The 57,671-nt window shown below is 52.8% G+C and carries 47 protein-coding genes and 1 pseudogene (2 of these 48 cut by a window edge); 23 read left to right on the top strand and 25 right to left on the bottom strand.

All coding sequences use genetic code 11. From position 1 onward, the window contains the following. Window positions 1-1,547: the 5' portion of a beta-galactosidase gene (locus KIH86_RS06350; protein WP_223081871.1), read on the bottom strand. Its footprint begins 517 nt before the window's first position; only the first 1,547 of its 2,064 coding nucleotides appear in the window; its start codon is at window positions 1,545-1,547; its stop codon lies beyond the left edge, outside the window. A 178-nt stretch (window positions 1,548-1,725) separates the two neighbouring features. Between KIH86_RS06350 and KIH86_RS06345 the strand changes: the two genes are divergently transcribed. The 3 genes from KIH86_RS06345 (at window position 1,726) to KIH86_RS06335 (ending at window position 4,026) form a co-directional block, all read left to right on the top strand. Next, window positions 1,726-2,571: an AraC family transcriptional regulator gene (locus tag KIH86_RS06345; RefSeq protein WP_223081870.1), complete on the top strand. Its 846-nt coding sequence runs from the start codon at window positions 1,726-1,728 to the stop codon at window positions 2,569-2,571. A 127-nt stretch (window positions 2,572-2,698) separates the two neighbouring features. Further along, window positions 2,699-3,589 (top strand): DUF4405 domain-containing protein, encoded by an 891-nt coding sequence (locus KIH86_RS06340; RefSeq protein ID WP_223081869.1) that lies wholly within the window; start codon window positions 2,699-2,701, stop codon window positions 3,587-3,589. Between the two features lie 92 nt (window positions 3,590-3,681). After that, window positions 3,682-4,026, top strand: coding sequence for a hypothetical protein (locus KIH86_RS06335; protein WP_223081868.1), 345 nt, complete (start codon window positions 3,682-3,684; stop codon window positions 4,024-4,026). A 115-nt stretch (window positions 4,027-4,141) separates the two neighbouring features. Here the strand turns inward: KIH86_RS06335 and KIH86_RS06330 are convergent, their stop codons facing one another. Continuing rightward, entirely contained in the window at window positions 4,142-4,351 is a 210-nt protein-coding gene (locus KIH86_RS06330; protein ID WP_223081867.1) for a hypothetical protein, read from the bottom strand. A 305-nt stretch (window positions 4,352-4,656) separates the two neighbouring features. On the opposite strand from KIH86_RS06330, the gene KIH86_RS06325 reads away from it, so the two are divergent. From KIH86_RS06325 to KIH86_RS06300, 6 genes and pseudogenes are all read left to right on the top strand, one after another. Beyond that, the gene (locus tag KIH86_RS06325) at window positions 4,657-5,235 is read left to right on the top strand and encodes a CD3073 family putative ECF transporter S component (RefSeq protein ID WP_223081866.1); all 579 of its coding nucleotides are present in this window, start codon (window positions 4,657-4,659) and stop codon (window positions 5,233-5,235) included. Continuing rightward, entirely contained in the window at window positions 5,225-5,737 is a 513-nt protein-coding gene (locus KIH86_RS06320) for a CD3072 family TudS-related putative desulfidase (protein ID WP_223081865.1), read from the top strand. The genes KIH86_RS06325 and KIH86_RS06320 overlap by 11 nt, the downstream gene beginning before the upstream one ends. Beyond that, window positions 5,734-6,573 carry an ATP-binding cassette domain-containing protein gene (locus KIH86_RS06315; protein ID WP_223081864.1) on the top strand — a complete coding sequence of 280 codons (840 nt, stop codon included), beginning with the start codon at window positions 5,734-5,736 and terminating at the stop codon, window positions 6,571-6,573. Before KIH86_RS06320 ends, KIH86_RS06315 begins: the two co-directional genes overlap by 4 nt. Further along, on the top strand, window positions 6,558-7,454 hold the full coding sequence (locus tag KIH86_RS06310) for an ATP-binding cassette domain-containing protein (protein WP_223081863.1): 897 nt from the start codon (window positions 6,558-6,560) through the stop codon (window positions 7,452-7,454). The genes KIH86_RS06315 and KIH86_RS06310 overlap by 16 nt, the downstream gene beginning before the upstream one ends. A 13-nt stretch (window positions 7,455-7,467) precedes the next feature. Further along, a complete protein-coding gene (locus KIH86_RS06305) occupies window positions 7,468-8,262 on the top strand; it encodes an energy-coupling factor transporter transmembrane component T family protein (protein WP_223081862.1) in 795 nt (264 codons plus the stop codon). Window positions 8,263-8,636: 374 nt separating this feature from the next. Then, window positions 8,637-9,005: pseudogene (locus tag KIH86_RS06300) on the top strand (transposase); the annotation flags it as partial. Between the two features lie 137 nt (window positions 9,006-9,142). Here the strand turns inward: KIH86_RS06300 and KIH86_RS06295 are convergent. The 4 genes from KIH86_RS06295 to KIH86_RS06280 all read right to left on the bottom strand — a co-directional run bounded on the left by KIH86_RS06295 (window position 9,143) and on the right by KIH86_RS06280 (window position 12,532). Next, a complete protein-coding gene (locus tag KIH86_RS06295) occupies window positions 9,143-10,057 on the bottom strand; it encodes a cation diffusion facilitator family transporter (protein WP_223081861.1) in 915 nt (304 codons plus the stop codon). A gap of 221 nt (window positions 10,058-10,278) precedes the next feature. Next, window positions 10,279-10,905 carry an FMN-dependent NADH-azoreductase gene (locus KIH86_RS06290; RefSeq protein WP_223081860.1) on the bottom strand — a complete coding sequence of 209 codons (627 nt, stop codon included), beginning with the start codon at window positions 10,903-10,905 and terminating at the stop codon, window positions 10,279-10,281. Between the two features lie 124 nt (window positions 10,906-11,029). Continuing rightward, window positions 11,030-11,917 carry an RCC1 domain-containing protein gene (locus KIH86_RS06285; protein ID WP_223081859.1) on the bottom strand — a complete coding sequence of 296 codons (888 nt, stop codon included), beginning with the start codon at window positions 11,915-11,917 and terminating at the stop codon, window positions 11,030-11,032. 3 nt (window positions 11,918-11,920) lie between these two features. Beyond that, a complete protein-coding gene (locus KIH86_RS06280; RefSeq protein WP_223081858.1) occupies window positions 11,921-12,532 on the bottom strand; it encodes a TetR/AcrR family transcriptional regulator in 612 nt (203 codons plus the stop codon). A 278-nt stretch (window positions 12,533-12,810) separates the two neighbouring features. On the opposite strand from KIH86_RS06280, the gene KIH86_RS06275 reads away from it, so the two are divergent. Next, window positions 12,811-14,229: a DHA2 family efflux MFS transporter permease subunit gene (locus KIH86_RS06275; protein WP_223081957.1), complete on the top strand. Its 1,419-nt coding sequence runs from the start codon at window positions 12,811-12,813 to the stop codon at window positions 14,227-14,229. 216 nt (window positions 14,230-14,445) lie between these two features. On the opposite strand, the gene KIH86_RS06270 is transcribed toward KIH86_RS06275, so the two are convergent. Beyond that, window positions 14,446-14,820: a 4Fe-4S dicluster domain-containing protein gene (locus KIH86_RS06270; RefSeq protein ID WP_223081857.1), complete on the bottom strand. Its 375-nt coding sequence runs from the start codon at window positions 14,818-14,820 to the stop codon at window positions 14,446-14,448. Further along, on the bottom strand, window positions 14,817-16,469 hold the full coding sequence (locus KIH86_RS06265) for an FAD-dependent oxidoreductase (protein ID WP_223081856.1): 1,653 nt from the start codon (window positions 16,467-16,469) through the stop codon (window positions 14,817-14,819). Before KIH86_RS06265 ends, KIH86_RS06270 begins: the two co-directional genes overlap by 4 nt. A gap of 460 nt (window positions 16,470-16,929) precedes the next feature. Between KIH86_RS06265 and KIH86_RS06260 the strand changes: the two genes are divergently transcribed. After that, on the top strand, window positions 16,930-17,250 hold the full coding sequence (locus KIH86_RS06260) for a hypothetical protein (RefSeq protein WP_235775286.1): 321 nt from the start codon (window positions 16,930-16,932) through the stop codon (window positions 17,248-17,250). Between the two features lie 64 nt (window positions 17,251-17,314). On the opposite strand, the gene KIH86_RS06255 is transcribed toward KIH86_RS06260, so the two are convergent. The 3 genes from KIH86_RS06255 to zwf form a co-directional block, all read right to left on the bottom strand. Then, window positions 17,315-20,611: a DEAD/DEAH box helicase gene (locus tag KIH86_RS06255; protein WP_223081854.1), complete on the bottom strand. Its 3,297-nt coding sequence runs from the start codon at window positions 20,609-20,611 to the stop codon at window positions 17,315-17,317. 289 nt (window positions 20,612-20,900) lie between these two features. After that, complete coding sequence (gnd, locus tag KIH86_RS06250) at window positions 20,901-21,794, bottom strand: phosphogluconate dehydrogenase (NAD(+)-dependent, decarboxylating) (RefSeq protein ID WP_223081853.1); 894 nt, start codon at window positions 21,792-21,794, stop codon at window positions 20,901-20,903. A 49-nt stretch (window positions 21,795-21,843) separates the two neighbouring features. After that, complete coding sequence (gene zwf, locus KIH86_RS06245) at window positions 21,844-23,415, bottom strand: glucose-6-phosphate dehydrogenase (protein ID WP_223081852.1); 1,572 nt, start codon at window positions 23,413-23,415, stop codon at window positions 21,844-21,846. 279 nt (window positions 23,416-23,694) lie between these two features. On the opposite strand from zwf, the gene hmpA reads away from it, so the two are divergent. Beyond that, window positions 23,695-24,879 (top strand): NO-inducible flavohemoprotein, encoded by a 1,185-nt coding sequence (hmpA, locus tag KIH86_RS06240; RefSeq protein ID WP_223081851.1) that lies wholly within the window; start codon window positions 23,695-23,697, stop codon window positions 24,877-24,879. Between the two features lie 10 nt (window positions 24,880-24,889). Here hmpA and KIH86_RS06235 read toward each other — a convergent pair whose 3' ends face one another. Both KIH86_RS06235 and KIH86_RS06230 read right to left on the bottom strand, forming a co-directional pair. Further along, window positions 24,890-26,377 carry an oligosaccharide flippase family protein gene (locus tag KIH86_RS06235; RefSeq protein WP_223081850.1) on the bottom strand — a complete coding sequence of 496 codons (1,488 nt, stop codon included), beginning with the start codon at window positions 26,375-26,377 and terminating at the stop codon, window positions 24,890-24,892. Between the two features lie 89 nt (window positions 26,378-26,466). Then, complete coding sequence (locus tag KIH86_RS06230) at window positions 26,467-27,594, bottom strand: amidase domain-containing protein (RefSeq protein WP_223081849.1); 1,128 nt, start codon at window positions 27,592-27,594, stop codon at window positions 26,467-26,469. A 182-nt stretch (window positions 27,595-27,776) separates the two neighbouring features. On the opposite strand from KIH86_RS06230, the gene KIH86_RS06225 reads away from it, so the two are divergent. Beyond that, window positions 27,777-28,754: a GNAT family N-acetyltransferase gene (locus KIH86_RS06225; RefSeq protein ID WP_223081847.1), complete on the top strand. Its 978-nt coding sequence runs from the start codon at window positions 27,777-27,779 to the stop codon at window positions 28,752-28,754. A gap of 83 nt (window positions 28,755-28,837) precedes the next feature. Here the strand turns inward: KIH86_RS06225 and KIH86_RS06220 are convergent, their stop codons facing one another. From KIH86_RS06220 to KIH86_RS06210, 3 genes are all read right to left on the bottom strand, one after another. Beyond that, window positions 28,838-29,137, bottom strand: coding sequence for an antibiotic biosynthesis monooxygenase family protein (locus tag KIH86_RS06220; protein WP_407672244.1), 300 nt, complete (start codon window positions 29,135-29,137; stop codon window positions 28,838-28,840). A gap of 177 nt (window positions 29,138-29,314) precedes the next feature. After that, window positions 29,315-30,685 carry an MATE family efflux transporter gene (locus KIH86_RS06215; protein ID WP_223081845.1) on the bottom strand — a complete coding sequence of 457 codons (1,371 nt, stop codon included), beginning with the start codon at window positions 30,683-30,685 and terminating at the stop codon, window positions 29,315-29,317. 268 nt (window positions 30,686-30,953) lie between these two features. Next, on the bottom strand, window positions 30,954-32,708 hold the full coding sequence (locus KIH86_RS06210) for a glycoside hydrolase family 13 protein (RefSeq protein WP_223081844.1): 1,755 nt from the start codon (window positions 32,706-32,708) through the stop codon (window positions 30,954-30,956). Between the two features lie 382 nt (window positions 32,709-33,090). On the opposite strand from KIH86_RS06210, the gene KIH86_RS06205 reads away from it, so the two are divergent. Both KIH86_RS06205 and KIH86_RS06200 read left to right on the top strand, forming a co-directional pair. Next, on the top strand, window positions 33,091-35,589 hold the full coding sequence (locus KIH86_RS06205) for an S-layer homology domain-containing protein (RefSeq protein WP_223081843.1): 2,499 nt from the start codon (window positions 33,091-33,093) through the stop codon (window positions 35,587-35,589). Then, window positions 35,586-36,467 (top strand): GNAT family N-acetyltransferase, encoded by an 882-nt coding sequence (locus KIH86_RS06200; protein WP_223081842.1) that lies wholly within the window; start codon window positions 35,586-35,588, stop codon window positions 36,465-36,467. Before KIH86_RS06205 ends, KIH86_RS06200 begins: the two co-directional genes overlap by 4 nt. Window positions 36,468-36,598: 131 nt before the next feature. On the opposite strand, the gene KIH86_RS06195 is transcribed toward KIH86_RS06200, so the two are convergent. The 6 genes from KIH86_RS06195 to KIH86_RS06170 form a co-directional block, all read right to left on the bottom strand. Next, a complete protein-coding gene (locus KIH86_RS06195; protein ID WP_223081841.1) occupies window positions 36,599-37,486 on the bottom strand; it encodes an AEC family transporter in 888 nt (295 codons plus the stop codon). Between the two features lie 164 nt (window positions 37,487-37,650). After that, window positions 37,651-38,586 carry a drug/metabolite exporter YedA gene (yedA, locus tag KIH86_RS06190; RefSeq protein WP_223081840.1) on the bottom strand — a complete coding sequence of 312 codons (936 nt, stop codon included), beginning with the start codon at window positions 38,584-38,586 and terminating at the stop codon, window positions 37,651-37,653. Between the two features lie 19 nt (window positions 38,587-38,605). Next, entirely contained in the window at window positions 38,606-39,058 is a 453-nt protein-coding gene (locus KIH86_RS06185; RefSeq protein WP_223081955.1) for an Lrp/AsnC family transcriptional regulator, read from the bottom strand. A gap of 255 nt (window positions 39,059-39,313) precedes the next feature. Next, the gene (arsC, locus tag KIH86_RS06180; protein WP_223081839.1) at window positions 39,314-39,733 is read right to left on the bottom strand and encodes an arsenate reductase (thioredoxin); all 420 of its coding nucleotides are present in this window, start codon (window positions 39,731-39,733) and stop codon (window positions 39,314-39,316) included. A gap of 23 nt (window positions 39,734-39,756) precedes the next feature. Then, window positions 39,757-41,046, bottom strand: a complete 1,290-nt coding sequence (locus KIH86_RS06175) for an arsenic transporter (RefSeq protein WP_223081838.1) — start codon at window positions 41,044-41,046, stop codon at window positions 39,757-39,759. Between the two features lie 40 nt (window positions 41,047-41,086). After that, the gene (locus KIH86_RS06170) at window positions 41,087-41,413 is read right to left on the bottom strand and encodes an ArsR/SmtB family transcription factor (protein WP_223081837.1); all 327 of its coding nucleotides are present in this window, start codon (window positions 41,411-41,413) and stop codon (window positions 41,087-41,089) included. Between the two features lie 427 nt (window positions 41,414-41,840). On the opposite strand from KIH86_RS06170, the gene KIH86_RS06165 reads away from it, so the two are divergent. The 3 genes from KIH86_RS06165 to KIH86_RS06155 all read left to right on the top strand — a co-directional run bounded on the left by KIH86_RS06165 (window position 41,841) and on the right by KIH86_RS06155 (window position 48,676). After that, window positions 41,841-43,070, top strand: a complete 1,230-nt coding sequence (locus tag KIH86_RS06165; protein WP_223081836.1) for an MFS transporter — start codon at window positions 41,841-41,843, stop codon at window positions 43,068-43,070. A gap of 24 nt (window positions 43,071-43,094) precedes the next feature. Next, on the top strand, window positions 43,095-47,342 hold the full coding sequence (locus tag KIH86_RS06160) for a bifunctional nitrate reductase/sulfite reductase flavoprotein subunit alpha (RefSeq protein WP_223081835.1): 4,248 nt from the start codon (window positions 43,095-43,097) through the stop codon (window positions 47,340-47,342). 173 nt (window positions 47,343-47,515) lie between these two features. Then, entirely contained in the window at window positions 47,516-48,676 is a 1,161-nt protein-coding gene (locus KIH86_RS06155; RefSeq protein ID WP_223081834.1) for a serine hydrolase domain-containing protein, read from the top strand. 45 nt (window positions 48,677-48,721) lie between these two features. Here KIH86_RS06155 and KIH86_RS06150 read toward each other — a convergent pair whose 3' ends face one another. Continuing rightward, window positions 48,722-49,630 carry a cation diffusion facilitator family transporter gene (locus tag KIH86_RS06150; protein WP_223081833.1) on the bottom strand — a complete coding sequence of 303 codons (909 nt, stop codon included), beginning with the start codon at window positions 49,628-49,630 and terminating at the stop codon, window positions 48,722-48,724. A 340-nt stretch (window positions 49,631-49,970) separates the two neighbouring features. Between KIH86_RS06150 and KIH86_RS06145 the strand changes: the two genes are divergently transcribed. Next, window positions 49,971-51,056 (top strand): glycosyltransferase family protein, encoded by a 1,086-nt coding sequence (locus tag KIH86_RS06145; protein WP_223081832.1) that lies wholly within the window; start codon window positions 49,971-49,973, stop codon window positions 51,054-51,056. 71 nt (window positions 51,057-51,127) lie between these two features. Here the strand turns inward: KIH86_RS06145 and KIH86_RS29440 are convergent, their stop codons facing one another. After that, a complete protein-coding gene (locus tag KIH86_RS29440) occupies window positions 51,128-53,704 on the bottom strand; it encodes a glycosyltransferase family 4 protein (RefSeq protein ID WP_235775293.1) in 2,577 nt (858 codons plus the stop codon). 200 nt (window positions 53,705-53,904) lie between these two features. On the opposite strand from KIH86_RS29440, the gene KIH86_RS06135 reads away from it, so the two are divergent. Further along, a complete protein-coding gene (locus KIH86_RS06135; RefSeq protein WP_223081831.1) occupies window positions 53,905-55,281 on the top strand; it encodes a nucleotide sugar dehydrogenase in 1,377 nt (458 codons plus the stop codon). Continuing rightward, window positions 55,278-56,237 (top strand): NAD-dependent epimerase/dehydratase family protein, encoded by a 960-nt coding sequence (locus KIH86_RS06130; RefSeq protein ID WP_223081830.1) that lies wholly within the window; start codon window positions 55,278-55,280, stop codon window positions 56,235-56,237. The genes KIH86_RS06135 and KIH86_RS06130 overlap by 4 nt, the downstream gene beginning before the upstream one ends. A gap of 32 nt (window positions 56,238-56,269) precedes the next feature. Here the strand turns inward: KIH86_RS06130 and KIH86_RS06125 are convergent, their stop codons facing one another. Then, window positions 56,270-56,908, bottom strand: a complete 639-nt coding sequence (locus KIH86_RS06125; protein WP_223081829.1) for a DUF1796 family putative cysteine peptidase — start codon at window positions 56,906-56,908, stop codon at window positions 56,270-56,272. A gap of 181 nt (window positions 56,909-57,089) precedes the next feature. Between KIH86_RS06125 and KIH86_RS06120 the strand changes: the two genes are divergently transcribed. Together KIH86_RS06120 and KIH86_RS06115 are read left to right on the top strand one after the other, a co-directional pair. Next, on the top strand, window positions 57,090-57,386 hold the full coding sequence (locus tag KIH86_RS06120; protein WP_223081828.1) for an ArsR/SmtB family transcription factor: 297 nt from the start codon (window positions 57,090-57,092) through the stop codon (window positions 57,384-57,386). After that, window positions 57,379-57,671 carry the beginning of an FAD-dependent oxidoreductase gene (locus KIH86_RS06115; protein ID WP_223081827.1) on the top strand. The gene runs 2,227 nt beyond the window's last position, so only the first 293 of its 2,520 coding nucleotides appear in the window; its start codon is at window positions 57,379-57,381; its stop codon lies off the right edge, out of view. Before KIH86_RS06120 ends, KIH86_RS06115 begins: the two co-directional genes overlap by 8 nt.

The raw sequence follows: 57,671 nt of genomic DNA, 5'->3' as shown, positions 1-57,671 counted from the left end.
ACCGGGCCCGGGAACGGGTCCATCTTGCAGTGTCCGTCCGGATTTTTGTATCCGGTGCGCGCTCCGAAGAAGAGCTGTCCGCCCTGCTCCACATACCGGCTCAGGAGGTCTGCCGTTTCATCTGTCATGATCGCCGCATGCGGATACACAATTACTTTGTACGGGGTCAAGTCGGCAAGAACGGTCCCGGGCCGCAGCATAACAAAATCCGCCGGGATGTGGCGATACTGAAGCTGCTTGAACCAGGAGAGCTTGCTCTGCCAGTTCAGCGGACCGTGCCATTCGTCCAGTTCTCCATCCCAAAGATTATCATAGTCCTGCAAAATGGCGACTTCCGCCTGGAACTTCGTTCCGGCTATCGCTGCGCCGATCTTGGCGAACTCGCCGCCTACCTGCGCGACCTCCCGCACCCTCCGGTTGGGACGGTTATGATAGTCGTTGATGCCATGCCAGTATATTTCGGTGCCGAATGTCGCCGTACGCCAGCGGAAGTAGAGCAGCAGGTCGGCTCCGTGCAGAACCGATTGATAAGTCCAGAGCCGGAGCTGGCCCGGTCTCGGAGACCCCATCCCGATGCGGTCCACCCAACCGCCAGGACCGGATTGCTGTTCCATGATGCAGAAATTTGGCGAGACCGACCGGACGTTGGACAGATTCATGCTCCAGGACCGGTCTTTCAGCGGCTGCTCGTCATCACCGGGAGAAATCGTCGAGAACTGGGGATACGAATCATAAGAGAAGAAATCCAGCATCTGGTCGGTCAGTTCATGGTTGTCCAGATGTCCGAACATTCCGTTCGTCGTAATCCAATGCTGCGGCGCCAGCTCGCGAATGATATCCGCCTGAAGCTTGACGAACGATATTGTATTCGCGGAGATGAAGCGCTTCTCATCCAGCGCCAGATGCGGATTCGGCGAGCCGCTGACCAGAGGACGGGTAAGGTATACCTGCTCCCAATCGGTATAGGTCTGGCTCCAGAACACGGTTCCCCATGCCTGATTCAAGCGATCCAGCGAACCGTAACGCGCTTTCAGCCATTCCCGGAACGCGATATGATCCGCTTCGGCGTAGAAGACGTTAATCTCGCAATTCAGCTCGTTATCAATCTGCCAGCCGATGACGGCAGGATGATCCTTGTAGGCTTCTGCCATATTTCGCACGATCCGGCCGCATAATTCTCTGTATACCGGACTGCTGTAATTGTAATGACGCCGCATTCCATGTCTGTACATAACGCCTTCCACATTCGCATTCAGAACTTCGGGATACTTATGCGTTAGCCATGCCGGCGGCGTAGCGGTCGGAGTCCCCATAATGACCTTCAGCCCGTAACGATGCGCCAAATCCAGAACCCGCTGAAAAAAGCTGAAATCAAACCGCCCCTCATCCGGCTCCAGCATTGCCCAGGCGAATTCCGCCATCCGGATCACCGATATATTCATCTCCCGCATCCGCCGGAAATCATCCTCCCATAGTGCTTCCGGCCAATGCTCCGGATAATAACAAACCCCAAGTGTTAATTCATTCAGCTGTATCGATTTGGACATCTTGTTCTGCCTCCTGTCGTATTCTTGACTTCATTCTAGTGGACGCAGAGTTATAATGGAACGACAAAAAGATGCGATATGTATTAATATATTGTTATGAGATTAGACCAAAAATATAATAAATACATGAGTATTTTTCATTCGATTACAAAAATATTGCGTTTAATCGAGGTGCCTGATGCAAGAGCATATATTCTTTCCCAAACCTGTATTCCCGAGACATGTATGCTATCCCGACTTTGTCGGAGGATACAGCGAATACCCCGAACACAGCGTCAACCGAGAGTATCGGACCACTGAAAACAACCTGGACCGGCGATATAATCTGCATCTTGTATTATCGGGCACAGGGTTCCTGCAAACCGAAAGCAGGACCTATGAATTAACGCGGGGGCAGGGCTTTTTATATGGTCCAGGTATGAGACAGACTTACCGCTCGGATCTCCATGATCCGTGGGATATCCGCTGGGTGCATTTCTACGGCATGCATCTGGAGGAGCTGCTGGACGGCAAGGGACTTGATGAGCCCTGGTTGTTCGGGGTGGCGGACATTTCCCCGTTCGAAACTTTGCTGGAAACGATGCTGCAATTGGGCAGGAACTATGAAGTGGATAATGAATTCGCAGTCGCCTCGACGTTATACGGGCTATTGACCCGGCTGCAATCTGCATCAGCCCGTTTGAATGACCCGGTCAACGCAGCTGCCGATAAAATTCGGGCTGCCGCCAACTATGTCCGCGCCTGCTGCAATGAACCGGTCAGTCTGCAGCAGGCGGCCTCCATCGCCGGTTACAGCACCCATTACTTCAGCCGCATGTTCAACCGGATCTTCGGCATGTCCTTCTCGGACTTTCTGCTGGAATGCCGATTGCTGAAGGCGAAGCAGCTGCTCTCCTCCACCGGTCTCTCGGTCAAACAGATCGCGCTGGAGAGCGGCTTCTCCCAGACCAGCTACTTCAGCAAATGCTTTCGAAGCCTGGAAGGAATGACGCCTATGGAATTTCGCAGCATCCACCGGGGTTGACACATGCAGCATTTTCTTATACCAATTCACCGGATTTTCACCAAAAGACATTAAGATGGCTTCGTTAAGAACAATCGGCTAAAGGCGATTCTTAACGAATACATACTTTTAGGTGGAGACGAAGCTGATGAAGAACAAAAAGTCGTATGTAAAACTCACGCTGGATCTATTGATGGGGGTCACTTTTGCCCTCCTGTACAACACGAGAGTTCTAGGCGGACTGGCTTTTCACGAAATTGCCGGAATTGCGATCGGATTTGCTTTTGTGATCCATATCGTGCTCAATTGGAGGTTTGTGCAGAAAATAACGGTCCGTCTTTTCGACAAATCCCTTCCGGCCCGGACAAGATTCAGCTATTTGCTGAACGTACTGCTGCTGCTGTCCATGTCACTTGTTATTTTTAGCGGATTGGTCATTTCCAGAGTTGTGCTGCCGAATTTTCAATTTGTGAATGAGAACTGGTTCAAAATCGCCCACATGGCTGTAGCTTATCTGGCGCTTGGTCTTATCGGCGTTCACATCGGTATCCACTGGCATTGGGTGATCAAGGTTACACAGAAGCTGCTGAACATGAAGCTGCCCCAACCGCTCTCCAGAGCGTTGATGACCGGCGCAGCGGTGCTGGTGCTCGTATTCGGCGCTTATCAAGCTTATGAGACGAATTATCTCTCCAAGCTGCAGATGGTTAAGGGCTTGTTCACCGCTTCGGCTGCACCTGGCAAAGGCGCTGTGGAACATGGAGGCATGGACCGGTCGCAATCCCGCATGGCACCGAATTCAGCTGACGATTCATCCACAGGGTCGGTAACCGGCTCATCCGGCGCCAACGAAATAGGAGACAGTAGCAACTTCCGCGAACGTGAAGGAAAAGGCGGGTTTGATAATCGCGGATTTGGCAGCGACAGCTGGTATGAGGTCCTCTTCACCTACACAGGTATAATGGCTGTATTTGCCGGGATCACATACTATTTGGATAAATGGATAGCCTCAAGAAGGAAAAAAGTAAGAACGGCGTAAGCCGTTTTTTTTGATTTTTCAAAATACCCTATTGTTTTTCCAATAAAGCCGAGTATAATACTAGGTAAAAGATGATGTAAGGAGACACGGCTATGGGATACAGCAATCAAACGATCTATCCCGCTCGACGGGTTGACGATTATCTGGACTTATTAAATTATGCGAAGCAAATTGGAGATGTTCAGTGGCAGTCCGAAATTCTTGAGGTTCTATCGGAACTGACTCTTGCAGGCGAAGATAATGACAGAAGAGAAGAACTGCATGAACTGTGGAAGGACTTTGACCGGATCAATGATCAGCTTCTTGCTTTGTTCTCGAATCTTCGGGAAGACCCGAATACCGGATTGAAGAATAAATGGATTGAGGAAATTTGGGAATTGAAACTGCAGCGCATCGCCGCTTCGAAGAGAATTCAGGGGTTTTACAAGGAAGCTTAAGCTGAGGAAGAACATCATAAAGGCAGGCATGCAGTTGTCTGCTCTGCCCAAGAATCACAAGCAATTTACATACTCGGAATCTTGCTTAGGCATGTGGCCTATCGCATACGGGCGATTATTTTGAAGTCTGCATCATGTCGCGCATCATTTTCATCATCATGGTCATCATTTCGTCGCATTCCTGCATTTTGGCCATCATCATTTCTGTGTCCATGGGCATGTCCATCTCGGACATTTTTTCCATGCACATTTTCATGCATTTCATCTTGCTCATCATATCCTCCATACACATTGCCCCCATCATCTGCATACACATCTGTTCCATACCAATCTCTCCTCTTCAAAATGGAATTTTTTACTTCTATTTAAAACTACTATATCCCTCTTTGAAAATCAATTCATTGTTGGCAAAAATGCTTGAAATATTTTTCAGATTAGAAATATCTGCCATTGACAGTGAGAGAAATGTACATAAAATTAAATACAACAATACCAATTAACAAACTCGGTAATTGATTCGTCTGAAGCGTGAGACCCGCAAGTCCGGCGCTCGTTATGTACAAAGGGGGCTTGAGTTAACACTTGGTGAAGTTTTGAAAATCATGATTCAACATTCAGGAGGAGAAAAAAATGAACCCAAGAACTCAAGTCATTACTCTCGGTGCTCTGGCCGTCGCGATCAACGTGATAGCGGGCACTCTCGTAAGCAATCTGAAGATTCCCTTTTTGTTTCTGGATACGGTTGGCACGATCTTTATCGCTGCGATTTTCGGTCCGCTATGGGGGGCAGTCGTCGGTCTGCTGACCAACCTCGTTCTCGGCGTAACTTCAGGTTATACCGCGATTCCCTTCGCTCTTGTTAATATCATCGTGGGCCTTGTTGTCGGATATGCTTCGCGTAAGAACGGATATCGCTTCTCTTCCGCGCTGATCTCCGGAATCGTACTCGGCATACTATGCCCGGCTGTCGGTTCCGTGATCGCGATCGGATTATTCGGCGGATTGACGGGAGGCGTCCAGGACGTCGCGGTTCTCTGGCTGAAGCAGGCCGGAACCAGTCTGTTTGCAGCGGCATTCCTTCCCCGCCTTGGTGAAAATCTGATCGACAAAATCCTGTCCGCCCTGCTTGTCTATTATATTGTGAAGAACCTGCCGCAGTCCCTCATCAAGAGAACTAACTCGAAGAAGCGTAGTTCCAATGCAGCGTAGTAAAAAAATTATCGTCGCCTCACACTGCGTCGTTAACCAAAACGCAGTCGTGGAGGGCGAAGCTCGCAGTCCCGGCATAATGAAAGCGGCAGTCGACTGGACTTACGAGCAGGGGTATGGGATCTTTCAGCTCCCCTGCCCTGAATTCACCTTTCTCGGACCGGAGCGTCCGCCTATGACCGCCCAGGAATACGACACGCCCGAATTCCGCAGACATAACCGCGGCATCCTGCTTCCGGTAGTGGAGCAGTTGAAGACTTATCAGGATCATGGATACACCATTGTCGGAGGTCTTGGCATCTCCGGCAGTCCCTCCTGCGATCCCGGGAAGGGCGTCTTCATGCAGGACTTCTTGAACCTCGCAGCCGAATTTGGCGTCAACATCGACTTCTTCTGGCAGATTCCGAATACGGCGGACGGCATGTTCGATCCCGAAGATCCGGGGAGCGTATTTGGCTCCGTCAATAAGGATCGATCACCGAAAGAAGGCGGTCGTTCATGATTCAAATTCATGGGGTCAGCTTTGATTATCATGATGTCAATGAGGAGGATAATGCCGGCCGCAAGCCGGCATTATCCAATGTTACACTGGATATCGTCTCCGGTGAATTTGTCGCCCTGCTCGGACGCAATGGTTCCGGCAAGTCATCTCTTACCCGCCTGCTTAACGGTATCGAGGCGCCATACAAGGGAGAAGTGCTCGTCGACGGCCTGTCAACGGACGACCAAGCGGCCATCCCTGCTATCCGCCGGCTGGTGCAGATCGTATTCCAGAACCCCGAGAATCAGCAGGTCGGTCTGACTGTGGGCGAGGATATCGCGTTCGGACTGTCCAATATCGGTTGGCCGCATGAGGAGATGTCGGACCGAATCTCCTGGGCTATTCATCTTGTCGGGTTAAACGCTCCTGAAGACCGGCCGGTCAGCGACCTGTCGGGGGGCGAGAAGCAGAAGCTGGCACTCGCTGCTGTTCTTGCGTTGGCGCCGAGCTATCTTATCCTGGATGAAGCCACCTCCATGCTGGACCCGGCAGCCCGAAGACAATTCGTTGCAACGCTTCATGAAGTAAGGCGTGAACATCCCTTCACCTTGATCTATATCACGCATCATTTGGAAGAGGTCATGGATGCCGACCGTTGGGTTATTTTCCGCGAAGGAGAAATTGCCGCTTCCGGCACTCCCGATGAGCTCGCCACAGATCCGGAGCGCTTATCGGATTGCGGTCTTGAGCTGCCTTATACCCGCCAATTAAGTGAGTGGCTGCGACTAAAGGGCGTTCCGGCATCCTCAGCTCCGGACATTCAGGAATTAAGGAGACTGCTATGCGAATCGAATTAAACGACATCAGCTTCTCATATGGCAGAGCGCGAAGAAGAAAGCCGGCAGCCCCTCCATTCGTCCTGTCCGATATCGGCGTGACCATTCCCACTGGCCAGATGCTTGCACTGGCCGGGAGATCCGGCTCAGGCAAGTCCACCTTTCTTCAGCTGATGAAGGGCTTTATCGCTCCATCACTTGGAAGTGTCGAGCTTAACGGAACGGACCCTCATCTCGCTAGAAGAGCCGAGCTGTTCGACAAGGTCGGATTTATATTTCAGTATCCCGAACATCAGCTGTTTGCGAATACAGTATTTGATGATATCGCATTTGGACTTCGGGCGGCGAAGCTGGCCCCGGACATAGTCGAAACCAAGGTTCGCCTGGCGATGGAGGCTGTCCGGCTCGATTATGACGAATTCAAGGACCGCAGTCCTTTCGAACTCAGCGGCGGCGAGAAACGGCGGGTGGCCATTGCAGGCGTTGTGGTGCTGGAGCCGGGGATGCTGATTCTTGACGAGCCGACGGCGGGACTTGATCTCCAGTCCCGCCGCTCGCTGTTTGAGCTCCTTCACAGGATGAACCAGGAGCAGGGAATTACCGTTCTATGGGTCAGCCATCAGCTTGACGAGATTCTTGAGCATGCCGCAAGGTTGATCGTCATCCATAATGGCCGACTGGCTGCAGACGGAAATCCCTCAGAGCTTTTGTCCGACTCCGCGCTTCTGGATGCTCTGGGCTGGGAAGAACCTCCGGCCCTGGCAGTATACCGTCTGCTAAGAGAACTCGGGCTGTGGGATGATCTTCGTCTCCCAACTGCCTCGGAAGCGGCCGCAATCATTGCCCGGCACGCGCATCCATCTGACAAAATACTAGTCACGACTAAATCAGAATTGAAATAAAGAGGGACTCAACATGTCAGGATCATCTTTTCTGCTGTTTCAACAACGTAATTCCGCCCTGGAGCGCTGGGACCCCCGCGCGAAGATTGTCGCCGCCCTGCTGATCGGAGCCGCCTTGCTGATTACTCATGATCCGGTTATCAAGACCGGAATGCTGGTCGTCCTGATTCTGATCTGGGGAATGGCGAGACTCCCTTGGACGACGCTTCTCATCACGTTCCTGTCACTATCGCTCTTCTTCCTGTCCACCATGATCTACCAGGCGGTGCTGTTGACCGACCCTTCCGATTCATGGATTCAATGGGGTGCCGTTCATCTCTCAAAGCGCGGCCTGCTTAACGGGATCTTGATGTGCGAGCAGATTGCCGGTGTTGTGCTTCTGCTGTCACTGCTTGTCCGGACCACCTCTCCGATCGTGCTGGCGGAGGGATTGGAGATGCTGCTGAAGCCGCTGAAGAAGCTGAAGCTTCCGGTGCACGAAGCGGTGATGATGTTCTCCATAGCGCTGCGGTTTCTTCCGATTCTCGTTGAGGAATTTGACAAAATCCGCAAATCCCAGCTCGCCCGCGGCGGCGGATTTCAGCGCGGAGGGGTCATCACGAGATTCAGCGGCGTCCTCCCAATGCTGATGCCGCTGTTCGTCATGTCGATTCTGCGCGCGAAGGACTTGGCGGTAGCGATGGAGTCGCGGTGCTATCAAGGCGAATCGGGACGTACTCCCATCCGTCTGTATCGTTTCAGAGCAGCGGATTACACGGTGTTCGCCGTATCATTGCTCGCCCTTCTCTTTGTCGCTATACATTTATAAATGAAGCGATCGGAACGAGCCTCGTTCTTCCCTAACGCTCCAAAGGGGGTGTCCCAAAAGCCATGAAATGGCTGCTTGGGGCACCCCTCATGTTTAGAGCAGGATCGACATGTGTGCTTGGTGTGGACGCTCCACGAACGGACCGTTGTTCCAATCGCTGTTGTGCCCAGATTTTTTTCATTCTCCTTAACGGTGAAAATCTGGACACAAAGGCGACCGCTGCCGCTTTTCCACAATAGTTCCGTCCTCTCCGCTGCTTTAAGCGGGAACAGTTTCTTAAAAACGCCAAAAAAAGAAATCGCTCTTTTGGTAAAATGGAGGTACCACCGTCATTATCTATGCCTACGCCCAGCGAGTCTATTCGTCTCGTCAACTGGAAAGAGAATGTCGGAAAGATGGAGAACTGGACGTACGACGAAGCCGAGGATAGGTGGACGTGTCCCGCCGGACAAACGCTGCATTTCCGCAGAGAATNGGAAATGGTCGTCAGTTTGGAACGACTGCGGTATCAGAAACAGGCTCGGGAAATTCTGCGAAGTGAGGAAGGTTACGCCTTGGCCGTACGTCGAATGACGGAGCCCGAGAGTGTATTTGGACAACTGAAAAACAACCGGGGCTTCCGGCGATTTCTGCTTCGCGGTATGGAGAAAGTGACGCTTGAGGTAGGGTGGCTTTCCCTTGCCCATAATGTACTAAAACAAGCCGCAGTGGACCAAAAACGCAAAACAGCGATTCTCCAATAACCGGAGAATCGCTGTTTTGCTAACTTTTTGCGTTTTCTAGAATGAAGAAGAACTGTCTCTGACTTTGAAAATCCACTTATGGGATAGCTCCTTTAACAGGACCGGTTCGCACGGCGAAAGCGAAGCAGTGTAATTTGCTACTTCGTGCCTGCCGGTCCTTCATTCTCATACCACGGATTCAAATGCACCAGAACTTCCTCGACATCGGCATGCTCTTGTATGATGGCCGCTTTGATCTTCCGGATAATGTCATGCCCTTCCTGAATCGTCAGCTGGGCCGGTATTCCGACCCGTACATCCAGCATGACATATTGTCCGAACTCTCTGGCCCGGAGCCGGTCAATGCGCTTCACCTCGGGAATAGTCAGGATCAGCGCCTCATATTCCCGTATTTGTTCAACCGAGACTGACTTTTCCATGAGAATGTCGATGGCATCCTTGCCCATATGAAATGCCAGGCGAAGGACAAAATAAGAGACGATTATTCCGGCGACGGGATCGCCGTAGCTTAGAACGGCGATGTCATAGCGACTGCCGATCAGCGCCAGCCCGATGCCGACGACCGCCGCAATTGAAGCATACACATCGGCGAGATGATCATGGGCCGTTGCCTGTAGGCTCTTGCTCTTGGTTGTACGTCCAAGGCGAATACAATACACATACAGCCACTGCTTCCAGATCAGGGATATGGCGGCGGCGATCAAGGCGATCAGACTGGGCTCCGCGGCCGGATGGAACAGGGAAACTACGGCATGATAGGCGATGAAGACAGCCGCGAGAATCATGATCACAGCTACAATGGCGGAGCCGATAACTTCGGCCTTGCCATGTCCGTACATATGACTCTCATCCTTGGGCCTGTTCGCGACTTTGGTGGACGCGAGCGCCGCCACCGTAGCGATTACATCACCTGCATTATGTACACCGTCAGCAATTAAGACCTGGCTGCCCGCCAGAGTGCCGACCGCTATTTTTAATATCGTTAGCAGCATGTTGCTGATTATACTGATCCAAATGGCTTGTTCGCCCGCAGATCTACCTGTCTTGTTCATAAGTCCCCCCTGCGATGGTCATCTATTTAATGGAGCCTGACTTTTGTAGTCTATACTTTCTGCAAGAATAAAAAAAGCCCGCGCACCGCACGGTCAATGATAGTATATGATCTTTTGCCGTTCGAATGCAATGAGCGGCAGTGAGATGCGGATGCATCCGCGCTTTCCATAACGAAAAAAAGAGGAACCGCAATGGTTCCTCCTTTGGGTGATCGGGTCGATTAGAAACGTTTGGCAAGAGCGGTTACTTCGGCAAGACCCTCGCTGATGATGCTCTGCGAACGGTCAGCGAATTGGTTATGTCCTTCGATCACGACGATCTCCGGATTTTGGATTCCCCAGAAGCCCAGTGTGTTCTTCACATAGTTCAGGGACATTTCAAGTCCATCCATCGGAGCTACAGAGTATACCCCGCCGCGGGCTTGAAGCAGAGCAACCTTCTTGTCTCCGACAAGTCCAACCGGACCTTGTTCCGTATACTTGAATGTTTTGCCGGCCTGGTTCAAATAGAAGAAATAAGTCAGCAGCTGTGCCGGAATGGTGAAGTTCCAGAGCGGGAATGCGATAACGACCTTATCGGCACCGAGGAATTGATCCAGGTAAGTATTTGCCAGATCAGCAAGACGCTGCTCTTCGGCGGTTGCTTCGTAGCCGTTGGCAAGCTTATACAGTCCAGTCAGCATGTGCTCGTCATAATACGGCAGGTTCGCTTCGAACAGATTCAGCTCAGTGATATGATCGTCCGGATGGGAAGCTTTGTATGCATTTACAAATGCGTCATACATTTTTACGGTAACCGACTGCTCGATCGAGCGGTTGTTTGCTTTCAAAAATAACACTTTGGACATGGTTCTCTCTCCCTCTTATGTTTCTGCATGTACTTACGTTATTTAAGTTACAGTATATTTAACAGATAATCAAGTAAAAATATTAAATTTTTTTGGATGTCCGTAAAAGGGTGTTGAACAGGGATCATGTTTTGTTCCTGGCATCAATGCCGCGCCAGCCGCTTACATTGCATTGGCCTTCATTATTCCGGCCTGCGGCCACCACCGTGCCGTCCGATTTAAGGCCGAGCGTATGAGCGCTTCCCGCCGCTACCGCCACAATATTGCGCCAGCCGCTTACACTGCATTGTCCATGCTCATTCCAACCCACAGCCGCTACCGTACCATCCGATCTAAGCCCGATGGTATGGTTGCTACCCGCACCTACTGCCACAATGTCGCGCCAGCCGCTAACATCGCATTGTTCACGCCTATTCCAGCCTGCAGCCGCCACCGTTCCGTCCGACTTAAGCCCAACGGTATGCAGGTAACCCGCCGCTATCGCCTCAATATCGCGCCAGCCGCTTACATTGCATTGGCCGTACCGATTATTGCCCGCAGCCGTCACTGTGCCATCTGAATTAATTCCGACGGTATGCCAGTCGCCCGCTACTGCCGCCACTATGCCGTGCCAGCTGCTTACATTGCATTGACCTTCATTATTATGACCTACAGCTAATACCGTGCCATCCGATTTAAGCCCGACAGTACGACGCCAACCCGCCGCTACTGCCACAATATCGCGCCAGCCGCTTACATCGCATTGGCCATACTTGTTCCAACCCACTGCCTCCACCGTTCCGTCCGGTTTAAGCCCGATTGTATGAGCATTACCCGTATGGGCATTACCCGCCGCAACCGCTACAATATCGCGCCAACCGCTCACATCACATTGGCCATATTTATTATCACCCACCGCTGTCACCGTCCCGCTCGATGTAAGCCCGACGGTATGACGATAACCCGCCGCTATGGTATTTTTTGGCCACCGTTTCACCAATAACGCCGATTCAATCGGTGAAGTGTAATCCATATCTTATCTCCTTCCGGTTTCTTGGCTGCCTATATGGCTCCGAAGCCGGTTATACTGGTCGGCAACATAATGCGGCGAATATGGCATATCCTTTCGAAGCCATGCAATAATTAGCCCGATCAAGGCCGATGAATGGTACCAGATAGCAATTTCCTTCTGAATGCCTGCCTCCTGGAACAACTCATCGCCTCCGTAGTGTTCGATCCTTTCGGTTACCATTCCCGTCAACAGCCGCAAGAGACGCTCCGTAAAGATCGGAGTTCGTCTGGACGTTAACACGACCTTGTAGAACTTGCTGTGCTTCGCTATATGCTCCAGCAGCTGAACCAATGGCGTCCATTCTCCGTCAAGCGAGGCCGCACCGGGCGCTTGCCTCTCCTTCATCAGCATCCCCTCAATATGCCGGACCATCTCCTCCGCCATTTTTTCCATCATATCCGTGATGTCTTTATAATGCAGATAAAAGGTGACCCGGTTGATTGTCGCGCGCTCGGCGATACGGTTGACGGTAATTTTCTCGATATCCATCTCCTGCAGAAGCTCAATGAAGGCTTCCCGAATCAGCTGCCGCGTTCGCAGAATCCGGGGATCTTTCGAATTTTTGGGGGACTCCATCCTTATTCTCCTCTTCGCAGACTACAATCTTGTGATATTTGTGGGATATTCGGCGTTTAATTTACACATCGGTTTGCGATGTTGTCTAATTGACATTTCCGGCAGAACTGTCGCTTGTCAGATCCAGTCTGACCGGAGTACTCTAGTTTATACGCCGTTGATTATACAACACTGTGTAAATTAATCAAAGAGAGAGAAAAAGAAAGGGATGGAGAAGTTTGAGTGGACAAAGAGAAGTAACAGCCGACGGCATCAAGAAAGGGCCAATTCTATTCATTATGATTCTTGGCGCCTTTCTTGCGACGCTCAATCAAACGATCATGAGCGTTGCCGTACCCAAGCTGATGGTCGATTTCAGCATTTCGGCAACAACCGCCCAGTGGCTGACCACAGGCTATATGCTGGTTAACGGCGTATTGATTCCAATCACCGCCTATTTCATGCAGCGGTTTACGACAAGACAGCTGTTCCAGGCTTCCATGCTGATCTTTCTGGCGGGAACCCTGGTATCCGCCTTCGCCTCCAGCTTCCCGGCGCTGCTTACTGGCCGGATGATTCAGGCGGCCGGAGCGGGCATCATTATGCCGCTGCTTACAAATGTTATTCTGACCCTCTTCCCTCCAGACAAAAGAGGCGCCGCTATGGGGATGGTCGGATTGGCTATTATTTTCGCCCCGGCAATCGGACCGACGCTTGCAGGCTACATTCTGGAGAATTATGCCTGGGAGACAATGTTCTACGGCATGATTCCGCTTGCCATCCTGGTCATTGTCTTTGGCTTTATCTACCTGAGAAACGTCTCCGAGAAAGTCGAGACCAAGATCGATATCCTGAGCGTTCTACTCTCCACAATCGGCTTCGGCGCGCTGCTGTACGGCTTCAGCCAGGCCGGAAGCAAGGGCTGGTCGAGCGCAGAGGTACTCATCCCGATTGCCGCAGGCGTCGTCTCCCTGGCGCTGTTCACCTGGAGACAGCTAGTCAGCAAGTCACCTCTGCTGGAACTTCGGGCTTTCAAGTACAATATGTTCACTCTGACAACGCTTATAAACGTCGCGGTTACAATGGTTATGTATGCGGACATGATGCTGCTGCCGCTCTATCTCCAGAACGCCAGAGGGTACACGGCCCTGGAATCCGGGCTTCTGCTGCTTCCCGGCGCTCTTGTGATGGGTATGCTGATGCCGGTTACCGGCAAGCTGTTTGACCGCTTCGGGGCCAAATGGCTGGCGATCATCGGTATGATCATTACGCTTGCCACCACTCTTGGCTTCATCAATCTGACCGACTCGACCAGCTATACCTATCTGGTGCTGATGTCGACGGGCCGCCGGATTGGCATGGCACTGCTGCTGATGCCGATTCAGACCGCTGGACTCAACCAGCTTCCGTCGAAGCTTAACGCTCACGGAACCGCGATCTCCAATACGATCCGCCAGGTTGCCGGTGCGGTCGGCACTTCCTTGCTAGTCACCGTCATGACAAGCCGGACCAAAACGCATTTCACGGAAATGCTGACTTCCGGCGGCGGTAAGGGCGCATCACAGGAGCATCTGATTATGGAAGCTTCGATTCAGGGTATTAACGATGCTTATCTCGTCATCATCGGCATCGGGTTGGTCGGCCTGCTGCTGAGCTTCTTCATCAAACGCACGGATAAACCGGCGGCTCTGAAAAAGGCTGTCGTACAGGAAGCCTGATACTAATCCGCGAACCCTTCGACTGCACAATTTGGATAGAGTAGTTCTGATATCGTAAATGTAAAACGAAGCTGCCCCTCATAGCCATTTCCAATGCTTATGGGGCAGCTTCGTTTTTTTATCAGGATCAACGTATTAGTCTACATAGAAGGTCCGTGTGCGGACCGCTGCTTCACAACCTTTTGTACACATAGATCGATATCCTCTTGTATGTTCTTAAGACCCCAGCTTGACATCCGACACGCCAGCCGGCTTCTCCACCCGCGGAGGCAGAATCCGGTCGATGAACGCCGTCTGATCCCGGGCCGCCAGCGTGGTCTGGCCGGGAGCCCAGCCGATCGTGGCTCTCCAGCTCCCCAGCAGCTGACGCTCGGCCAAATCCTCCTCCTGGACGCCAATCACCTCGTCCGTATAGGGTGCAACATACAGCGCATCGGCAGGGCAGTATGCCTCGCAGATGAAGCAGGTCTGGCAATCCTCCTGCCGGGCGATTACCGGCTCATGAGCTGTCCGGTCAAACACGTTGGTTGGGCATACTTTGACACATAAATTGCAGCTGATACACCGCTCCGGGCTGACCAATTCAATCATTTCACCGCCGCCTCCTGACTGTTAACCGATTCCGTAATGAAGCTTGCCTGTGTCAGGCAAGGACGGTCTAACCCTACACGGATTTCCTCCAGACCGGATACCAGCAGCCGATGATGCTGGGCAGGGTCCACGTCCGGATACTCCTGCAAGACATGCAGTCCCTCGCCCCTGCTCTCCTTCCGGGCAAGCGCCGCCGTGTACATCCATCTGGCTGTCGCTGCCATCGAAGCGGCTTCGCGGGCATGAACCCGATCATGCACATTGGTCAGAATTTGACGATTGACCTCTGGCCACAGATCGTTCAGCTTCGCCAGCGCCTGCCTCAAGCCGTGCTCCGATCGGAAGTAATTGATGTTGAGCGGGAATACCTGATCCTGTATCCTCTTCACAAGCTCACGAGTCGGCGTCGCGCCACCCTGGCGGAATTCGGTGGAAGAACCTCCTTCTGCCTGAGACAAGCCGTATCGGCCAGCCGGGCGCAGATTGCGGACCGAGGCGCCGAAGCTTCCGGATGTGGCGTAAGCAGCCGCCCCTTCACCGGCCCAGGTTCCGGAGCAGATCGCCCATGAGGCGTTAAAAGCGCCGCCTCCGGATGCAGCGCCCGTGACCCGTTCCCGGGTAGCAGCATCGCCAGCCGCATACAGCCCCGGAACGGTGGTGCCGCAATCGTCCGTGACGATCCGCAAGCCCCCGGTGCCCCGCACCGTTCCTTCATACCGGAGGGTTAAAGGGAACGGCTCCTTGAAGACGTCGATTCCCGCCCGGTCATAGGGAAGGAAGAAAATCGCGTGAGAGGAACGCAGAATCGCCTGCTTCTCCGGCGTATCCGCCTTGTTCATGATGGCGTATACCGGGCCTTTCAGCAGCTGTTCCGCCAGAAAATCCCCGCCGCGCCGGCCGCTGAGTTCATTCCCGTGCTGGTCGTAATAAGTGGCCCAGCCCAGCAGTCTCGACCGGGTATTGGAGCCGAAAGCGGGACTCGGAGCGTATTTCCTCGTAAATTCCATGCCGGATAACTCGGCACCTACCTCTCCCCCCATGAGATAACCGTCGCCGGTCAAGACATTGCAGCCAAGCCCCTTGCTGAGAAAAGCGCAGCCCCCGGTAGCGATAACGACCGCATTCGCCCGGACCTCCCAATCGCGGTTCTCCTGACGGAGAATCCCTCTGGCTCCGCCCACTCCATATTCATCAACGAGCAGCTCCAGGGCCGGAGCCTGATCCAGCACCTTGACCCCCGCTTTCTTCACCATCCTCCGCATGAGCCGCATATATTCCGGTCCTTGCAGATGGTCGCGCTGCGGAACACCGTTCTCGTCTCTGACGAACGGATAGCCCCATTTCTCTATTTGCTCCAGGTTGATATAGACCTGATCCAGCACCCGGTGAATCCAGGCCGATTCCGCCAGTCCGCCTCCGATCTCCAGCCTATGCTGTACAGCCCGCTCCCGAAGCTCATGATCCGGAGGCAGATACAGCAGATTCGTTCCGCCGGGCGCGGTAGCGCCGCTGGAGCCTAAATAGCCTTTGTCAACCAGCACCACCCTGGCTCCCTGTTCAGCCGCGCTGCGCGCAGCCCAGGCTCCGGCGGGTCCGCCTCCAATAACCAGTACATCCGCGCTTAATTTGAGCTCCAAGCTCTTTGTCATAACGGCCCTCCTGCTCCCTCTCATCTTGTTACCGGTTTGCCGGCCGATCTTGGCCTTGCCTCAGCTCTCCTCGATCAAAATAAAAAAGATGCATGCTGATTCTCCCGCTACCGTACAAGTACGTATTTGCGTGGGAAATCAAGCACACATCTCCATAGGAATGGTCAATGGCCAGTTGAATTGCCGACAAAACCGACAAATTTAATTATAATTTAAAATGATTGATTTTTATCCTATCACCGGGACAGAGGGATGTCAACAACAGAACATCTGCCCGCCTGCTTCTGCCAGCGTAACTTCAATACTCGAGTCTATCATTCCTATCCAGCCCCAAAAGCAGCTTGCGCCGTTTCGCAAGCCGCTTTTTTATACTCTGCTGGGCATTCGCCCAATCATCGGGTCATCGACCTACGTACCGTAGTACAGATTCATCATAAGCGCGAGAAAGGCAGTGAATGCTATGAGTTATCAGCCTATGCCTACCCAAATGGGCAGAGTTCTGTATCAAGCGGACGGCTCATCCGTCCAGAACATCAAGGCCATCCGCAGCAATCTTCACCAATTATGCAGACAGCACACCAACCAGATTGTCCGGATCGAAACGATAGACGGCCAGGTCTTAGTGGGCAGAATCGTAAGCTGCGACAGAGGACTGCTGCATTTGGCTATCCGCAATCCAGGAGGCCACCGCGCCTTTTTCGGCATGCCATACAGCAACGATGAACTGATCCTGACCCTCGTTCTCTACGAACTGCTGGTCATTACCCTGCTGTCTACTTAATCGGCATAACCTGCTCAGATCGAAGCATCCCGGTTCGCTCGAAGATTCCCTCATCCAATAATGATCAAACGGACAGCAGCTCCCGGATTTCCTGCTCCGTCAAGGAGGATATGGATTCTCCGCCGGATTTGACGACCTCGTCAATCAGCGTTTTTTTCTTCTGCTGGAGCTCGTACATCTTCTCTTCGACAGTGCCCTGCGCGACCAGGCGGATCACCTGTACGACTTTTTTCTGGCCGATGCGGTGGGCGCGGTCCTCAGCCTGCTGCTCGACTGCGGGATTCCACCACAAATCATACAGAATGACCGTATCGGCGCCCGTCAGGTTCAGGCCGGTTCCTCCGGCTTTGAGCGAGATAAGGAAGAGCTCGCGTTCTCCCTCGTTGAAGCGGCTGCACAGTTCCGTCCGCTCCCGGGCAGGGGTATTGCCGTCCAGATAAAAGAACGGAATGCCCCGGGTTCCCAGCTCCCGGCCAATCATGCCCAGCATCCCCGTGAACTGGGAGAAGATCAGCGGACGTCTGCCCGCGCTTCGGCAGTCCTCGACAATCTGCAGGAGCTGTTCGAGCTTGGCGGATTGTCCGCTGTAGTCCTCGATGAACAATCCCGGATGGCAGCAAATTTGCCGGAGCCGGGTCAGGCCGGCCAGAATCTTGATCCGGCTCTGCTCGAAATCGTTGTTGTCCAGATGCTTTAGCGTCTCCAGCCGGAGCTTGGCAAGATAAGCAGCGTACAGCTTCTTCTGCTCCGGCAGCAGCTCGGATATCTGCATCGAGTCGATCTTCTCCGGCAGCTCCTGAAGCACATCGCGCTTCATCCGGCGCAGCAAGAACGGACGGGCCCGCCGGGACACCTCTTCCCGCTTAATCTCGCTGAATGCCCGGCGGTCGGGGAACAGGCCGGGAAATACGGCGTCGTAAATCGACCACAGCTCTTCCAGCGAATTCTCGACCGGCGTTCCAGTGAGGGCGAACCGGCATTCGGCACGGAGCGATTTTACGGCTTTCGCCGTCTGTGTAGTGTAGTTCTTGAACGCCTGGGCCTCATCCAGGATCAGCGTATGAAAAGCCAGCTGCGAATAACGGGCTATATCCCGTCTCAGCAGCGGATAGGAGACGATGATGGCGTCAACGCCGCCGGCATCCCTGAGTACGGCGCTTCGCTCGTTAGGCGTGCCGTCCGCTACCGCCGCGCGGATGCCCGGCGCGAACCGGCGCAGCTCGCTCAGCCAGTTGTACATCAGCGACGCCGGCGAGACGATGAGCGCCGGCTGCTTCCGTGCCCGGATTTCGGGCAGCACGGAGAGCAGAAACGCGATGCTCTGCAGCGTCTTGCCAAGCCCCATATCGTCGGCAAGAATGCCGCCGAAGCCGTACTGCGCCAGCGTCTTCAGCCATTGGAAGCCGAAATGCTGGTAATCGCGCAGAACCGGAGCAAGACTCTCCGGAACCGGATGATCCAGCAGGTCCGGATTGCGGAGACGTTCCAGCAGCAGGCGCAGCGGCTTGCCGAGGCTGATGGAGCTTCCCCGATTCCGGCCGCTGTCTTCCATCAGATGCAGGGCACGAGCCACAGGCAAGCGAAAATGCGAACCGATGATTTCTCCTTTAGGGAGGGCAACCTCGTTCAGAAACCGGATAATCTCCTGATACTCCTCATCCTCCATCGGAAGCAGGGCTCCATTCGCCAATTTATGGTATCTGCGCTTCTCGCGGAGCGATTCGATAATGCCGCGGATTTCCGATTCCGGTATCCCGTCGATTTGAAACCGGAATTCAAGCCAGTTCGTGCGTTCGCCCAGATCAGCCGAAATCTTGGGAGAGGTATGGCCTGCGAACAGGCGGGTTTTTACCGCCGAAGTGGCGTATATCTTCGCAAGCTGTTCCAGCCGGGGCGTTACCGTCTTCAGAAAATCATACTCCAGCTCCTCATCCTGCAAGAAAAAGCCGCTCTCGGTCCGGACGAACCCGGCTGTCTCCATCAGCTCCAGGATGCGCTCCTCCTTCTCCCCTTCCCGGATCAAAATGCGCGAATCTGCACCGCGCGAAGCTTCCTGCTCCAGAGGATTGATCACAATGTCGCCGTATTGGAACTCCAGCCCGGCAAGCAGCCGATCGCTAACCCGATCCAGATAAATTCTGGCGCTAAGCGGGGATTGAACCATCCGGTCGGAGACGCTCTTGGCAATCCGGACCTCTCCGAGCTTCATCAGGCCGGGTACGACCCGTTCCATGAACGGCTCGGCTTCTCGCGGGGCAATGCTGAGGATTCCGGTTCCTTGCTCATCCCCTGTCATGATTCGTTGAAGTCCGGCAAGTCTTGCGCAATCCTCCGGCTTCAGCTTGTAAAATCGGCCTTCCAAGAGAGCCATTCCATATTCCTCCAACACTTTTAGCGTCTGAAGCCCCTGCACAGCAAGAGAGATGCCTTCATTCCCGTCCTGGTCAAACTGGAACCGGAGCGGCAGCACCTCTTCGGAACAGTCAAAGCCTTCATAGCTGCGGTCATCAACCCGTATCTGAACGAGCGGAAGCTTCGGCAGCGCAGTGCTGATCGCCGGCCAGGCATAGGGAGGAATAGTCAGTCTTCGCGTTTCGGCGGTTTCCCCTGTGTAAAATGCGCCTGCCGCTTCCCGCTGCAGCTTCTCGCTTCGTCTCACCTCAATAAGCTTCTTCAGAAAAGCGTCAACTTCGGGGGAGAAGCAGTACAGATCCGGCGCGTACGTAAAATGTCTGGAACAGGCATATTCCTGTCCCTGCTCATACCGGGTCAGAAATTCCCGGATATCATTTACGGCATATCGTCTGCCCCACCCGATTCTCAGCTCGGCGCCAAGCAAATTACGTCTAATCCCCAGCGAAAAAGGGGTGATCGTCACTTCAGCCGACAGGATTTCCCGTGACTCGAACAAGGCCCTGGGACCTATGCGGGAAGACGCCTGTCTGCCGAACAGCTCAAGGACCCGGCTCACGAGCTGCGGATTTCCTTCATGGGTCAGATTTCCGGTACCCCGGGATTCCGGCGGCAGCCCTTCTTCCTCCGCTTCCTCAAAACGCTGAAGCACCATAATCTGCAGAAGCGCGGCAGCCACATGCTTGCAGTATTGGTCAAATGTGAAGCCGATGGAGCAGGCACATTCCGCAGACACCTGCCCGCCCGGCGTAATATGAACGGCGGCCCGGCAGACGCCATTGTCTTTGATGGCGGCCTCGTAGCTGAGACTGTTATCTCCTGATTCAACTATTGAGAGGGTCACTTTGCCGGCGCGCCGCATGGATTCGCCTTTTCGATAGGAGCTTACGCCGCATAGCGATTTGATAAGCGGCTCGGTAATCCGAAAGCTCCGGATTGTCTCGTTCATTTCAATTCTCCTCTGTCATCCGGCCATCCGGCGGGTGCTTGTTGCCCGGGCAATTGATACTGGTTCAACTAGTGTACCATATTGCTTGATACTCCCGCCCCTCAATGCCAGCCCTATGACCCCGGATTGCCCGTCGTCAGTCCGATCCCCTGCCTGCTTGCCGACTGCCGGTCTCCCGGCGTACATACCGTTAACCCGCCCCGTACACTAAAACAAGCCCGGATTCATCTCATCCGGGCTGTCTTGAAGCTTCTATATTTGGCTAATCGGAATCAACGCGTAGGGACGTTCACTTCGTCTCCACGGCATGTCCGCCGAACTCGTTGCGGAGCGCGGCGACGACTTTGCCCGTGAACGTATCGCTCTCGAGCGAACGGTAACGCATCAGCAGCGACATCGCGATAACCGGCGTGGCCGTCTGCAGATCGAACGCCGTCTCCAGCGTCCATTTGCCTTCGCCGGAGGAATGCATGATGCCTTTAATCTCATCCAGCTTGGCGTCCTTGGAGAAGGCGCGCTCCATCAGCTCCATCAGCCAGGAGCGGATAACGGAGCCGTTGTTCCAGACGCGCGCCACCTGCTCGAAGTCGAAATCAAAACCGCTCTTCTCCAGCACCTCAAAGCCTTCGCCGATCGCAGCCATCATACCGTACTCGATACCGTTGTGGACCATCTTCAAAAAATGCCCGCTGCCTGCCCGGCCGGCATGCAGATAACCGTTCGGTATTGCCGTGTCACGGAAGATCGGCATCACCGTCTCCCAGGCATCGTCATCGCCGCCGACCATGTAACAGGCTCCGTGCCGGGCCCCTTCCATACCGCCGGATGTTCCGGCGTCCATGAACCGGATGCCGGATTCCTTTAGCCGCTCATAGCGGGCAATAGATTGCTTGTAATGGGAGTTGCCTGCTTCGATGACGATGTCGCCGGACGACAGCAGAGGCTGCAGCTCATCCAGCACATGATCCACGACCTGATGCGGAACCATAATCCACAGTACGCGCGGGGACGACAGCTGTAAGACAAGCTCCGGCAGACTGGCGCTTCCGGCCGCCCCGGCTTGGGAGATTTCCTCCACCGCTGCTGCATTCAGGTCATACGCCACCAGCTCATGACCGTGCTCCAGCATATTTTTGCCGAGATTCAGTCCCATTTTTCCCAAACCGATCAAACCGATCTTCATCGCGATCCCTCCATAAATGAGCATAATTGTATTGTGAACAATGCCGAGCTTAAGCCCCTTCCTTCAGCTTCTGCGCCGTGCGTTCCTGTTCGGTATTTTCCTGTTCCGTATTTTCCTGTTCAGTGGCCTCCTGTTCAATAATCTTACCCGTCCCAGGCTCCAGAGTCTCTTCATCCAGCCACCATTTGTCATTGCCGAGCAGAGCTTGGGCCTCCTCGGGTCCATTAGAACCTGCCGGATAGGAACGAAGCGGAATCAAACCCTCCTCCATCGCCTTCTGGATCGGCTTCACCCACTGCCATGAGAGCTCTACTTCATCCCAATGAGCGAAAAAGGTGGCGTCGCCGCGGAACGCATCATGCAGCAGATTCTCATAGGCTTCGGGAACATCTCCGCCCGGCGCCTTATATGTGATCCGTATTGGCTCGAGTTCTCCCTTATTCAGAGGGTTGCGGCTGCTAACCTGGAGGGTGATTCCCTCATTAGGACTGATTTCCACGATCAGCAGATTCGGCGACTGCTCTTTCTTCTCGGAAAGATTCCGGAGCGGTTCTCTAAATTCAATGACAATCCGGGTCGATTTCTCCTTCAGCTTCTTGCCGGTACGAATATAAATAGGAACCTCGCTCCATACCGGATCATCTATCCAGAGGCGTGCCGCAATGAATGTCTCCGTCCGTGAGGACTGCGGAATTCCGGGTTCGTCCTTATAGCCTGCGGAGATTTTTCCGTTCACCTTGCTTTCCGAATACTGTCCGAGAACGATCTCGTTCACGGCTTCCTCTGTTGAAAGCGGACGGAGCGATTTCATCACATGTCTCTTCTTGGCTCTGACCTGGTCAGGAGAGCTGCCCTTCGGAAGCTGCATGGCTGTCATCATCAGAAGCTGGAGCATATGGTTCTGGAACATATCGCGAAGCGCGCCCGATTTATCGTAATAGCCGGCTCTTTCCTCAACACCAACGGTCTCGCTGGCGGTGATCTGTACATTGGCGATATAGCGGTTCGTCCAGAGCGCCTTCAGCACAGGGTTGGAGTACTCCAGCACCTCCAGGTTCTGAACCATCCGTTTGCCGAGATAATGGTCGATCCGGAAAATCTCTTCCTCGGCAAAAGCGGCATTTAACGCGGTGTTCAGCTCTCTGGCCGATTCCAGATCACGGCCGAATGGCTTCTCGATAATGAGCCGCTTCCAGCCCTTCACCGTGCCCAGGCCGCTTGCTTCGATGCCTGCGGCAATCGGACCGAAGAATTCGGGACCTACCGACAAATAGAACATCCGGTTCTCGGCGATGTTCTGCTCGCTCTCCACGGACCGGACCCGGTCCAGAAGCAGGGTGAAGTCCTCCAAGCGTCCGACATCAAGAACGCTGTAGCGGAACAAGCGAAGAAAAGCATCAAGCTGCTTCTCATCCGAGACAGGACGGCGGGAGAATGTGCGAAGCGACTTCTCTATCTGAGCGCGGAAGAATTCATCGTTCCATTCGCGTCTGCCCAAGCCGAACACGGCAAAGGCTTCAGGCAATTTCCCGTCAACGAACAAATTGTACAGAGCGGGATAAATTTTCCGCTTGGCCAGGTCACCCGTCGCGCCGAATAATACAAAAGTTGACGACTCCACTTCCATTCCTCCTGTTAATTTCATTTATTTATGTGGTTACTTTTATTAAGTGAAACTCGAGACTTCCCTCATCATACGCCTATAGTTTCCCTTCGTCAATATCAATATGACAGTTTCAAAAAGTACTTCTTTTCACATTTCATAAGCATCTTTTGTGTAACGAATGTGACAAATATCACAGTTTTCGAAAATAGTGTGATCGTCATCACATATGTCTGTTCTCGCAGAGGATTATTCTAAACCCGTCACTTATGGACCAAATATCAAGGAGGAACTCAAATGCTGTCTCAACATACGAAAGATATTGTGAAGTCCACGGCCCCGGTGCTTGCCGAACACGGCACCGCCATTACAACGGTATTCTACCGCAGATTATTCGAAGCTCATCCCGAACTGCTTAACATTTTCAACCATGCCAATCAAGCCAAGGGCCGCCAGCAGACGGCGCTTGCCAATACCGTATACGCAGCTGCTGTTCATATCGATAACCTGGAAGCCATTCTTCCCGCTGTCGTCCAGATTGCCCATAAGCATGTAAGCCTTGGCATCAAGCCCGAGCACTATCCGATCGTAGGCGAGCATTTGCTGAAGGCGATTAAAGAAGTGCTTGGAGAGGCGGCAACGGACGACATTCTGGAGGCCTGGAAAGAAGCCTATGGCGTCATTGCCGATGCATTTATCGGTGTTGAAGCGGGGATGTATAAGGAATCCAGAGAGCAAGAGCATGGCTGGAATTTCTTCAAGCCTTTTGTTGTGAGCCGCAAAGTACAGGAGAGCGGGAACATTGTCTCCTTCCATCTAAAACCCGCTGATGGCAGCAACGTTCCAACCTATAAGCCAGGCCAATATATCTCGGTTCGTGTGTCCATTCCGGGAGAGAGTTTTAGCATGATTCGCCAATACAGCCTGTCACAGGCACCGAAGCAGGGTGAGTTCCGGATTTCCGTCAAACGGGAAGCCGACAACGATCCGAACGGGCGCGTCTCGATCCATCTGCATGACGACATTCAGGAAGGAGCCGTTCTTGAGGTCAGCCCGCCTGCCGGTGAGTTCGTTCTCGATACGGACAAGACCGGACCGATAGCCTTTATCTCCGCCGGTGTCGGCATCACGCCGATGATCGGCATGCTCGAGACCGTCTCTTCGCTGACTCCGAATCGGCTTCTAGTCTTCCTTCATGCCGCCCGCAATGAAGCGCTGGGCGCCTTCCGGAAGGATATTGAGGAATACGCTGGGCGTATGAGCAATTCGAAATGGAAGGTATTCTATTCGGATGAGCCGGATGGACGAATCAACCGGGATGTTCTGAAAGACTATGTAGAACTTTCCGGTGATGTATACGTCTGCGGACCGGTCTCGTTCATGGAGTCCGTCATTTCGGATCTGAAATCGCTGGGCATGCCGGATAGCCGGCTGCATTATGAATTTTTCGGACCTGCCATGCGCTTGTCTGAGAACGAGTAAATATCAATCATTACGCTGTGCGTATTGACTTCCGAATGCACCGGAGGTACATGTACAGCCCCGTTCCTGTGAAATAGAACAGACTCATGAAGAGAAACCGAAGCAGACCCGTCCCTTCCGGTGATGGATGGAAGATCATGGATACCCCCCAGTAAACGGTGTCGATGATCAGAATGTCCATAAGGGTCAGCATCAGGTTTCTTTTTCGTAAATGGCGTATACTAACACGGCCGCTCATATTCGACATCAGGGCTACCCATTCAAGCATCAAAATACCGATGCAGGCTCCAGCATATCCTAAGCCGGGTATAGCGACCAGGAAATATTGCAGCACAAAGGAACAAACGATTCCCAATAACAAGCCAATCAGCGGCTGCTTCTGACTATCTTTCGCCCACAGAATGCAGGTGGACACTTCCCGGAAGCCGACGATCATCGGGATGAGAGCCAGGTATCGAATGATCGTTCCGGCTTCAGCCGTATTGAAAATGTAAAAGGAAAGCTCGTCCGCGCATTCATACAGAAAGATGCCTGAAATCAGACCCCAGAGCCAGGCGGCATGGAGGGCGGTTCGGGAGAGGCGGCGGAACCGGCTGAGATTTCCCTGCTGCCATGCGCCGGCCAGCTGCGCAGATACCGTATGGCATAACGCTCCGGTTAACAGAGTCGGGGTATATACCACGATCACTCCCATCCCGTAGATGATGCCGTACATCGCTGTAGCTGCCGAGGTGCTGTACCCGGCCGACAGCAATCGGTTCGGAATAAGCAGCGCATCGATAAATTCCGAAGCGGGGATGAGCATGCGGGTTGCAGAGATCATGAACGAAGTCTTGATGAACCAGAATGCCGGAATCGAACGTTCATGGGGTGCTGCCGGAAGACGTTTTTGCGAGAAGGCATGAAACAGGGTCAGCATAGCGAAAGCTGCGATTGCGCCGGAGACGGTGCCGTACAAGCCCCAGCCGACAGCTCGCTCAATCCCCGTATCCAGCAGTTGCCAGACAAGCAGGAGCAGGACGGCATACCTGACCGATTGTTCCACAACCTCGGACAAGGCGATGATGGTGATTTGTTTCAAGCCCTGCAAATAGCCTCGCAGCAGGCTTAACATTGTGGCAGCCGCCAGTGCCGGTGCGAGACTCTTGATGGCAAATACCAGATTGGGGTTTCCTAGCAGTCCGGCTATTCCGGGAGCCAGAAGAAACATGGATAAGCTGGCCAATCCAATCACAGGACCGACCAGAAGCGATAAGGTTATAAAAAAAGTCCAGCCATGCGACGGCCTCTTCGCGGTCGCTAAGGCTAATGTGGTCGGAAGACCGCCTGCGAGCATCAGAGCAAATCCATAGAACGAGTAAGCAATCTGATACAGGCCGATCCCCTCGGGTCCGACCATACGGGTAAGAGTGACTCGGCCGGCGAGACCGATTCCTTTCACCAGCAGTATCGCACAGACCCGGATTACGGATTGCTGCACAAGCCGGGGTATTGTCATATTGCCTCCAGCATAACGGAATTCTCATGATGTCCATTGTATGAGACTACCTCTTCCGTTATACCGGGCTTGTTCAGTTATTATATCGATTAATCCTTAATGTGAATGAGCCGATATTTGGTGTTGCGATCCCATCCGAGATCAAAAGGAACATGGTAACGGTCAGCCGTATGGCAATTGACCAACGGATATCCGTAATCGTTGAAGCCAACGATAACCGCGAAATGATCGATGTCGTTATTTCTCGGGATATATGCGATCAGATCCCCAGGCTTTAGTTCGCTGACCGCTCCGTTCGGATGCTTGGACGATGGTGCAACGACCTCTTCATACCTGCCTTGCTTAATGACTCTTCCATAGCCTGAATACGTCAAAAAATGGCTGAACGAATCGGTATGAACCCATGTCCGCGTTCCACCGGTTCCTTTGAAATAGCGCCAGCCGCCTTTATGAGATAAGCCGCCCCCTTCTTTCTCGTCTCCGACAACCTGGGAAGCAAAATTCGTACAATCTCCGCCTTTGCCGGTGTAATCGAGATATTTTTTATTGTAGTGATGATGGTTTCCGGCTCCCCAGGCTGCTCCTGCATACTTATTGGCATAATGCACGGCTCGTTTGCGCTTATAAGAGCTGCCGTTATGCTCCGATTCATCAGCTTCCTTGTTAATGGAAGGCAGTGTGCCGTCCGCGATTTTGTCGGGGTTTTCGTCTAGAGGGTCCAGATACCATTCCCGGTAGATTGTCCATACCCCATCCGTCTTCTTAAGGGTAATGAAGTGCCGGGTGCCGACTCCGAAATACTGCTCAGGCAAAAATTTCTTCATATAGGTATATCCGATTTGCTCAGATTGCACCAAAGAGATCTTCGCATATTCCTGATGGACGCTCTTCCGGACGATCCGAATCGAGCTATCGGCATGTGTCAGCTTCACATCCCGCTTCTCCGCCCATTTGTTCATATAGTTGCAGCGGTTCCGCTCATGCCAGTATGCCACACGGCTCGCCTTCTCCTTATCATAGAAAGCTTCAATAGCCGGCATATCCTGAGTGACCAGGGCCTTGGCCCGTTCCTTGAACATGGTCTCAAGCACGGACTCCACTTCGTTCTCCTGCCCGGAGGGATTGGCCGCGGCCTGCGCCGGAGTGCATACCATGCTCAGGGATACCGGAATAACGACGCATAGCAGAATACTCATCATCCGTTTCACTCGGTTCATAACTCTCCACCTAACTTTGAAAAGTGTTTACCGTGCTTTCTTGATGTGATCCATATCTTAATATCTCCGCGAAAGGGCATTTTAGTTCAGAAAAAATGTTCCAAGGAACTGCCTCGGAACTTTAATTAGACATGGCAATCCGTATTATGCTTATATAGAGGATGGAGGTGGAACTGATTCCAATGTTTACTATTCGACAAATGCGGCAGCCGGAAGATTTCATCGGGATAGCGTCACTGCTGAGCCTGATCGAACCGGAGCCTGTATCGGCAGAACAGCTGAAGGAAGCCGAGGATATGATCCCTCCCGGTCAGCTGGACTATAATGAGCAAGGAGAATTGACGGGCTGGGACCGTCCGAAGTGGGTGGCGGAAGATGCCACTGGGCAGCTAACAGCTTACGCCATAATCTGGCGGGCGCCATGGACCAAGCCGGGGCAGTTATCGCTCACGCTTGCGGTTCATCCGGATTACCGTGGGATGGGAATCGGGCGGCAGATGTATGATGTGCTTCTGGAATGGGCCCGCGGTGTTAAGGCTTCACAGCTTGTCAGCCATGTGCGGGATGCCGATAGCAAGTCTTTGGCTTTTGCCGAACGTCTGGGGTATCGAACCGAGCGGCATACATTTGAATCCGTTCTGGATTTGTCCGCGTTTAACGGTGAGCCGCTGGTTCAAGCAATTAAGGAAGCGGAAGGTTCCGGCATCACCTTCATCACTCTGGCAGACGAGCCGGGTGAAGAGCAGGAGCGCAAGCTGCATGAATTGTACAAGACGACCCATCCGGATATTCCGGGGTATTCGGGCAGCTTTCCCTGGTTCGAGGAGTGGAAGAAATGGAACTTGGAGCAGAGCGATACCAGCCCGGAATGGATACATATCGCCAAGGACGGGGAACGTTATGTCGGCGTAGCCGCTTTACGGCGCAATGAACAGACGAAAGGAATGTATCATGATTACACCGGAGTGCTTCCGGAATACCGGAACCGGCGGATTGCACTGGCATTGAAGCTGCTGGCGATTGAAACCGCTTTAGGTCTTGAGGCTCCTTATGTGAGAACGCATAATGATTCCATGAATGGTCCGATGCTCCGGGTTAACCGGGATTTACTCGGATTCCGGTCCGAACCGGGGATCTACAAGATGATTCTGGACCTTTAGCGGAGCCAAATTCATGCAGCTGAATCGACAATAAGCCGCACCTGGTGCGGCTTTTGTTAGTTGGCTAAGCCATGCTGAACGATTTATTGAACCTCGTACATGGTAACTTCGGTGCTCAGCAAATAATCCGGCTTCTCCTGATTGTGGCTGTTCCGGTGTCCCGCAATATGAGCCGGGCTCTTCTCCCAGGTCTTCCATGCTTCCTCAGACTCCCACCGGATGAATACCACTACAACTTCCGTCTCCTCGCTGCGGCTGCGGCTTTTCTTAAGCATAACGGTCTTGTCGATAAAACCGGGTATTTCGCTCATGGGTCCACCGGGCCGGTTAAACTTCTCGACCACTTCTCCGCTAAACCCTGTCTTGACTGTAATTGTTCTCATTTGAATGAGCATGTAATAATCCTTCCTTTCGTAGCAGTATGAACGATATTATTATAAATGATAATGATTATCAATTGCAATTTCGCTTTTTTATACAAAAATAAACACCGGCACTATTAGATCCTATAACGGACTGTTGTTCCGGTGAATGACGAAATGTTGTATTCGATTGGATGTTTAGGCTGCCGTGCTAAGCTTGCCGATTTGACGATTGAAAGGAATAAACAGCAGCAGTCCCATAACGCAGGTGATTATTTCCGTTACAGTCATCGACCAGATGACCCCTTGCAGTCCAAACCAGGCGTGCAGCATAATGATCATCGGGATATACAAGACACCCTGCGCAATCGCCATAATCATGGTTGGTGTTCCCTGTCCGGAGGCCTGGAAGACGCTTGTGAACAATCCGGTAAACCCGTTGAACAGTGCCGAGATCAGCATCGCGGTCACGATGGAAGTTCCGACACCCAGTACACCCGGATCGTTGGAGAACAGGCGCATCACCGCTTCGCGGAAGACAAGCACCGAACCGGTGAACACAATCGCAATCCCTCCAATGAGCACCGAGGCATGGGATAGACCAGACTTGAACCTTGGGATGTTCGGGCTAGAATAGTTAAATGCGAAGAATGGAATCAGACCCAGGAATAATCCCATCGCAAGGAACTCGGGGACCTGCACGATCCGCAGTGCAACGCCGAATCCCGCCACAACGCTGTCTCCATACAGGATGGAGTAATGGTTCAGCAGCAGTGTAGAGACGATCAGAAATGCCGATTGAAGCAGCTCGGAAACCCCGATTTTGTAAATCTCGATCTGATCCTTTATCGTGATCTTCACATGCTTCAGGAAGCCCCTAAGATGCTCGCTCTTCTTCTCCAAATAGTACATATAATACAGGACGGAACCGACATTCGCCAGAACCATGGATGCAGCCGCGCCGGCGACATGCCAGCCCAGACCCAGTATGAGCAGCGGATCAAGGATCAGGCTTAAGCCAGTGCTGATGAAAATCCCATACATAGATTCCTTTGAGGCCCCTTCGGATCTTACCAGCTGCTCCAGCGCAAAATTGAGAATAACGACAAACCCGCCGGCGAACAGCGTCAACGTGTAGGTCCGGGTGTATTCGACTGTTGAGGCATCTGCTCCCAGCAGCGAGACGATCGGGCCCAAAAACAGCCAAGCAAGCAGCGCAGTCAGTAGTCCCGCGATAATGCTTCCATAGAATGTGTAGCCGGCAATCTTCTTCGCCTTGGCTGTTTCTTTGCTCCCTGCGAGCCGGGTTACATAAGTGCCGCCTCCAACGCCGAATACATTGCCCACTGCCATCAGAACCGTGAAGATCGGCAGGCCGAGCGTGATTGCGGACAGCATCGCGGTATTGTGCAATAGACCGATAAAATAAGCGTTGATGACGTTATATACAGTGCCGACAGACATACCGATCATCATCGGAATGGACAAATGGGCAATAGCCTTACGTACTGGAGCCGATTCCAGATAATATTGGTTCGATTCCTCTTGTTCAAGATTTTGATTCTCCATATAAAATCCCTTCTTTACTTAATTAAATGAACTCATGGTTCATTGACTTCCCGCTCTCCCTGATCAGTACGGAGTACGGTGCAGTGTACTTGCGTTCTTGATTCAGATTCTTCTTAGTCAAGCTATAGTTAGAATTCTAATTATATTTTCATACTAATACTTAGATTTCTAACTGTCAATGGCCTAATTATTTAGGCTGCCAGGCGTCTCTATCTCAAAAAAAAGTCCCGCATTCAAAGAATGCGAGACTTTATGTCCTTTAACTCGATTATTCCACGCTGTAAATTACAAACTGCATAGGCTCAAGCTTGAAGTTTAATGCCTCTTTCTCCAGCACCTTTTGCTGCTCGCTCCATACATCCACGATCCGCTGCTGCGCCAAATCGCCCGGCAGTGCAACGTTAACGGAAGCCGTTCCGTTATTGAGAGCGACCACGATTTTCTGCTGATCTACTCCTCTCGAGAAGACGAGCAGTCCCGAGTCATTGTTCGCCTCAATGACGTTGAAGCGGGCATTGTCAGTCAATGCACTATTCGTCTTTCGAATATGGATTAACCGTTTGACGAAGCTCAGCAAATCCTGATCCTGCTTCTCCGGGTCCCATTCCATGCATCTGCGGTAATAGGCAAAATCATCACCGTCTCCCGTTAATCCGACCTCATCCCCATAATAGATACTCGGGCTTCCAGGATAGGTCAGCAGCAGCAGAAAAGCAAGCTTCAATCTGGACTTGTCGTCTTGAGCTTCTGTCAATACCCGCGCTGTATCATGACTTCCGAGCAAATTAAACATCACTTCATTGACGTTATCGGGGTACAGCTGAAGATGACTGACGAGTTCGTTAGCGAACTTCTCCGCACCGGTCTTGCGCTTGGCGACAAAATCAATGACCGCTTCAGTGAACGGATAGTTCATTACCGAGTCGAACTGGTCCCCCTGCAGCCACGGCATCGCATCATTCCACACCTCGGCGATGATATAGAGATCGTCCTTTAGCCCCCTAACCTCATTTCTGAACTGCCGCCAGAACTTATGATCGATTTCGTTCGCGATATCGAGCCGCCAGCCGTCAATATCACATTTTTCAATCCAGTATTTAGCAACCTTCAAGAGGTATTCCTTCACTTCCGGATTGGAGGTTTTAAACTTGGGCATATCCGGAACAAAGGCAAAGGTCTCATATGTGTGCGGTTCCCCATTCTCCCCGAAGCTTGAAATATGGAACCAATCGGCATATCGAGACTTGGCCCCATGCTTCAATACATCCTGGAAAGGCGCAAATCCATAGCCGGAATGATTAAACACAGCGTCCAGCATTACGCGAATACCGCGGGCATGGCTTTCCTTCACGAGCGTTCTTAACGTCTCTTCATCACCAAATTGCGGGTCAATTCTCAAATAATCAGTCGTATCGTATTTATGATTCGTCGGCGACTCGAAAATCGGGTTCAGATAAATCCCCGTAATCCCAAGCTCAACAAGATAATCGAGATTCTGTGTAATCCCTTCCAAATCCCCGCCGAAAAAGCTGTCCGACTTCGGAACATCTCCCCATTGCCCATTCACATTCGTCTTGCGATCCGGATTTCCATTGGCAAACCGCTCGGGGAAAATTTGATACCACACGGTGCTCTTTGCCCATGCCGGAGCGTCAAACACATCAATCGCATTCAAGTATGGAAAACGGAAAAAGCGATTGCCGTCCAAAGAAGAAGTAAAGCCCTTTTCACCGTAAATAGCGACTTCTTCCCCATCATGCAGCTCAAACATGTAGACGAAGCGGTTGTTTTGCGGCGAAATTGCGATAAACCAGTAATCGAACAGATCATCCGAGGTAAGTTTACTCATTGGAACGGTATCGGACACCACTCCGTCCTCGGCCCAGCTATACGGATCGCCATGGATCAGGTTAACTTTTGAAAGATCACCCTTCTTGCATCTCAATCTTAAGTGCAATGTCTTCGTGTCGTACGCATAGGCGTAGTTATTTTTGGGACGATGGTATACGGCTTCTTTTATCATAGTTTCCTCCTGTTATTAAAAAAAATATAAAAAAAAGAGCACCTCCCCTGTAGGTTGAACGGGGTTGTGCTCATCATTCGCTTATGAACGATTGTGGCAAACATTGCCCTTAAGTTTTAAAAAACACTTTCATCTGTAGTATAGAGTTGGTGTAAGGGTTAGTCAATGAATGAATAACGAAACGTTTGATCTTCATGCGCTGTTCACGGCTAATCCCAATTTGCCAGCAGTGAGGCCGGCTGTAGTTTGCACACATCTCTAGGAAAAAAGCATCATTTTAATCTAAATAATTGATATCTTAAATTCGATATATAAGTTATGCAGGCGGAATTATACGCCTCATGACCGAAAGATTCTACATACATCATAGGAGGAGTAACACTTGAGCAAAAAACGGTTATTTGGAGTCATGACTACTGCAGCACTGCTAGCTTCTTCTGTGCAGACGGCTTTTGCGGCCGATACGACGTTCAGCGACATCAACAATTCTTTCGCCAGGGATGCAATCCTGGAGCTTGCGAACAAGGGAATCATAAATGGTACCGGAGGCGGGCAATTCAACCCGGCGGGTCAGATCAACCGGCAGGATTTCGCCATTATTCTGGCTAAAGCGCTGAAGCTGGATATCAGCTCACCACCCGCTTTGCCGACCTTCTCGGATGTACCTTCGGGCGGATATGCTTTCAACTATGTCGAGGCAGCGGTTAAGGCCGGATTAATCAAAGGTCTAGGTGATGGGAATTTCGGATATGGAAGTACACTGTCCCGTCAGGATATGGCGGTTCTGTTCATTCGCGCGCTGGGTCTCACTGAAGAGTCTGCTGGCAAAGGTAGAAATCTGTCGTTCTCGGATGCTTCTTCCATTGCGGGTTATGCCAGAGATGCGGTAGCAGCAGCTCTGGAGCTTCGTCTGATCTCCGGAAACAGCGATGGAACCTTTAATCCAAGAGGGAATGCCTCACGGGAACAGGTTGCGCTTGTCGCGTCACGCTTTATCACGGCACAGCAGCAGATAGCCGGGCAACCGAGCGCTGCGCCTTCGGCCAGTCCTGCGGCTTCGCCAAGCCCATCGGCAAGCGCCTCGCCGACGCCGACTGCCACCCCCGCTCCTGTGCAGAGCGCTGCGCCAGTAACGGAATCAACGCCGACTCCAACTTCAACGGCTACTCCTACACCAACAGCTACGCCAACTCCTACAGCGACACCGACTCCGTCAGAAACGGCAACACCAACACCTGCCAACCCTTCGGATCTGACTCCGCCGGTGCTGACGCTGCTGTCCGAGCCGGTGGTCAATCAAGGGGAATCGGTTACCGTCAAGAGCAGCGAGACAGGGTTTGTCTATCTGATTCCGCTCGGAACGTCAATCACCACTGCGGCTGAGCTGGAGAATCTTGTGAGCAATGAACTGGCCGTGAAAGCCACTGTTACCGAATCGGATACGGCAATAGCAATTTCCACAACTGGACTTCAAACCGGTGTTTACACAGTGATTGCCGTAGATGCCGCGGGCAACCTCTCACTCCCGTCGGCCCCGATTGAAGTGGTTCAAGCCACTGTGCAGCTGGCGGAGCCTGTGATCTCGCTAGCGGACAGCGAAACGCTGAATCTCGCCTACAGCGAGTCTTTGAATCCCGATTTCAAGCCTTCTGCACAAGAGTTCACCATTACGGTTCTGGACAGTCAAAGCTCTTTCCCGATCACCATCAGCGACGAGGATATTGCTATCCAGGATAGCAGCGTATCTATCACTTTGCCATTTGAATTAATGGCTGGCGACTCGCTAATCGTCTCCTATCAGCCGACGAGCCCGGATCATACGCTCCGGAGTTTATCGGGCAAGCTATCTCCGGTCTTTCTTTCTTCGGCAGTTGTCTATACCGGAATCGATCAGCTCAATTCAGCGATTGATAGCGCGACTGTTCTGATTAATGGTGCAGTTGCCGGAAGCGATAACGGACAATATCCAAGCTCGGCAATCGAGACTTTCCAGGGCGCAATCAACTCCGCCAAAGCGATTCAAGAGAATTCCGATGCCACACCGGACATGATTGTATCGGCAGCCTATTCATTGAATCAGGCCATTAATGTGTTCAACGCTGCCAAGATCCAGTTGTTGTCCATTTCCATTGCTCCGGGTTCCTCTTTTGTAGTCAATCCGGCATTAGGTCTTCCAATCGTAGTTACCGATCAGATTAATATGATGGGTTCTTATTACGAAGGATACAACAAACGAAATATCGCCAAGCTTGTGCAGATCAATCGCGGTGAGGAAGTCGAGAACCTTTCCTATCTGTCCGGAAACATATTCGACGTTCGCAGCAGCAACGGTACTAGTGTAGGCAAGCTGGAATTGACATCGGAGAACAATGATGTGACAGTAATATCAAATTCTTCGCCGAATGGCGTGAGTCTAATATTTAACCCGCCGATTGATACGAATGTCGCACATGCCTTGCACTTTACCCTGACCGACAACAGCCAGATCGTCGATCAAGCATCGCTTCCGGTGCTGTTCGATTCGGTTGCGCCTTCTGTTACAAATTCAGTCTATCAGAACGGCAGCCTTGTTCTTAACTTTGATGAACCGCTGACTGCGTACCCAAGTGATTCTCCTACAAGTCTGGTACTGGAATACTCGGCAAGCGGCGACTTCAGCAGCAATGTCATTACCTTGAATCAGGGCATAGATTTCATGTACAATCCACCGCTGAGTTCCGGAAATCAAATTACTCTGGTTCTGCAAAATTCTTGGCTGAACGCAAATTCATCCCTCATCGGTAGATTCCGTCTGTCGATTACCGGGCTGCATGATAGTGCCAACAATATGGCCCTTGTCAACCAGTTGATCATTCCGGTGAACCCATATCCGCTGCCATGAGTAACGGAGTCCGGTTCACCGTCTTCAAGGGAGCCATTCCATCGCAATTTGCGGAATGGACGCCGGTGGAGCTCAGCTCGGCAGGAGGAAAGCTCCCCTCCACTGTCCTGGCGGTCGGCGCCTATCATCTGGGAGTTCCGGCCGGTCTTGCGGCCGCTGCAATCTCAGGTAATGGAGCGCCAAAGGCCAGACTCCTGGGCGTCGCCGTTGCGCCATCTCTTCGGCGCCAAGGAGTCGGCGGCAGGCTGATTGCCGAGCTGGAACGCAGACTCCGGACTGTCGGAATTTCATCCCTTAGCGCCGAATATCTGGAAGATTTGTCCGCGAGATCGGAGCAAGCCGACTTCCTGCTCGCCTGCGGCTTCTCCGAGCCTCATGCAGGTATTCATGCCGCCTCCGGCCCGCTTCATCTGGCGAAGCAGCTCCCGTGGGTGGGAAGTCTGGTCCTGCCCCGCTCCTTCTCCATTCAGCCCTTTCATACGCTGACACTGGAAGAACGGGAGCTGCTGCGAAGCGGTGAGGATAATTGGTATCCGTCCATTCTAAACCCGCTTGCCGGGGAGAGCGGCATCGATGCCCAGCGCAGCCTCGTAGTTCGCCGGAAGGGGCAGCTCGCAGGCTGGCTGACCGTTGAGGCATTCAGCCAGGATACCCTGCTCTTCAAGACGATGTTCGTCAGAGCGGAGCATCAGCGGCTTGGCCGGGGTGTGGCTCTGTTGGCCGAAATGCTTCGCCGGGCCGCAGACGACAGCAGCTTCCGGGAAGGGATGTTTTTCGTGGAGGCTGCGAATTCGCCCATGATGACCTTTCTGGAACGGCATGTGTACCCTCTCGGTCTCAGGCGGGAGGTTTTATGGAGAACCGTTAAGCCGATTTAGCTCATTAGAACTCTTCTAGCTTCAACAAAACAAGGCTGCTCCCGGCCATTGTCATGAGATTCATGACGGCCGGAGCAGCCTTGTTTAATTGGTATGAAAATCACCTGAGAGCATTCTTGAGTGCCGGACAGTCAGAAAATCATCATCCAGATCGGTATCGTAACCAGCGAACACAAGGTAGTCATGAACGTCCCTTTCGTTACCAGATGCAGATTCCCGTCATATTCCGAACAGACCATGGATACGTTGCCCGCCGTCGGAAGGCCGGACAGCACCACTGCGATTCCGAGAATCATCGGGTCGTGAATAAAGAAATGAAACAGAAACCAAATAATGAGGGGATACAGCGCAATTTTCAGAAAAGTATAGAAGTACATCATTTTATCCCGCACGACATCCTTGAAATGCACCGTTCCCATCGTGGAACCGATCACGATCATGGCAAGCGGCGAGGTAATGCCTCCGACGGAATTGAAGAGCTGAAGCAGGGGGTCCGGAATCCGAATCTCGAACAGAAAAATGCCGACTGCAATCAGGGAAGACACAATGCCTGGATTCAGCATCTTCTTCAGACTGAGCCGACCCCCGGTCCCTTTTTGCAATAAGTATACGCCATGCGAGAAGAGGCTGACATTGAAGACCATCATGAACAAGGAGACGAAGAAGACGGATTCTCCGCCATAGATGCCCGAAATGATCGGAATCCCCATGAAGCCCAGGTTGCTGTAATTCAGCATCAGTTCATATGTAGTTTCCAGCTTGAGCCTTCGCACGATGCAAATGCTGATCAAGGGAGTAACAACGAACATTGCGGCCGCTGCGGCCAGAACCAGAAACACTTTGGACTTGTCTTCCATCTCATGTCCGGTGGCCGAAGCGATAATAAGGGCCGGGATCGTCACGTTAACGAGCAGCTTGGATATTTTCTTGTTGCTCTCGGCATCCATAATGCCGGTTTTGTGTGCGATAAACCCAACCAAGATGAGGCCGAACAGAATGATCATTTGGGTGACTATCATTATCCCCGCTGCCTTCTTTCCTCGTAAAAAAGCAGAAACCTGGCCAGCGCCGGTTCCTGCTTCTTAATACTTTAATCACATGAACCCTTCAGTACTAAAGTATAAGTCCATGTCTAGAGATGGGCAAGAGAATTATTATTGCGTCCCGTTCTGCCTGCCGCAGCTTACTTCCGCTTCTCTTTCCCTCTTGTGATGAAGACGACGGCCGCTACGATCATTAATGTGGCGATCCAGACATTGATTGTAAGTGCTTCATTCCCGGCGAAAAACCCTAGGAATACCGCAACGACCGGATTGACAAAAGCGTAGGTTGAAGCAACTGCCGGATCGGCGTTGTTAAGCAGCCAAATATAAGCCGTATACCCCAGAAGCGAGCCGAAAATCACCAGATAACCGAATGCAGCCCATGAACGAACGGAAATCTCCGCGAGCTGAACCCCGGACCAGTCCTCCCGGATAAAAGATAAGATCAGCAGCAGGGCGCCGCCCGCGAGCATCTGGACAGCCGTTGACATTAACGGCGATGATGGAAGCTGAGCGCTGCGGGAGAACAGTGAACCTGCCGCCCAGGAGATCGAAGCAATAATAAGTACAATAATGCCTATGGGGTTCAGCCTGGTGTGAGCAGATTCTCCAGTATGTAAGACAAGCACAGCAATTCCGGCCAAACCAAGCAGAATCCCCATATATACGAATGGGCCCTGCAGTTTGTTTGACCCGCGAAGCCGGCCCAGTAGGATCATCCATAACGGCACGGTCGCTACCAGCAGCGAAGCGATAGCGGACGGAACATGCTGCTCCGCCCAGGCGACTCCCCCATTGCCCATGAGCAGCAGTAAACCACCGACAATTGCGGAGTTGCGCCACTCCACTGCGCCGGGTCTTGGGGCTCCTTTGCCTCTGGACAGCATATACATGATCAGTCCGGCTGACATAAACCGAGAGCCTGCCATCAGAAAAGGAGGCATGCTCTCGATGGCGATCTTCATGCCCAAGTAGGTTCCGCCCCAGAATAAATAGACCATCACGAGAGCTATAGTAACTGATACTACAGAGATTGAGGCTTTGCCTTTTGCCAATTCCGGCTGAGTCGTATTCATTCTTCCTCTCCTCTCTTCCTCAAAGCCAGTTTTGGCCGTTCTCATATATCGTGGATAAAATAAAGGTCGTGGATGTCTCCTGCACCTCCGGGATCTGAACGATACAATCGAGCAGCCGGGTCAAATCCTCGGGATCGCCAACCCTCACTTTAAGCAGCAAGCACCACTCGCCGGCGAGTCGCTGACCTTCGATAATGGTCGTTCCTTCAATCCGCAAATCCACAATTTGCTGCGCGATTTCATTGAAATTCTTGCATTTGACTTTAACGAATATCAATACTTTGATCTTCTGCTCCAGCTTGCTCCAGTCGATAACCGCCCGATAGCCATGTATGACCCCCATCTTCTCAAGCTTGGCGACACGCTGATGAACCGCCGGCCTGGAAATATGGAGCTGCTTGCTGATTTCCTCATGTGAGATTCGTCCGTCCTGCTCCAGCAGTTCAATAATCTTCAGATCCAGTTCATCCATCATGACGCTCCTCCTTTTTTGTCATTAATCATATCATCTCCTGACTATTCGTAAATAGGAAGTGACTAACTCTGACTATATGTAATTTATTTGTTCTCGGAGAAAAATATCGTTCGTCCAGACCCCGATATCGCTCTCACAACTTACGATTCGTAATCATCATTTTCATCCCTACCGTCTAGCATAAAACAAGCCCCTGGCTGAGATGCCACGGGCTTGTACACTTCCGATATGGAACAGGGTTCTTCTTAAGAATCACTCCCCGGTTTCGGCAAAGCGTCTGATACGCTCCCCCACCTGGTCGCGAACGCGGCGGAAGACCTCCCACTTCTCCTCTTCGCTGCCCTGCGCTTTGGCCGGATCGTCAAATCCCCAATGTACACGGGTGACACTCGGCGGCGTAACCTGGCATTTGTCGGCCGCGTCACCGCACAGCGTAACAACCATATCGGCGTTATTCAAAATTTCCGGGTTGATGATATCGGAGGTCTGTGTTGAAATATCGATTCCCACCTCGCTCATCGCCTTCACCGCCTTCGGATTCAGTCCATGTGCTTCGATCCCGGCGCTGTACACACTCCAGCCGTCATTCAGATACTTCTTGGCCCATCCTTCCGCCATTTGGCTTCTGCAGGAATTGCCTGTGCATAAAAAATAAATGGATTTCTTCTCCATACCTTCCATAGCTCCTTTAGCATTTAAAATAAGATCAGCCGCAAATACAACCCCAGCAAAGTGATGAACAGTGTAGGGACGGTAAGCAGAATCCCCGTCTTGAAATACGTCCCCCACTTAATTTTCACGCCCTTAGAGGAGAGGACATGAAGCCAAAGAAGCGTTGCCAGCGAGCCAATCGGCGTAATTTTCGGACCGAGATCGGAGCCGATGACGTTCGCGTACGTCAGAGCTTCTCTCACCGCATCACCCGTATGTGTGGCATGAATCGCAAGCGCGTTAATCATCACGGTCGGCATATTGTTCATCAGTGATGAAATCAAGGCTGCCAAGAAGCCCATGCCCAATGTCGCAGCGAACAGTCCTTGATCAGCAGCCTTCTGAATGATGCCGGCCAGCACATCGGTGAGCCCGGCATTCCGCAGACCGTACACGACGACATACATGCCGATCGAGAAGAAGACAATGTTCCAAGGCGCGCCCTTGATAACCTCTCTTGTATGCACAGCCGGACTTTTTCTCGCCATGAACAGAAAGAACAGTGCGGTCAGCCCCGTTACCGCTGATACAGGAATGTCCAGAAATTCGCTGGCGAAATATCCGACAAGCAGGAGCAGCAGCACGAACCATGATAATTTGAACATAGCCGGGTCCTTAATTGCATCAGCCGGAGCCCGCAGCATCGAGCTGTCGAAGCTTCCTGCTATCCTTCTGCGATAGAACATATACAGCACCAGTATGCTGGCCGCCAATGAGAACAGATTGGGCAGCAGCATGTGTCCGGCATACTCTAGGAACGTAATTCCGAAGAAATCGGCCGAGACAATGTTGACCAGGTTGCTGACAACCAGCGGAAGCGACGTGGTATCCGCGATAAAGCCGCTCGCCATTACAAAAGCAACAACCTTGTACTCTTCAAAACGCAGGGCCCGGACCATGGCCAGTACGATGGGAGTCAGGATCAGCGCGGCTCCATCATTGCCGAAGAACGCGGAGACCAGCGCTCCCAGCAGAGTGACGTATATGAACATGCGAACTCCGTTGCCTCTTGCCGCGTATGCCATATGTAGAGCGGCCCATTCAAAAAAGCCGATCCGGTCGAGAATGAGTGAAATCAGGATGATCGCCACAAAGGCAAAAGTGGCGTTCCAGACAATCCGGGTGACATCCAGCACATCGCCGAAACTGACAACTCCCGACAAAAGAGCCAGGACAGCTCCGCCGCTGGCCGACCAGCCGATGGACAGCTTTCGCGGCTGCCAAATCACAAATCCTATTGTAATCACAAAAATCAGTATTGCGAGAATAACCAACGAGAATCCTCCAGTCTAATACCCAGTTGAGCGACTTGCGTCAATCGCAGCATGCATTTGGTGCCTTTTTGTTCAATTGCGTTAAAATGATATCGGAGCCCGGTGTCAGCTCCAGGATAGCCGAGATATAAGGCTTGTCCTGAACATTCAGCGAGTAATGAACCCACTGCCCTCTCTTCTGCTCCTTCACGATCCCGCGGTCTTTCAGCTTTCGAAGATGCTGGCTAATTGCGGGCTGCGAGATGTCAAATACTTCAACGAACTCGCACACGCACCACTCCCGCTCTTTCAGGAGCGAAAGCATCTGGAGACGGGTCTTGTCCCCCAGCAGCTTCAAATCCTCCGCGATACCCGAGATTGATTCCATGAGATCCTCCTTTATATAAGCGAATGGTTATATACTAGTATAGAGAGGGTTCATTTGACAAGAACAAAGAATTCCAATTATATGTTAGATAATTTAACTCAAAAACTTGCACGTAACTGTAATAGTCGTTAAATTCTTATTATTTAAATTTTTATGTCATGGTTATTGACATTTAATCCAGCTCTCTTTATATTGTCAATATACGATTTACATCAGCCGCTCGGTCTTCTCCACAAAGATGTGGCCGGAAGCCCAGCGTGCATCCCACAATTGAATGCAATGAATCAGTCAGCCACAATGACGTGGCTGCAGTGGCAATGGGGCCGATTAACAAGATCCGCATAAATGCATGCGGGTTCTGTCAGTCGGCCCTTTTTTGCCTGAAGCCAGCACTAGTACAGACAATAGGAATGGGAGGAATTTTCACATGGAGAAGGGTTTTCGAAAGGCCGGCCACACGCCGAGTTTACTGTCAGCTTTCCTGTATTTCGACGTCAGCTTTATGATTTGGGTTATGTGCGGTGCACTTTCGCTGTACATTACGAAGGATTTCGGGCTCTCGGACACCCAGAAAGCGACGATGGTCGCCATTCCCGTCCTGGGCGGTTCGCTGTTCCGGATTCCGATGGGCATTCTCGCGGACCGGATTGGCTGTAAAAAGGCAGGGCTGATCGGCATGGGACTCACCATCCTACCTCTGCTCTGGGGATGGCTGGGCGGCAGCAGCCTGCTGGAGGTTCATATGATCGGATTTCTGCTTGGCATCGCAGGTGCAGCCTTTGCCGTATCTCTCTCACTCGCCAGCCGCTGGTATCCTCCTGAATATCAGGGTCTTGCCATGGGCATTGCAGGCGCGGGCAACAGTGGGACAGCCTTGGCCACCTTCTTCGGACCTCAGATCGCTCAGGCATACGGCTGGCACAGCGTCTTCGGATTTGCCATGATTCCGCTCCTTATCGTTATGATCATCTATGCAATTCTGGTTAAGGACGCTCCAAATGCCCCTGCTCCCAAGCCGCTGAAGAGCTACCTGAGTGTGTTCAAGCATGCCGATACATGGTGGTTCTCCATGTTCTACGCCATCACCTTCGGCGGGTTTGTCGGCTTCGCCAACTATGCGAATATTTTCTTCTATGATATTTATGGCGACAACGTACATCCCGGTGGATTATCCAAGATCGAAGTCGGCTATCTCGTAACCATCACAGTCATTGCAGGCAGCTTCTTCCGGCCGATCGGCGGCTGGATCGCAGACCGGATCGGCGGCATGCGCCTCCTGCTTGCCCTGTACAGCATCATCTCTGTCTGTGCATTCCTGATTGCTTCCATGCCGGGCTCCTTCCTCGTGATGCTTCTCTACACCAGCATTATGATGGCCTGCCTCGGCATGGGCAACGGATCGGTCTTTCAGATTATCCCGCAGCGCTTCTCCCATGAAATCGGGGTCATTACCGGAATTGTCGGAGCGGCCGGCGGCCTGGGTGGATATCTGCTCCCGACTTATGTTCTCGGACCACTGAAGCAGTCCACCGGCTCGCAGGTGACGGGCTTCCTGGTTGTCGGATCAATCGTGCTGATTACGACTCTTGTCTTCTACGCCGTGACCCGTTCCTGGAGAAGAACCTGGGCCAAGGCGGAGTCCGGAATCAACTTCTAAATTCATGATCGGCGGTGAATGATTATGACCACACGGCAAGTGAAAAGCGTCTGTCCTTACTGCGGCGTCGGCTGCGGAATCGTACTTGAAGTCTCCGGTAACCGCGTGGTCAAGCTAACCGGCGACAAGACGCATCCGGCTAATCACGGCCGGCTCTGCACCAAAGGCGGAAGCGCCGCGGCAGCTCTTACGGAGTCGGGCCGCTTGGAGCACGCTTTTTATCGAACAGACCGGTATAGCGAGCCTGCCTCAATCCAGATGCAGGACGCGATCCGGTTGACGGCAAGCCGTCTGCGGGGCATTCTGGACCAATACGGCCCGGATGCCCTGTCCTTCTATGTATCGGGCCAAATGTCGCTTGAAGCGCAATATCTCATTAACAAGCTCGCCAAGGGCTACATCCGGACCCGGCACATCGAATCCAATTCCAGACTCTGCATGGCAAGCGCAGGCACAGGCTACAAGCTCTCGCTAGGCGCCGACGGTCCCCCAGGGTCTTATGAGGATATGGATAGGACCGATCTCTTCTTCGTGATCGGCTCCAATATGGCGGATTGTCATCCGATCCTGTTCCTCCGGATGATGGACCGCATCAAAGCCGGCGCCAGATTGATTGTCGTCGATCCCCGCCGGACGGCCACAGCGGAGAAGGCCGATCTATATTTGCGGATCAATCCGGGTACGGATTTGGCTCTGCTTAACGGTCTTCTGCACCTGATCGTGAAGAAAGGTTATGCTGATCAGGATTTTATTGAAGCCTATACAACGGGCTTCGACAGCCTGCCGGCATTTCTTGAAGACTATCCTCCGGTCAAAGTCTCCGCAATTACCGGAATTCCTGAAGAAGAAATCGTCAAGGCCGCCGAATGGATCGGGAATTCCGGCAATTCGATGACCCTCTGGACCATGGGGCTGAACCAGAGCACTCACGGCACCTGGCACACCAACGCCATCTGCAATCTGCATCTTGCGACCGGCGCCATTTGCCGACCGGGCAGCGGGCCCTTCTCTCTCACCGGCCAGCCGAATGCGATGGGCGGCCGCGAGATGGGCTACATGGGGCCCGGTTTGCCAGGACAGCGGTCGCTGCTGTCGGAAGCCGACCGCAGATTCATGGAAGACCTGTGGCGTCTTCCTCATGGAACTCTTCGTCAGGAATCCGGGACGGGCACCGTCTCCATGTTCGAAGATATGGAAGCCGGAGAGATCAAGGCCTGCTGGATCATCTGTACGAATCCTGTGGCATCGGTTCCCAATAGAAGCAAGGTCGTCGCGGGTCTTGAGGCTGCCGAGCTGGTCGTAACCCAGGACGCTTTTTTCGATACGGAGACGAACAAGTACGCGGATATTATGCTTCCTGCCGCACTTTGGGCAGAGGGCGAAGGCGTAATGGTCAATTCCGAACGCAGTCTGACCTTGATGCAGAAAGCGGTCGAACCGTCTGGGGAAGCAATGCCCGACTGGGAGATCATTGCGCGGGTCGCCTGCGAAATGGGCTTCGGAGACGCGTTCACTTTCCAATCGGCAGCGGAAGTATACGCAGAGCTTCAGGGAGCGTGGAATCCGCAGACAGGCTATGATATCCGAGGCGCGACCTACGAGCGCCTGCGGACAGCGCCTGTCCAGTGGCCCTGCCCGCCGGACTCGGCGAATCGCAATCCGATTCGCTATGTCAAGGCGGGCGAGAGCGGATCAGCCGCAAATGTGGCGGAAGCGGTACCTGGAGTAGAACCGGAAGGAAAATTGGAAGCAGAACCGGAAGCCCGGATCGTCTTCCCTGCCTCGGGCGGCAAAGCCGTCTTCTGGACGCGGCCATACATGCCGCCATCCGAGATGCCGGACGAAGAGTATCCGTTCGTCCTGAATTCCGGACGGCTTCAGCATCAGTGGCATACGCTGACGAAGACGGGAAAGATTCCGAAGCTTAACAAGCTGAATCCGGGCCCTTTTATCGAGATTCATCCGGAAGATGCGGCACAGCTCGGACTGCGGGAGGGGGATTCTGTCGAGATCACATCGCGGCGGGGCCGCGCCGTGCTGCCGGCTGTCGTTACCGACCGGGTGAGCCCGGGCAGCTGCTTCGCCCCTTTCCACTGGAACGACGTCTATGGAGACGGACTGGCTGTCAACGCGATAACAAGCGATGCGGTCGATCCGCTCTCCCTTCAGCCTGAGGTGAAGTTCGGTGCAGTTTCACTGGCTAAATCAGCAGTGCCTGCCGCTGTTGTGTCGGCACCGGCAGGACCGCCAGGACCTCCGGTCACCATGCAGCCAATAGAACCGGAAGAAACCTTGAAGGTGGTGAGTCCCGAAATGAGCCCAGCATTGAAACAGTCCGTATTTTCCGCTCAACTTGACGCATTCGAGAACGCACTGTATCTTCCGGCGCTTCCCGCCTTCGAGTTGAATCGGCAAGACACAGTTTATTTGACCGGCTTTATGGCCGGCCTCCGGGCAGACGCTCACTTCTCAGCAGCCGGAGTTCCTGTTCTGCCGCAGGATGCGCCGATTGAACCGGAGAAGCGGCTGTGGGTAAACGGAATGCTTGCCGGACTGTTCTCGCGGACAGGAAGCTCCGCCTCCGACAAGCCCGCTCAAGACTCACGGCCTTCATCTGTCTCATCAAGGGTTCCGGTTACGATTCTTTGGGCATCCCAGACCGGGAATGCCGAGAGCGCGGCCGCCGGTTGTGCGGAGAAGCTTCAGGCCGCCGGTTATGGAGTCAAACTAACCTGCATGAGCGACTATAAGCTATCCGCGCTCCCGCAGGAGCGGTACGTTCTCTTTATCGCCAGCACCTTTGGAGCGGGCGATCCTCCTGACAACGGTGCCCGCTTTTTTGAAGAGCTTATGGCTGATCAAGCCCCGTCCCTTCATTCGCTGCAATATGCGATTCTGGCCCTGGGCGATTCCAGCTACGATGAATTTTGCGGATTCGGCCGCAAACTGGATAAGCGCTTAAGCAAGCTGGGAGCCGGCAGGATGATGGATACGGTGCTCTGCGATACGGATTATGAAGAGCAGGCCGACAGCTGGACCAAGATGGCCGCGAAGATAATGGGCGAAGAAACCGAGGTGAAAGAGTATCTTTCCCCGGTGGCCGCCACTTCCTTGTCGATCAACGAGACGGTTCAGATTAAGGAAGATATCGGATACAACCGGAAGCATCCCGCAGCGGCGCGGATTCTTCGCAGCCGCCTGTTGAACCGCGAGGACTCTGCCAAGGAAACCCGGCATTATGCCTTCGACATCAGCCGCTCAGGACTTCAATACGAGGCTGGCGATGCTCTCGGTGTGTGGCCGGTCAATTGCCCGGAGCTGGTCCTGGAGCTGCTCGATGTTCTCCGGCTGAATCCCGAGGCGCAGGTTGAGATTCCGGATAAGGGCGGTATGCCGCTCTTCCAGGCGCTGCAGCAGCATTACGAAATCGCCAGGATTTCTCCGGAGATGCTTCGATATATACAAGATGCAGCCGGGAGTGTCAGCCTGAACGAGCTTCTCAAAGCCGAGAACAGCGCGGAACTGAGACGCTGGCTGTACGGGCGGCAGCTGACCGATCTGCTGAAGGAATACCCTTCACCTTTCAGTCCGGACTCGCTGCTGAAGCTGCTGAAGCCGCTTCAGCCCCGGCTGTATTCTATATCCTCCAGCCCGAAGGCATATCCGGGCGAGGTTCATATCACGGTGTCCACTGTTCGCTACAGCCATAACGGAATTCAGAGAAAAGGCGTCTGCTCGACCTTCCTGGCCGATATCGCGACAGTGGAGACGGAGATTCCTGTATTCATCCAGAGAAACTCCCGCTTCCGCCCGCCTGCCAATCCCGATACGCCGTTGATTATGGTTGGACCGGGAACCGGAATTGCCCCGTTTCGCGGCTTCCTCCAGGAACGGCGAGAACGCGGAGCGCGGGGACGGAACTGGCTCTTCTTCGGGGAGCAGCATAAGGGAAAGGATTTCTATTTCGAGGATGAGCTGGAGGAACTGCAAAGCGAAGGCTTCCTTCACCGCCTCGTCACCGCCTTCTCCCGCGATCAGTCCGAGAAGATCTATGTCCAGCAGCGCATGCTGGAGCATGGCGAAGAGCTGTGGAGCTGGATTTCGGACGGCGCCCATTTCTACGTGTGCGGCGACGCTTCGCAAATGGCGCAGGAGGTGGATGCCGCGCTCCGGGCCATCATTTTCCGGCATGGCGGCATGAGCGAGGACGAAGCCGGGGAATATCTGAAGACCATGACACTGGACAGAAGATATGTGCGCGATGTGTACTGATTCCGTAACTTACTGCTTGTAATAAGCATACAAGGACTCCAGCAGAAATGCGGGAGTCCTTCTTGTTCCCCGATTGACAAGAGAAGGCATTTTCTTTTACGATAAAATTGTTTGATATTTATTGAATTATTTCATTCTTTCATTAACTAAATTCAGAAACGGGGGAATCAGGTATGGGTTCGTTTCAGCATCTGGATAATCTGCTAAAGGGGTTTACACAAGATGGCTTGGCGGGATGCGCCTGCGGAGTGGCGCGGAATGGAGAGATTTTGTATGAGGGCTATCACGGTCTTGCCAGCATCCAACAGCAAACTCCGATTACAGCTGAAACCGTTTACAGGTTGTATTCGATGACAAAGGTTATCGTCTGTGCTGCCGCTCTCATTTTGTTCGAACGGGGAAAATTCCTGCTGAATGAGCCGCTCCATGCCTATATCCCGGAATTCAAAAATCCGCTGGTGGTCAAACACCGGCCTAACGGCGATGTTGAACTGGTACCGGCGCAGAGCCCGATTCTGATCAAGCATGCCTTCAGCATGACGGCGGGTCTGCCCTATCCGTTCGGCGAGATGGAGTCTGCACGGAGTGCGCGCAAAATTCTGGATGAATTAAAAACGCTTCACGGGGCCTATGATCTGCTGACCGAGATGAAGGCGCTGGCGAAGGTTCCTCTTGCCTTCGAGCCAGGGACGCAGTGGCTGTACGGCTATGGTCATGACTTGGTTGGCGCCTTGATCGAGGTTGTCTCGGGGATGCCGCTCGGCGACTTTTTGCAGAAGGAAGTCTTCGGGCCACTGGGAATGAAGGATACGGGGTATCGTTACAAGGACGATATTGAAGGACGAATGGCCGCTTTCTACGAGAGAGCCGAGGATGGTTCTCTGAGCGAGCTTCCGCCCGAAATGGATGAAATGCACCAGCCGGAAGCCAAGTACGAGAGCGGCGGTAGCGGTCTGTATTCCACACTCCGCGATTATCTGATCTTCACACAGATGATGGCTAACGGCGGACAATATGGAGGAACGCGTATTCTGGGACGTACAACGATTGATTTAATGCGCCGCAACCAGCTTAACGAAGCGCAGCTTCGCGACTTCACCAACTCGTATTCCGCCGGATACGGCTACGGTCTTGGCGTACGAACGATGATGGACCCTGCGGCGGGTAATTCCAACACCCCGATCGGGGAATTCGGCTGGACGGGCATGGCCGGCACCTGGGCTTCGATCGATCCGGAGCATGGCTTCTCCGTCGTCTATATGCACCAAATGCTCCCCAACATGGAGGAGCATTATCATCTTCGTGTGCGGGCGGCCGTATATGGCAATCTGTAACATTCAACAATCTGCAACATTTCAACAAGCCAAGACGCGGGGAGATCAGCGCAATTCTTCCCCGTCTCGGTCTTTCACAGGCTCGGCAGGCTCGTAATGAACGTTCACCTCGTAGATAACCGGCAATTTCTTAAGCTCTTCCTCAACGTGAGTGGCAATTTCATGCGCCTGCAGAAACTCGGTGTCCGCATCCACGACAATAATGACATCAACGACCTCGTTGTTCCCGTAATTTCTCGCCTTGATATCCTTCACTTCCTGAACGCCGCTGACCTGTGCGATCATGTCTCTGTACGTAGCGATCAGACTCTCGTCGAAGCCGTCGGACAAATGATGGGAAGCATCCCGGAAAATATCCCAGGCCGTCTTGCAGATGATGAAACCGACCAGAACGGCGGTCAGAGGATCAAGCCAGGGCATGTTCAGCTGTGAGCCCGCAATCCCGATCACCGCTCCGATACTGACGACCGCGTCGGAGAGGTTGTCTTTGGCCGCTGCCATAACGGCCTGGCTGTTGATCCGTCCCGCAAGACGGCGGTTATAACGGTATACCATGTACATGATGGCCGCACAGAACAGGCCCGTCCACATCGAGATGGGGTCCGGTGCCTGCCCGCTGCTCTTGAAAATAGATGCAACCGCCTGAAAGAGCACCTGCAGGCCGACCGCCATCATGATGAACGAAGCGATTAGCGAGGCGATGGTCTCCGATTTCCAATGTCCGTATTGATGATCTTCATCCGCCGGCTTCTGGGCAAGCTTAAGTCCGATCAGCACCGCGACCGAAGCGACAATATCTGTAGCGTTGTTAAGACCGTCCGCCTTCAGCGCTTCGGAGCCGGCCATTACCCCAATAATCAACTTCAACGAGGACAATACGATATAGGCGACAATGCTGATGATTGCGCCCCGTTCGCCCATTTTTAAATTATCATACCTCTGCTGCTGGTCCATGAACCCCGGGGTCCCCTTTCTACACCCTTTATGGTAACTAATACTAACAGCTGTCATTCATGTGGGTCTAGAGAAACGTTTTTTTACCGGGGTGAAAAAATAGGGACCGACTAACTATGTTGCACTGGACAAACTTACTTTCATCGAACAAAAAAGGCGTCTTATCTCCGATTCACAGGCGAAGCAAGCGAAAACAAACTTCCGACGATTCATATTCCAACCAGGTGCGCTCTTGCCTGCCTAATTTTGCGCGGGGGACAACCCTATAATCGAACAAACCCAAGCGGATAAGGTTACAGCACATATCATAGTGACAAGAACATGTTCAGGAGGGGTATCCATGCTCCATGCCTTTACAAGCGCCGCCGTGAACTACTTGCCGAAATGCAGGCTGCTGTGTGAGTCCGTCAAGCGGCATCATCCGGAAATCCGGTTTCACCTTGCGTTGACGGATCAACTGCCGGTGTCGTTCAATCCCTCGGCCGAGCCTTTTGACAGTATCATTACGATCGGACAGCTGGAAATCCCGGACACGGTCCGGTGGTTGTTCAAGCATAATCTAACAGAGCTCAGCACCGCGATAAAACCGTTTGTCATGAAGATTCTGTTCCGGCAGCCCGGCTGCGACGGTATTCTGTATTTTGATCCCGACATCGTCGTATTCAGCAAGCTGGACGATCTGTTGAATGAATTCGCAAGCTCCAGCATTGCACTGACACCGCATCTCTTGAAGCCGTCGCCGACTTATGTTTCGGTCATTGACCATGAGATTTTCAGCACACTTCGCAACGGACTCTTCAACCTCGGATTTGCTGCGGTTAAAAATGATGCGAACGGCCGCGCCTTTGCCGACTGGTGGGCCGACCGCTTGTATCATTTCTGCCGGGCGGAGCCGGAGAATGGAATGTGGACGGATCAGAAATGGGCCGATCTGGCTCCGATCTATTTCGCCGGCGTTCACGTTCTCCGCTCCCCCCGCTTCAATGTAGCCTCCTGGAATCTGCCAACCAGACACCTGACCGGTACGGTGGAGAGCGGTTTTTATGTCGAAGGTCTGCCGCTTGGCTTCTATCATTTCACCGGCTGGGACAGCGGCGCACATCTCGCACAGGTGTTGAAGCATGCCGGATCAAGCCGGGACGCTGCCTTGACGCTGCTTCAATGGTATGAAAGCCAGGTCCGGGAGAAATCCGATCATTTGACCAAGATCAAATGGGCTTACGACTCATTCGACAATGGTATGCCGATCACGGCACTTCACCGCCGGCTGTACCGGGAACGAAGCGATCTTCAGAACGCTTTTCCCAATCCCTTCAACACCGGCAACGGATTTAACTACCATGCCTGGTTTGAGCGCCATGCGCCTCTCGAACACCCCGATCTATTCGATGGCGTCAACGGCGAATGGAAATTCGATGTCAGATAAAAAGAAGACTGCCCGCAGACGTGATTGATTCAGCCTGCGGAGCAGCTTTCTGCTCTAACTGCTGTCATTTCTTATAACCGATTTAATTTCTCCAGCCGCTTCTTTATCATGGTTCCGACCTTCATCGGTGAAAATTCGGTTTGGATTGTATACTGCCCCTTGGAAGCCACTTTATTTCTCCACTCCGCATCGCTCACCAGTCTTCTCATGAAATAAGCGGCCTGCTCCACATCAGGCTCTGCCCATCGCTGACCTTTTGTATAAGGACCATAGCTCTGATCCAGTTCGACCAGCTGACAGGATACTCCGCAGGAATTGCCGGCATTCATAAAATCCGTATTTCCCGACCACAGCGTTCCGATCACCGGCTTGCCCAGATACATGGCCTCAGCAAGCACGATGCCGAAGCCTTCCGATCGATGCAGCGAAACGAAGCAATCCACCGAATGGATTAGCGCATTGATTTCAGGACGGGACAGGCTGACCTCGATCAAATAAATATTCGGGATTCCCACCAAACTTCGCTTCAGCTGCTCCAACTGCTCCGGCATCGAATTCGCATTATTCACTTTTAGCACAAGGCCCGCGCCGCTGTCCGGCAGAGGGAAAGCCTTGCGGAAAGCTTCGATGGCGGCCTGGGGATTTTTGCGCTCCTGAAAGCTCCAAGTATCATACATCGACAGGAACAGGAATTTGCCCGCCGGAAGTCCGAAGTAGCTTCTGCCGCTCCATTGCGGAACTTCCACATGCACCGCATGCGGCATCCGAATTACCGGTATCGGTGAAATCTCTTGTATAGCCTGCTGTACAAAGCGGGAAGGCGCCCAGACCTCATCCAGCATTTCGAAGCTTGACGACCATGTATTCGGGAATTCGGGAAGCTCCCAATGCCATAGGGCTATGTTCGTGTTGCCTGCGAAGAAGTTCCAGCCCAGACGGTGATACACGCCGGTAATCGAATCAGCGTTGATATACATCAGATTCGTAGAGTGCCGCGAATCCGTCATTTCCATATGGCTCCAGGAGCGGTCTTCGGATTGGGCTCCGTTCAGAGGGATATGAACCATGCCGAAGGGGATGCCGGCAGTCTGGATCGCCCTGGCGGCCATCCGGCAGGCTTCGCCTACTCCATTCTCCGTTCGGGTATACCCGATCAGGTTAATCCCCCTCTCACGTCCCGAATCCAGAGCAATAAATGGATAGCGGGTGTGCCGGTAGAAGGGCTTCAAGCTTCCGCTAAGCTGAAAACGTTCATGGATGCGGCGTTCCCCCGGGTGATGCATTTGAAGATGGACCTGCGCCCATTTCAACAAACCAATCTCATCTTTGCCCAAAGGATCAGGGAATGCCTGCTGCAAATCCGGGCGGTTCTGCACCATTTCATAGACCATTCTCGGCAGGTGCACCTGGGGGTTAACCGGAGCCAGAGCCCATGCCAGAAGCGCTTTGGGATCGGCCGGGGCTTCGCTGGAATTTGAGGCGTATCGGGACAGCCAGTCGAAATTCGGACTATACTCGGCCGGAATCCGATATTGCGCCCACTTAAGCAGAGGGATGGCGTCCCCCCCCAAAGGGTCGCGATACGAGCTCTGCAAATCCGGGCGTGCGCGATAAATTTCATATACAAGATTTGGCAGAATGGTGCCGGGATGGACAGGCGCAAGCGCCCATTCCAGGCTGCCGAACGGGCATTTGAAGAAATCGGGATCAATGCCGTATTCGGTCTGGGCCAAGCTTCTGCCCCACTCCAGAAAAGCTGTTTCATCTTGTTCCAGAGGGTCGGGAAAAGCCGCCCGGACATCCTCCCGAGTCCAATAAATTTCATACAAGAGATTGGGGACGGATGTCTTCATGTTAACCGGTGATTTCAACCAACGCAGAAATTCTTCCGGAGAGTTCGAATCGAACGGATTGATAAAGCGGGCTCCGTGAGGATCGATACTGCCATAGATCAGCCGAAATATATCGGGAATCGGAAACCCATTCGAGAACTTTGACCATTTGTATGATTCGGGTTCAACGTATGGGGCTGCCGGATTCCGGCATGCTGCCTCTGAAATCGTTTGGGGTACTCTGCCCGGATTCAGGCTGACTTTGCTCGGAATATCCGAATCGGCAAGCAGCTTGAGAATGTCTTCTGTCCTCATGCTTGGCTCTCTCGGGTTATTCAGCACTCTGTTCTCGATTTGACTCTTCCATTTCGTTAACGTCCTTCTACCCCGAACCTGATTGGTTATCCCGATCAACGGAAAAAGATCATCTGTCGAGCTTGAAGCATACACGGCGCCATCCCGGTTCATGCGGTGCGTCAATTCCGGAATAGGGTCTGAAATCCGCAGGCATCCGTCTATATAGAGGATATTGTCTAGCTGCCGTACCGTGAGCAGGTAATCGATCAGCAGCGGCTGCAGTACAGCCGTTAATTGGCTCATGGAGAAGCGGAAAGCAAGTGTTTGCGGGCGAGCGACGCCAATCTGCTGCATATTGAGCATATGCAGACGGGCATCTCCGCCATATTCGGCGCCCTCTTCCCCGTCCAGCAGCAATATCCACAATTCGGATTCCGGATAGCTGCTCTTCAGCGAATTGAACAGCTCACGCGCTTCTTCAATCCGGCTGGACATCAGGATGGTGCAAGCGTGGAACATCAATTTCACCCCCTCCTTTCCTGGGCTAACAAGCTTATCAAAGAACATATATATGCGGACTTCGCCACAAATCCGACCTGAAGATGAGCCTTTATAATAATTGCTGCGCATCAGCCCTGTCCAAGCGGTGCGGGCTTGCATTTACTGAAAGATCAAGCAAATGCGAGTATTCGAATCAGATGAGTGTGGAGGAGAGCGAGATGAATCCTGTACCGGTTATCTATGAAGACCGAGTGATCGGAGTAATTGGAATGGGATATGTCGGCGTCACGCTGGCGGTAGGGCTGGCAGATGCCGGTTTCCAGATTTACGGCGTCGAGAAGGCGGATGCAGTGCTGGAGCAGCTGCGCCAGATGAAGCCCAGCTTCTATGAACAAGACCTGGAGGAACACTTGATCCGGCATCTCAAATCCGGGCGAATCCGGGTAAGCCGCGATATTCCGGCAGATCAGGGAATCCGGACATACATCGTTACAGTAGGCACACCTGTCGGTCCGGACAAAAAAATCCGGCTCGAACCGATCATGGAGGTTGGCCGGCAGTTGGCCGGAGTACTTAGAGACGGCAACATGGTCATCCTCCGCTCAACAGTCAAGGTTGGCGTAACGCGACATACCGTTCTTCCATTACTCCAGGCGAGCGGCGCATCGGTCGATCTGGCCTTCTGCCCGGAGCGTACGGTCGAGGGCAAGGCGTTATCCGAGCTGTCCTCCCTTCCACAGATCGTATCCGGTCTTACAGAGGGCGCCTGTCTTCGGGCTGCGCGACTCTTCAGCTTTTTGACACCAACTGTAATTAAAGTGGGATCGCTCGAAACAGCCGAACTCGCCAAGCTGGTGAGCAACACGATCCGGGATGTGAATTTTGCCTTTTCCAACGAAATCGCCTTGGTCTGCGAGCAGCTTAACATCAATATGTCCGAGATCATCCACGCCACGACGCTTCACTACCCGCGATGCAGCCTTTCCGCTCCCGGCCCGGTCGGCGGGCCATGTCTGGAGAAGGACCCCTATATTCTGGCTGAGAGTCTGGAGATGCATAATCTGGTCCCCAAGCTTACGCTCACGGGACGCAAAATCAACGAGGAGCTCCCGGGCCGCGCAGCTGCACGAATTGCGGAAGTTCTGCGGGCACACACGGACGACAACCGCAAAGGCAAGGGCATGGCCCGACCTGTCATTGCAATCCTAGGAATGGCCTTTAAAGGAAGTCCGGAGACCGATGATCTTCGGGGAAGCATGGCGTTCCCATTGATTGAAGCGATTCGTGGACAAATCCCGGATGCGGCATTTAGAATCTTTGATCCTGTCATTAGCCCGGACAAACTGGCGAAGCTGTCCCTTGCCGGCGTTCAGATCACGGATAAGCTGGAAGCAGCTTTTCAAGATACGCATGTCGCCGTGATTCAGAATAATCATCCGGTGTTCCAGTCCATGCCGCTTCAAAATTTGGCGGGTTCCATGGCAGCTCCGGCCATCGTCTACGATTTCTGGAACCTGTTTCAGGGAAGAAGCGAGGAATTTCGCAAATTCAAATATATTGCACTTGGTGCACGAACGGAAGGTGAGGAACAATGACCGTTTATTTGGTCACCGGCGCAGCCGGCTTCATCGGTTACCATCTGGCGGAGCAATTGAGCCGGGAAGCGCAAAATTTGGTTATATGTGTAGATAACCACGTCCGCGGTGAATCGGACTCTTTGTACCGCGAGCTCACAAGCAGAGCGAATGTGACAGCCTATGACGTCGATTTGACCCGCCCTGAAGAGGTGCGGAAACTGCCCGGGAAGGTCGACTATTTGTTTCATCTGGCGGCTCTCAACGGTACGCAGAATTTCTATCAGCGTCCTTATGAGGTTCTGCGCCACTGCACGCTGCCCGCCTTCCATCTGATTGACTATTATGGCCGCCCGGACTCCGGTCTGAGAAGATTCGTATACGCCAGCACCTCCGAAACTTATGCAGGAACTGTCGATTCTTTTAACTGGCCGGTCCCTACCGCAGAGGATGTCCCGCTTGTCATTCCGGACCCCGCCAATCCCAGATGGTCTTATGCCGCATCCAAGCTTCACGGCGAGGTGCTCGTGCATCAGGCGGGCAGCTCCCAAGGCTTCCCGTTCACGATTATCCGCTACCACAATGTGTACGGCCCGAGAATGGGCGACAAGCATGTGATGCCGGACTTCGCCCGGCGGCTTAAGAAAGGCCGGTTCGAGCTGTACGGGTACTCGGACACCCGTTCCTTCATGTACATCGACGATGCGGTTAAGGCAACCGTTCTCTGCGCTCATGAGCCAAAGACAGCAGGTGAGACGGTCAACGTCGGCGGCACGAGGGAACTCAGCATGCTGGAGCTCGCCGAAATCATGATGAACATCAGCGGCATTAAGGGTCAGCTTGAGCTTCACCCCTCTCCCCGCGGCAGCGTCTCCCGGAGGGCTCCCGTTATCGACAAACTGCTTCGGCTGACTCCATACCGGGAAGAAGTGCCGCTTGAAGAAGGGATCAGACGCACTTTGGATTATTATCTCTGAAGAATTGGATTAAGCGGACTTAGAGAAGCGTATTAGGCAATGGTCCGCAATCTGCCCATTATTTGCTCCCACACCGGTCGATTATCCTCGAACATATCCGGAACTTGCGGGATTTGCATCATGCAAATCCTGCTGTTCTGACAATGCAGATCTGCAGGTGTCTGTATGTCTGACGTATGATTGATAATCAGCAGGCGGGCGCTGCCGGCTGTCTTGTGTTCCAGAATGGAGGAGAGCTCAGCCGCTTCCTCATAGGTTGTGTCTGTCCGGATAAACAACATGGCGGGCAGCGTCCTCATCTGTGCCAGCATTCGTTCCGACCTGAGCTTCAGCTTGTGATTGACAGCCTCCCACTCCCTCAGATCATCTGAGCTGTTCTTCCCCACTCCGAAATCATGCATAGATACCATATGATACTTTCTATCCACCACCATATAGCATTGGGACACAGAATTAATCCCTGTTACTTCCAGATTCGATTTGTCAAAAAAGTCCTGAAAATCGGCCAGGAGCAGGTCAATTACTCCTCGGGCGTCAGGCGCGTACATCCAGTCCAGAGGCCCTGCTTGCATTCGCAGACCCGACCGGCGCAGCTCCGTTGCGGTCAGACAGTTATGGCCTAAGCTGTGAATGGCGGTGTAGCTTAATCCTGCGATCTCCTCGAAATCCATAGACTCACCTCACCTCATGCCCGGTATAGAACAATCTATGCACAAACCGCATTCCAAGCTACTACCTGTCGCCAGGATTAGTGATTTTGGGTATTGATTTTTCAATCCATATATCGTAATATTTCGATATAGCGATGAATGCTGTTTTTGAAACTTATAATCCTCGAGGTGAAACCTGTTCATGGATAACCAGTTTAAAGCCTACACCCAGAGTGCTGAACTGCTCAAAGCAATCGCTCATCCAGTACGGTTGTGCATTATCAAAGGGCTAATCGATAAAGGCAGCTGCAACGTGACCTACATGCAGGAATGCCTGGACCTGCCGCAATCAACCGTATCCCAGCATTTGCAGAAGCTTCGCTCTCTGGGCATAGTCGAGACGCAGCGCAGCGGTCTGGAGAATTATTATTCAGTCAGAGACGATCGGATTGTACGCCTGGTTCAACTATTGCTTAAGGAGGAATCACAGAATGAGTAGAAAAATATTGATTGTCGGCGGTGTGGCCGGCGGCGCTTCCGCCGCCGCCCGGCTTCGCAGACTGGACGAGGAAGCCCATATTGTTATGTTCGAGCGGGACGCCTATATTTCATTCGCCAACTGCGGGCTGCCCTATTATATCGGCGGCTCCATCCAGGACCGTTCGCGGCTGCTTGTGCAGACGCCGGAGGCGATGCATAACCGGTTCAACCTCGATGTCAGAGTTCACAGCGAAGTAGTCTCCATCGACCCTGTGAATCGCAAAGTAACGGTTCAGAGCCGCGA

It is taken from the genome of Paenibacillus sinensis (assembly GCF_019904155.1).
Lineage (GTDB): Bacteria > Bacillota > Bacilli > Paenibacillales > Paenibacillaceae > Paenibacillus_AQ > Paenibacillus_AQ sinensis.
Note: the sequence above shows the minus strand (reverse complement) of the source record. Positions and strands in the feature narration are given on the sequence as shown.

Coding starts and splice junctions, on each gene's coding strand:
- KIH86_RS06345 (WP_223081870.1), top strand. CDS start 1,726: ATGCAAGAGCATATATTCTTTCCCAAACCTGTATTCCCGAGACATGTA.
- KIH86_RS06340 (WP_223081869.1), top strand. CDS start 2,699: ATGAAGAACAAAAAGTCGTATGTAAAACTCACGCTGGATCTATTGATG.
- KIH86_RS06335 (WP_223081868.1), top strand. CDS start 3,682: ATGGGATACAGCAATCAAACGATCTATCCCGCTCGACGGGTTGACGAT.
- KIH86_RS06330 (WP_223081867.1), bottom strand. CDS start 4,351: ATGGAACAGATGTGTATGCAGATGATGGGGGCAATGTGTATGGAGGAT.
- KIH86_RS06325 (WP_223081866.1), top strand. CDS start 4,657: ATGAACCCAAGAACTCAAGTCATTACTCTCGGTGCTCTGGCCGTCGCG.
- KIH86_RS06320 (WP_223081865.1), top strand. CDS start 5,225: ATGCAGCGTAGTAAAAAAATTATCGTCGCCTCACACTGCGTCGTTAAC.
- KIH86_RS06315 (WP_223081864.1), top strand. CDS start 5,734: ATGATTCAAATTCATGGGGTCAGCTTTGATTATCATGATGTCAATGAG.
- KIH86_RS06310 (WP_223081863.1), top strand. CDS start 6,558: ATGCGAATCGAATTAAACGACATCAGCTTCTCATATGGCAGAGCGCGA.
- KIH86_RS06305 (WP_223081862.1), top strand. CDS start 7,468: ATGTCAGGATCATCTTTTCTGCTGTTTCAACAACGTAATTCCGCCCTG.
- KIH86_RS06295 (WP_223081861.1), bottom strand. CDS start 10,057: ATGAACAAGACAGGTAGATCTGCGGGCGAACAAGCCATTTGGATCAGT.
- KIH86_RS06290 (WP_223081860.1), bottom strand. CDS start 10,905: ATGTCCAAAGTGTTATTTTTGAAAGCAAACAACCGCTCGATCGAGCAG.
- KIH86_RS06285 (WP_223081859.1), bottom strand. CDS start 11,917: ATGGATTACACTTCACCGATTGAATCGGCGTTATTGGTGAAACGGTGG.
- KIH86_RS06280 (WP_223081858.1), bottom strand. CDS start 12,532: ATGGAGTCCCCCAAAAATTCGAAAGATCCCCGGATTCTGCGAACGCGG.
- KIH86_RS06275 (WP_223081957.1), top strand. CDS start 12,811: ATGATTCTTGGCGCCTTTCTTGCGACGCTCAATCAAACGATCATGAGC.
- KIH86_RS06270 (WP_223081857.1), bottom strand. CDS start 14,820: ATGATTGAATTGGTCAGCCCGGAGCGGTGTATCAGCTGCAATTTATGT.
- KIH86_RS06265 (WP_223081856.1), bottom strand. CDS start 16,469: ATGACAAAGAGCTTGGAGCTCAAATTAAGCGCGGATGTACTGGTTATT.
- KIH86_RS06260 (WP_235775286.1), top strand. CDS start 16,930: ATGAGTTATCAGCCTATGCCTACCCAAATGGGCAGAGTTCTGTATCAA.
- KIH86_RS06255 (WP_223081854.1), bottom strand. CDS start 20,611: ATGAACGAGACAATCCGGAGCTTTCGGATTACCGAGCCGCTTATCAAA.
- gnd (WP_223081853.1), bottom strand. CDS start 21,794: ATGAAGATCGGTTTGATCGGTTTGGGAAAAATGGGACTGAATCTCGGC.
- hmpA (WP_223081851.1), top strand. CDS start 23,695: ATGCTGTCTCAACATACGAAAGATATTGTGAAGTCCACGGCCCCGGTG.
- KIH86_RS06235 (WP_223081850.1), bottom strand. CDS start 26,377: ATGACAATACCCCGGCTTGTGCAGCAATCCGTAATCCGGGTCTGTGCG.
- KIH86_RS06230 (WP_223081849.1), bottom strand. CDS start 27,594: ATGAACCGAGTGAAACGGATGATGAGTATTCTGCTATGCGTCGTTATT.
- KIH86_RS06225 (WP_223081847.1), top strand. CDS start 27,777: ATGTTTACTATTCGACAAATGCGGCAGCCGGAAGATTTCATCGGGATA.
- KIH86_RS06220 (WP_407672244.1), bottom strand. CDS start 29,137: ATGAGAACAATTACAGTCAAGACAGGGTTTAGCGGAGAAGTGGTCGAG.
- KIH86_RS06215 (WP_223081845.1), bottom strand. CDS start 30,685: ATGGAGAATCAAAATCTTGAACAAGAGGAATCGAACCAATATTATCTG.
- KIH86_RS06210 (WP_223081844.1), bottom strand. CDS start 32,708: ATGATAAAAGAAGCCGTATACCATCGTCCCAAAAATAACTACGCCTAT.
- KIH86_RS06200 (WP_223081842.1), top strand. CDS start 35,586: ATGAGTAACGGAGTCCGGTTCACCGTCTTCAAGGGAGCCATTCCATCG.
- KIH86_RS06195 (WP_223081841.1), bottom strand. CDS start 37,486: ATGATAGTCACCCAAATGATCATTCTGTTCGGCCTCATCTTGGTTGGG.
- yedA (WP_223081840.1), bottom strand. CDS start 38,586: ATGAATACGACTCAGCCGGAATTGGCAAAAGGCAAAGCCTCAATCTCT.
- KIH86_RS06185 (WP_223081955.1), bottom strand. CDS start 39,058: ATGGATGAACTGGATCTGAAGATTATTGAACTGCTGGAGCAGGACGGA.
- arsC (WP_223081839.1), bottom strand. CDS start 39,733: ATGGAGAAGAAATCCATTTATTTTTTATGCACAGGCAATTCCTGCAGA.
- KIH86_RS06170 (WP_223081837.1), bottom strand. CDS start 41,413: ATGGAATCAATCTCGGGTATCGCGGAGGATTTGAAGCTGCTGGGGGAC.
- KIH86_RS06165 (WP_223081836.1), top strand. CDS start 41,841: ATGGAGAAGGGTTTTCGAAAGGCCGGCCACACGCCGAGTTTACTGTCA.
- KIH86_RS06160 (WP_223081835.1), top strand. CDS start 43,095: ATGACCACACGGCAAGTGAAAAGCGTCTGTCCTTACTGCGGCGTCGGC.
- KIH86_RS06155 (WP_223081834.1), top strand. CDS start 47,516: ATGGGTTCGTTTCAGCATCTGGATAATCTGCTAAAGGGGTTTACACAA.
- KIH86_RS06150 (WP_223081833.1), bottom strand. CDS start 49,630: ATGGACCAGCAGCAGAGGTATGATAATTTAAAAATGGGCGAACGGGGC.
- KIH86_RS06145 (WP_223081832.1), top strand. CDS start 49,971: ATGCTCCATGCCTTTACAAGCGCCGCCGTGAACTACTTGCCGAAATGC.
- KIH86_RS29440 (WP_235775293.1), bottom strand. CDS start 53,704: ATGTTCCACGCTTGCACCATCCTGATGTCCAGCCGGATTGAAGAAGCG.
- KIH86_RS06135 (WP_223081831.1), top strand. CDS start 53,905: ATGAATCCTGTACCGGTTATCTATGAAGACCGAGTGATCGGAGTAATT.
- KIH86_RS06130 (WP_223081830.1), top strand. CDS start 55,278: ATGACCGTTTATTTGGTCACCGGCGCAGCCGGCTTCATCGGTTACCAT.
- KIH86_RS06125 (WP_223081829.1), bottom strand. CDS start 56,908: ATGGATTTCGAGGAGATCGCAGGATTAAGCTACACCGCCATTCACAGC.
- KIH86_RS06120 (WP_223081828.1), top strand. CDS start 57,090: ATGGATAACCAGTTTAAAGCCTACACCCAGAGTGCTGAACTGCTCAAA.